The sequence below is a fragment of the Myxococcus sp. MxC21-1 genome, assembly GCF_032612255.1.
Taxonomy (GTDB): domain Bacteria; phylum Myxococcota; class Myxococcia; order Myxococcales; family Myxococcaceae; genus Myxococcus; species Myxococcus virescens.
In genome coordinates this window covers 4,408,602-4,466,272 of record NZ_CP123278.1, presented here as the reverse complement: position 1 = coordinate 4,466,272, position 57,671 = coordinate 4,408,602, and the positions used below count along the sequence as shown (strand labels likewise).

At 69.1% G+C, this 57,671-nt stretch carries 35 protein-coding genes and 7 pseudogenes (2 of these 42 cut by a window edge); 32 read left to right on the top strand and 10 right to left on the bottom strand.

The window, feature by feature from the left end; all coding sequences use genetic code 11:
• The 3 genes from QEG98_RS20115 to QEG98_RS20105 form a co-directional block, all read right to left on the bottom strand.
• A protein-coding gene (locus tag QEG98_RS20115) for a hypothetical protein (protein WP_316567748.1) crosses the window boundary here: on the bottom strand, positions 1-600 show its 5' portion. The gene continues 477 nt to the left of window position 1, outside the view; the window shows 600 of its 1,077 coding nt (coding positions 1-600); it begins with the start codon at positions 598-600; its stop codon lies off the left edge, out of view.
• An 81-nt stretch (positions 601-681) separates the two neighbouring features.
• Positions 682-1,236, bottom strand: coding sequence for a DUF2378 family protein (locus tag QEG98_RS20110; RefSeq protein ID WP_244172206.1), 555 nt, complete (start codon positions 1,234-1,236; stop codon positions 682-684).
• Between the two features lie 126 nt (positions 1,237-1,362).
• A complete protein-coding gene (locus QEG98_RS20105; RefSeq protein WP_316567747.1) occupies positions 1,363-2,361 on the bottom strand; it encodes a bile acid:sodium symporter family protein in 999 nt (332 codons plus the stop codon).
• 302 nt (positions 2,362-2,663) lie between these two features.
• Between QEG98_RS20105 and QEG98_RS20100 the strand changes: the two genes are divergently transcribed.
• The gene (locus tag QEG98_RS20100; protein WP_090494403.1) at positions 2,664-2,858 is read left to right on the top strand and encodes a hypothetical protein; all 195 of its coding nucleotides are present in this window, start codon (positions 2,664-2,666) and stop codon (positions 2,856-2,858) included.
• A 13-nt stretch (positions 2,859-2,871) separates the two neighbouring features.
• Here QEG98_RS20100 and QEG98_RS20095 read toward each other — a convergent pair whose 3' ends face one another.
• The gene (locus tag QEG98_RS20095; RefSeq protein ID WP_410478048.1) at positions 2,872-4,140 is read right to left on the bottom strand and encodes an MFS transporter; all 1,269 of its coding nucleotides are present in this window, start codon (positions 4,138-4,140) and stop codon (positions 2,872-2,874) included.
• A 113-nt stretch (positions 4,141-4,253) separates the two neighbouring features.
• Between QEG98_RS20095 and QEG98_RS20090 the strand changes: the two genes are divergently transcribed.
• Positions 4,254-5,615 (top strand): hypothetical protein, encoded by a 1,362-nt coding sequence (locus QEG98_RS20090; RefSeq protein ID WP_316567745.1) that lies wholly within the window; start codon positions 4,254-4,256, stop codon positions 5,613-5,615.
• Between the two features lie 46 nt (positions 5,616-5,661).
• Positions 5,662-6,273 carry a YdeI/OmpD-associated family protein gene (locus QEG98_RS20085; protein ID WP_316567744.1) on the top strand — a complete coding sequence of 204 codons (612 nt, stop codon included), beginning with the start codon at positions 5,662-5,664 and terminating at the stop codon, positions 6,271-6,273.
• A gap of 331 nt (positions 6,274-6,604) precedes the next feature.
• Here the strand turns inward: QEG98_RS20085 and QEG98_RS20080 are convergent, their stop codons facing one another.
• The gene (locus QEG98_RS20080; protein WP_316567743.1) at positions 6,605-6,808 is read right to left on the bottom strand and encodes a hypothetical protein; all 204 of its coding nucleotides are present in this window, start codon (positions 6,806-6,808) and stop codon (positions 6,605-6,607) included.
• A 35-nt stretch (positions 6,809-6,843) separates the two neighbouring features.
• On the opposite strand from QEG98_RS20080, the gene QEG98_RS20075 reads away from it, so the two are divergent.
• The 4 genes and pseudogenes from QEG98_RS20075 to rtcA all read left to right on the top strand — a co-directional run bounded on the left by QEG98_RS20075 (position 6,844) and on the right by rtcA (position 12,845).
• Positions 6,844-8,181 (top strand): HAMP domain-containing sensor histidine kinase, encoded by a 1,338-nt coding sequence (locus tag QEG98_RS20075; RefSeq protein WP_316567742.1) that lies wholly within the window; start codon positions 6,844-6,846, stop codon positions 8,179-8,181.
• Positions 8,171-9,604: a sigma-54 dependent transcriptional regulator gene (locus tag QEG98_RS20070; RefSeq protein WP_316567741.1), complete on the top strand. Its 1,434-nt coding sequence runs from the start codon at positions 8,171-8,173 to the stop codon at positions 9,602-9,604. The genes QEG98_RS20075 and QEG98_RS20070 overlap by 11 nt, the downstream gene beginning before the upstream one ends.
• Before the next feature lie 70 nt (positions 9,605-9,674).
• Positions 9,675-11,612, top strand: coding sequence for a CocE/NonD family hydrolase (locus tag QEG98_RS20065; protein WP_316567740.1), 1,938 nt, complete (start codon positions 9,675-9,677; stop codon positions 11,610-11,612).
• Between the two features lie 153 nt (positions 11,613-11,765).
• Positions 11,766-12,845 (top strand): annotated as a pseudogene (gene rtcA / locus QEG98_RS42000) (RNA 3'-terminal phosphate cyclase).
• Positions 12,846-12,864: 19 nt separating this feature from the next.
• On the opposite strand, the gene QEG98_RS20045 reads toward rtcA, so the two are convergent.
• Positions 12,865-13,188 (bottom strand): hypothetical protein, encoded by a 324-nt coding sequence (locus QEG98_RS20045; protein ID WP_090494387.1) that lies wholly within the window; start codon positions 13,186-13,188, stop codon positions 12,865-12,867.
• Positions 13,189-13,266: 78 nt separating this feature from the next.
• On the opposite strand from QEG98_RS20045, the gene sppA reads away from it, so the two are divergent.
• From sppA to QEG98_RS19920, 25 genes and pseudogenes are all read left to right on the top strand, one after another.
• Positions 13,267-15,084 carry a signal peptide peptidase SppA gene (gene sppA / locus QEG98_RS20040; RefSeq protein WP_316567739.1) on the top strand — a complete coding sequence of 606 codons (1,818 nt, stop codon included), beginning with the start codon at positions 13,267-13,269 and terminating at the stop codon, positions 15,082-15,084.
• A 25-nt stretch (positions 15,085-15,109) separates the two neighbouring features.
• Entirely contained in the window at positions 15,110-16,183 is a 1,074-nt protein-coding gene (locus tag QEG98_RS20035; protein WP_316567738.1) for a lipid A deacylase LpxR family protein, read from the top strand.
• A 531-nt stretch (positions 16,184-16,714) separates the two neighbouring features.
• On the top strand, positions 16,715-17,800 hold the full coding sequence (gene apbC / locus QEG98_RS20030; RefSeq protein ID WP_316567737.1) for an iron-sulfur cluster carrier protein ApbC: 1,086 nt from the start codon (positions 16,715-16,717) through the stop codon (positions 17,798-17,800).
• A gap of 16 nt (positions 17,801-17,816) precedes the next feature.
• Positions 17,817-18,326: a hypothetical protein gene (locus QEG98_RS20025; protein WP_316567736.1), complete on the top strand. Its 510-nt coding sequence runs from the start codon at positions 17,817-17,819 to the stop codon at positions 18,324-18,326.
• Positions 18,327-18,328: 2 nt separating this feature from the next.
• Positions 18,329-18,772 carry a hypothetical protein gene (locus QEG98_RS20020; protein ID WP_316567735.1) on the top strand — a complete coding sequence of 148 codons (444 nt, stop codon included), beginning with the start codon at positions 18,329-18,331 and terminating at the stop codon, positions 18,770-18,772.
• A gap of 76 nt (positions 18,773-18,848) precedes the next feature.
• Complete coding sequence (locus tag QEG98_RS20015; RefSeq protein WP_140798527.1) at positions 18,849-19,697, top strand: 3-hydroxyacyl-CoA dehydrogenase family protein; 849 nt, start codon at positions 18,849-18,851, stop codon at positions 19,695-19,697.
• Positions 19,698-19,736: 39 nt separating this feature from the next.
• Complete coding sequence (locus tag QEG98_RS20010; protein ID WP_316567734.1) at positions 19,737-20,513, top strand: enoyl-CoA hydratase-related protein; 777 nt, start codon at positions 19,737-19,739, stop codon at positions 20,511-20,513.
• Between the two features lie 4 nt (positions 20,514-20,517).
• On the top strand, positions 20,518-21,225 hold the full coding sequence (locus tag QEG98_RS20005) for a hypothetical protein (protein WP_316567733.1): 708 nt from the start codon (positions 20,518-20,520) through the stop codon (positions 21,223-21,225).
• The gene (locus QEG98_RS20000) at positions 21,222-22,364 is read left to right on the top strand and encodes an acyl-CoA dehydrogenase (RefSeq protein ID WP_011553809.1); all 1,143 of its coding nucleotides are present in this window, start codon (positions 21,222-21,224) and stop codon (positions 22,362-22,364) included. Before QEG98_RS20005 ends, QEG98_RS20000 begins: the two co-directional genes overlap by 4 nt.
• 5 nt (positions 22,365-22,369) lie before the next feature.
• Positions 22,370-22,822: an AgmX/PglI C-terminal domain-containing protein gene (locus tag QEG98_RS19995; RefSeq protein ID WP_316567732.1), complete on the top strand. Its 453-nt coding sequence runs from the start codon at positions 22,370-22,372 to the stop codon at positions 22,820-22,822.
• Positions 22,823-22,832: 10 nt separating this feature from the next.
• Complete coding sequence (locus QEG98_RS19990) at positions 22,833-23,978, top strand: acyl-CoA dehydrogenase family protein (protein WP_090492665.1); 1,146 nt, start codon at positions 22,833-22,835, stop codon at positions 23,976-23,978.
• A gap of 370 nt (positions 23,979-24,348) precedes the next feature.
• Positions 24,349-26,061, top strand: coding sequence for a 30S ribosomal protein S1 (locus QEG98_RS19985; protein ID WP_002639616.1), 1,713 nt, complete (start codon positions 24,349-24,351; stop codon positions 26,059-26,061).
• Between the two features lie 237 nt (positions 26,062-26,298).
• On the top strand, positions 26,299-28,701 hold the full coding sequence (locus tag QEG98_RS19980) for a WD40 repeat domain-containing protein (RefSeq protein WP_316567731.1): 2,403 nt from the start codon (positions 26,299-26,301) through the stop codon (positions 28,699-28,701).
• A gap of 221 nt (positions 28,702-28,922) precedes the next feature.
• Positions 28,923-30,103: pseudogene (locus QEG98_RS19975) on the top strand (thiolase family protein).
• A gap of 81 nt (positions 30,104-30,184) precedes the next feature.
• A complete protein-coding gene (locus tag QEG98_RS19970; protein WP_090492653.1) occupies positions 30,185-30,883 on the top strand; it encodes a CoA transferase subunit A in 699 nt (232 codons plus the stop codon).
• An 11-nt stretch (positions 30,884-30,894) separates the two neighbouring features.
• Positions 30,895-31,551: a CoA transferase subunit B gene (locus QEG98_RS19965; RefSeq protein WP_316567730.1), complete on the top strand. Its 657-nt coding sequence runs from the start codon at positions 30,895-30,897 to the stop codon at positions 31,549-31,551.
• A 62-nt stretch (positions 31,552-31,613) separates the two neighbouring features.
• The gene (locus QEG98_RS19960) at positions 31,614-31,982 is read left to right on the top strand and encodes a TIGR02266 family protein (protein WP_316567729.1); all 369 of its coding nucleotides are present in this window, start codon (positions 31,614-31,616) and stop codon (positions 31,980-31,982) included.
• A gap of 7 nt (positions 31,983-31,989) precedes the next feature.
• A pseudogene (locus QEG98_RS19955) lies at positions 31,990-33,280 on the top strand (class I SAM-dependent RNA methyltransferase).
• 254 nt (positions 33,281-33,534) lie between these two features.
• Positions 33,535-34,932, top strand: coding sequence for a VWA domain-containing protein (locus QEG98_RS19950; RefSeq protein WP_316567728.1), 1,398 nt, complete (start codon positions 33,535-33,537; stop codon positions 34,930-34,932).
• 33 nt (positions 34,933-34,965) lie between these two features.
• Positions 34,966-35,475, top strand: coding sequence for a hypothetical protein (locus tag QEG98_RS19945; protein WP_316567727.1), 510 nt, complete (start codon positions 34,966-34,968; stop codon positions 35,473-35,475).
• A gap of 73 nt (positions 35,476-35,548) precedes the next feature.
• Entirely contained in the window at positions 35,549-36,937 is a 1,389-nt protein-coding gene (gene miaB / locus QEG98_RS19940) for a tRNA (N6-isopentenyl adenosine(37)-C2)-methylthiotransferase MiaB (RefSeq protein WP_090492642.1), read from the top strand.
• A gap of 4 nt (positions 36,938-36,941) precedes the next feature.
• On the top strand, positions 36,942-37,457 hold the full coding sequence (locus QEG98_RS19935; RefSeq protein WP_090492640.1) for a gamma carbonic anhydrase family protein: 516 nt from the start codon (positions 36,942-36,944) through the stop codon (positions 37,455-37,457).
• Positions 37,458-37,498: 41 nt separating this feature from the next.
• Complete coding sequence (locus QEG98_RS19930) at positions 37,499-37,969, top strand: cyclic nucleotide-binding domain-containing protein (protein WP_316567726.1); 471 nt, start codon at positions 37,499-37,501, stop codon at positions 37,967-37,969.
• Between the two features lie 407 nt (positions 37,970-38,376).
• Positions 38,377-39,156 carry a DedA family protein gene (locus QEG98_RS19925; RefSeq protein WP_141589749.1) on the top strand — a complete coding sequence of 260 codons (780 nt, stop codon included), beginning with the start codon at positions 38,377-38,379 and terminating at the stop codon, positions 39,154-39,156.
• A 124-nt stretch (positions 39,157-39,280) separates the two neighbouring features.
• Positions 39,281-41,842 carry a patatin-like phospholipase family protein gene (locus tag QEG98_RS19920; protein WP_316567725.1) on the top strand — a complete coding sequence of 854 codons (2,562 nt, stop codon included), beginning with the start codon at positions 39,281-39,283 and terminating at the stop codon, positions 41,840-41,842.
• Here QEG98_RS19920 and QEG98_RS41995 read toward each other — a convergent pair.
• From QEG98_RS41995 to QEG98_RS41980, 4 pseudogenes are all read right to left on the bottom strand, one after another.
• Positions 41,829-42,800: pseudogene (locus QEG98_RS41995) on the bottom strand (thioesterase domain-containing protein); the annotation flags it as partial. The gene QEG98_RS19920 and the pseudogene QEG98_RS41995 overlap by 14 nt on opposite strands.
• A 189-nt stretch (positions 42,801-42,989) precedes the next feature.
• Positions 42,990-45,977, bottom strand: a pseudogene (locus QEG98_RS41990) (amino acid adenylation domain-containing protein); the annotation flags it as partial.
• Between the two features lie 189 nt (positions 45,978-46,166).
• A pseudogene (locus QEG98_RS41985) lies at positions 46,167-47,504 on the bottom strand (amino acid adenylation domain-containing protein); the annotation flags it as partial.
• Between the two features lie 168 nt (positions 47,505-47,672).
• Positions 47,673-57,671 (bottom strand): annotated as a pseudogene (locus QEG98_RS41980) (non-ribosomal peptide synthase/polyketide synthase) (its annotated part continues 20,636 nt past the right edge of the window); the annotation flags it as partial.

Here is a 57,671-nt window from a genome sequence, read left to right as displayed (position 1 = left end):
GCGGGCCTCTGGGTCCTCCTGGAAGCGTGGCACGTAGAGCCACGTCAGCTCCTCCAGCCGGCGGTGTCCCCACAGGTGCTTTTGGAGCCCCGGCGCGCCCTGGACGTCATACCGGTGCCCGTCCACGGTGACGGCGCCGGTGAAGGCGATGTCGTCATGGGCATGGGCCACGTGCGTCGTGAGTGGCAGCAGGTCGGCGCCCCGAGGAGCACGCCGCACCGCCTCCGCAGTCTCCGGCGTGTAGCGCAAATCCCATTCGATGGAGTGGCCTCCCGAGGCGACGCGACCATGGCACCGGCCCGGCGCGAGCTCCGCGTCACCAATCCGGATGCCGAAGCGGCCCGGGGCCTCGGTGGAGAAGCGGGAGAGGGGATGGATGGCCTTCAGCCCCAGCGCGGGCGTGGCGGTGGCGCAGTCGAAGGCCGCCGCCCATAGCAGGGCGCGAGGCTCACCGGGTGCTCCCGGCGCGGGGGTGAAAATCGTGTAGCGGAACCACCAGGCGCGCTCGCCCCCAGGGTCGAGCACACACAGGAACCAGATTTCGAAGAAGCCTTGCTGCCCCTTCCAGCGCGGAAGATTGGCGCGCTCGCTCGACGGCATATCGTCCCCCCCTCGCCAACGGCGCCAGAGCGCCATCGCGGGACTACCGTCGCAGAGGGGCGGCACCCAGGGCAAGCCGCCTCAGCGGCCCGAGTCCTTCCAGGAGACGCGGTACGTGACGCAGTGTTCGTCGAAGGAGCGGACGTCCACCGACGCGGCCACGCCACCGGCGGCCCGGGACATGGCGAGCATGACGCCCTGCTTGAAGTAGCGCAGCATTCCGGGCTCGTTGAGCCAGACCTCGGCCTCCGTCGGGCCCGTCTCCGTGATGCGGACCTCGGTGTAGTTGTTGCTCGTCCGGAATCCGTGCTGTGCCTTCGACAGCATCCGCCAGGGCCCCAGCAGCTTCATCACCCCGAGCAGGGCGCGGCCCATGAGCGTGTCGCGGTAACCGTCAATCATCCGCTCGCCGAGCATCCGCCACGCCACCTCGTCGGGCTCCTGGGGGTGCAGCGCCTTCGCTGTCAGCGTGACGCAGCGAATCCACGACTCCAGGGAGTAGGCGGGGAGGAGTGGCCGGTCCAGATCCAGTCCCTCGCTTCGCAACTGCTCTTTGAGCAGGGGCGTCACCCGCCCGGAGAGCCCCCGGACGAAGAGCCCTTCCACGATGGGAGGGAAGACGAGTCGTTCGGCCATGGCGTGCATTCCAGCCCGGGCTGTACCGGCTGGGTCAAGCCAGGCCCCTGACGTTCTGTGCGGCTCTGACATACGTGGTTTGCGCACCTATCACAGTGCCGGTCCGCCGGGGGTGCGCACCGGGGCCTATGCGGCAGGTTGTCCCGCCGGGCGCTTCGCGTAGCGTTCCGCCAGGAGCGAGCACACGAGGAGCTGGGCTTGATGATAGAACATCAACGGTAGGACGATGAGCCCCAGGGCGGGATTGGCGCCGAAGAGCAGCCGCGCCATGGGCACCCCTGAGGCCAGTGTCTTCTTCGACCCACAGAAGACCACCGTGATTTCGTCCTCCTTGGAGAAGCCCAGCGCCCGAGCCGTCCGCGTGGTCAGCATCAGCACGATGGCCAGGATGATCATCGCGCCCACGAAGGCCACGCCCAGCACCGCCGCGCCGTAGTCGGAGAACAGGCCCGAGGCGATCGAGTCACAGAACGACGAATAGACGAGGAGCAGGATCACCACCCGGTCGAAGGCATTCGTGTAAGGCCGGTAGCGGGCGAACCAGCCGCCCACCAGCGGGCGCAGCAATTGCCCCAGCGCCAGGGGGAGCAGCAGGAGGAGCGACAGCTTGAGAATGGCCTGGCCCATGGGCAGGGAGTGCCCGGTGGCGCTGGCGAACAGGCCGATGATGAGCGGCGTCAACACGATGCCCAGCAGGCTGGACAGGCTGGCGTTGAAGATGGCGGCGGGCACATTGCCTCGAGCGACGCCCGTCATCGCGACGGAGGAGGAGATGGTCGACGGCACCGCGCAGAGATAGAGCAGCCCCAGCGACAGGTCCGCTGGCATCCAGCGGCCCACCAGCACGTCGCCCAGCCACCACAGCAGTGGAAACACCACGAACGTGAAGACCTGGACCACCACGTGGACGCGCCACGTCACCACGCCCGCGCGGAGCTGGGCCGCGGGCAGGCCCAGGCCGTGGAGCAGGAACACCGCGAAGATGCCCACGTCGGCGACGACGTCCGCGTGCATCGGTCCGCCCGACGTACCGAACTCCGGGAAGAGCGCGGCCAGGATGACGGCGCCGAACATCCCCAGCAGGAACCAGTCCCGGGCAAGTCGTTTCACGAGGCGAAGGGGCATGTTTGCCCCCCCTTACTCCGGGCAGCGGCGGACCTCTACCGCGGAGTGCGCGGGGCGGGCAGGTGGAGACATTGCCGACGCCCGCGCCATGCTCCACCATTCCGATATGAACATGAAGCCGCATTCATGTTGGTGCCCGCTGGTCAACGGTGCGGCTCACGGAATCGGCCTCGCGGTGACGAAAGCCCTCACGGCGCAAGGAGTGGGCACCAGCGGCCTGTCTGGCGTGCCCAGGGCCGGCTGCACGCCAACGTGTCTGGCCGGCTGCTTGCGGCGACGCGCGACTGCGTTACCTGAAATACATGACCGAAGTGAACGCAAGCTCGCGTGACTACACGCTTCCCGAGGGGTGCCCCGTCTGCGCGGCGGACCTGCCCGTGCGCGTCACCGCCTCCGGTCCCAGCGCCGTGTGCCGCCATTGTGGCTGGCTGGGCCGCCCCCTCATCACCGTGACCCATCGAGGCCTGCGCGTCAGCTACGACGGCGCGCAGGCTTGAGCATCGCGGGACCTCAGCTCGCGGGCGCCGCTGGTGGCTCCTTCGTCTGCGCGAAGGACTCCAGGCGGTCCACCCGCCGTAGCTCGGGAAAGGCCCACGCCCAGAGCGCGACCACCGCCAGCGTGCCCACCGCGCCCGCGACCACCGCGGGTACGGCGCCCACGTACTCGGCGAACCCGCCCGCGCGGAACTCGCCCAGTTCGTTGGAGGCGCCAATGGCCATCATGTTCACCGCGCCCACGCGGCCGCGCATGTCGTCCGGGGTGGCCATCAACTCCAGCGTGTGGCGGACCACGACGCTGATCATGTCCGCGGCGCCTGCTATCGCCAGCGCCGCCAGCGACAGGGGCAGCGAGCGGCTCATCCCGAAGACGAGCGTGGCCGCGCCGAAGATGGCGACCGCGATGAACATCTTCCGGCCGGTGTTGCCGCCCATGGGCCGCATGGCCAGGAAGACGGCCACCACCGCTGCGCCGAACGCGGGCGCACAGCGCAGCAGCCCCAGTCCCCATGGCCCTGTGTGCAGGATGTCCCGCGCATAGATGGGCAGGAGCGCCACCGCGCCACCGAAGAGCACGGCGAACAGGTCCAGGGTGATGCTGCCCAGCAGCAGGCGCTGCCGTCGAACGAAGCCGAGTCCCGCGACCAGGGTCGACAGGGAGAGGGGCTCGGCGGACGCGCGCCCGGTCCGCACCTTGAGGATGAGAATCCAGATGACGGAGAGGGCGCACAACGTCGCGGAGGCCGTGTAGGCCCCCGCGGCGCCGATCCAGCCATAAAGGATGCCGCCCACGGCCGGGCCGCCAATGGTGGCCACCTGCCACGTGGTGGAGTTGATGGCCACGGCGCGAGTCAGGTGCTCGGGCGGCACCAGATGCGGGGTGAGCGCGGAGCCCGCCGGGGCATGGAACGCGCGCGCCGCGCCGAAGAGCACCAGGACGCCATAGACGAATCGCACGTCGCGGATATGGCCCAAGGTGAACGCGAGCAGCAGCAGGCTGCAGACCAGCATCACCGTCTGACACACCGCCAGGATGGTCCGCCGATCCACGCGGTCCGCCACCTGGCCGCCCACCAGACACAGCGACAGGAACGGCAGGAACTGCGCCAGCCCCGTATAGCCGAGCGCGAGCGCGCTGCCCGTGAGCTCGTAGACCTGCCAGCCAATGGCCACCGACTCAATCTGGACGGCCAGCACCGCGCACAGGCGCGCCAGCAGATAGAAGCGGAAGTCTCGATGTTGGAAGATGGAGAGCCCGGAAGCCGCAGCCTGATGAGTCATGCTGGCGGCGCTGTAATCCACGGGCCCGTCGCGCGCCACCGTCTGCCTGTGTCGGCACCCAAGGCGGCAGGGGCATGGGTACGCCAAGGTCGCTGTGATACCTTCCTTTCCCGATGAACAAGGACGCGAAGGACGGGGTGAACCAGGTCTCCACGCCACGCTCGGCGCCACGCCTCCTGGGACGCGTCATCGCCGTGATGCTGCTGACGGTCCTGGGCGGCTGCCGCAAGTCCGATGCGGAGCGAGCCGCACAGGAGCGGGAGGAAATCGAAGCGCGCATTCGCGACGCCTACTCGCTGGTCCCGTACCGGGCGCTCAAGCTGACGATGCGCGCGGAGGGTCAGCCGAACGCTCCCGCTGAGATCGCCGCGCTCTGGCAGACGCTGGCGGCCACGCGGGAGCTGCCGGCGAAGGCTGCCTCCGAGGAAGAAGCGCTCCGTGTGGCGAAGGCGTACCTGGACCTGGGCGTCGCGTTCTACAAGGCCAAGAAGACGCTGGAGCAGCGCGACGAGGACGAGTTCCCCCTCCTGTGGAACCGCTTTCAGCCGGACCAGCCGCCTCCGCTGCCGGGTTACGACGCGGGCCAGGAGCACGCGTTCCTCTCCTCGCTGTGGTTCGTGCTGGACGCGGCGGACTCGGGCAACCGTGTCCCCGCGACCGACCTGGTGCTCTATGAGCTGTCGCGCGCCACGCCTCAGCCCGCGTGGCCGCCAGGGCTGCGCGTGTCGGTTCGCGGCAGCCGGGGGATGGCTTTCTGCGGCGCGGGCTATCACTACGCGGCCGAGGAGGAGCTGAATGCGTTCCTGTCCGAAGCCGAGGCGCTGCCCGCCAGCGACTTTCCAGCGATGCGGAATGCCACGCCGGCACAGGTCCGCGAGACGCTGCTCGCCACGGGCTACTTCCTGCGGGCCTGGAACCGCATGGGGCTCAAGCGCGAGCGTGCGGCGGAGGACGACCTCGAGCGGGGCCTGGGCTCCCTTGAGAAGCTTGGCATCGAGAATGAGCTGACGTGGTGGGGCTGGGCCTTCATCCATTTCCGACGGGAGCGCTACGACGAATCCGCGCGCTACCTCGACACCCTGGCGAAGAGTCCGTACCTGGGCGAGACCGAGCGGCGTGACCTCCAGGCCAGCGCGGACGCGATGCGCAAGCACGGCGAACGGCTGCCCATCTTCCTCCAGGCGCGGGCTGCCGCCATCCTGGGACAGGCGCTCGTGGCGAGGGCAGGGGGCCCGGAGAAGATCCTCGTCACGCTCCTGGGACCGGAGCGGGCAGGGCAGGTCCTGGCGCCCGTCCTGTGGATGGACCGGGTCCGTCAAGGCCTCGCGCAGCGCTCCATGGACGACTTCGCCCACGAGGCGGGGGATTCCTTCGAGGGCGTGCGGGCCGCCGGTAGCAAGGGCCTGAGCGCATTGAAGGAGAAGCTGCTGGGCGGCGGGGGAGACACGAAGACGGCGGCGGAGAGTCCTCCGTAGGTTGTTGGCGGGGCGCTGGCGGCCCGTGCTATCCGCTGACGCCACCATGAGTCCGACGAAGAAGGCCGCCGCGAAGAAGGCGCCCGCCGCTGAGCTCCCCACGATTGCCTTCGCGTCGCCCGCGGAATGGGCGTCCTGGCTCGAAGCGAACCATGCCTCGTCGCGCGGCCTCTGGCTGAAGCTGGCGAAGAAGGGCTCGGGCATTGAATCCGTCACCTACGCCGAGGCGCTCGACGTCGCGCTCGCGTGGGGCTGGATTGACGGTCAGAAGAACGCCTTCGACGACACCGCGTGGCTCCAGAAGTTCACTCCCCGGGGCGCAAAGAGCGTCTGGTCCAAGATCAACTGCGAGAAGGTGGAAGCGCTCATCGCCGCGGGCCGGATGAAGCCGTCGGGCATGGAGGTCGTGGAGCTCGCCAAGAAGGATGGCCGCTGGGACGCCGCCTACGCGTCGCAGAGCAAGGCCACCGTGCCCGAGGACCTGGCCCTCGCCCTGGCCGCGAATGCGAAGGCGGCCGCGTTCTTCGCCACGCTCAACGCGGCGAACCGGTACGCCATCCTGTGGCGCGTCCACACCGCGAAGAAGGCGGAGACGCGGGCTCGGCGAATCGAACAGCTCGTCGAGATGCTGGCCCGGCACGAATCGCTGCACGCCTGAACGGGGACGAGCCCCGGCAAGTCCCATGCCGCTACCCGGCACCGCCCGTGTGCCGGAGGGCCGTGCGACGGACCTGCCGGAAATCCGGCACCCTGCCGGAACCCCGGCGGTGACCCGACCCCTCGGGGTGGTTTCCCGCGCACGTCACCTCCGCGCTTGCCTCACGCAACTTCATCCTTTTTCACGAAAGTGCGCCTGGAGCCCATGGCACGGTGCGTTTCGCCGCTTCCTCGCGAAGTGGCGCGCCCCGGTGAATGGCCGGACAGCCGGTGGCATCACCATTGCTCCAGGCCGGATGCGTTTCAGCGTCCACGCATCCGCCAAGGGGAAGTCAATCCATGTTGCTCGACATGTACCTGTACTTCGGCTTGCCACTGCGGCCCGCGCCGCGCCGCGCTGCGTCCCAGGCCAGCCAACCCCGCACCTCCTCCACCGAGCGCACGGCGACGGGAGGGCAGAGCGTGTCCGGGGTCCGCGCCCCGGAGCGAAAGGCGGCGCCCCAGTTGACGGTCATCGAGGGGGGCGCGGCTGACATACGATGAGCGGGGAGGCGTGAGCGGGAGAGGCCCCATGGACTCGCGGACCCAGCGCTACTTCGAGGACATCCAGCTCAAGCACTTCGGGCGCCTGTTCGGCCGGCTCGTTCGTGTCCGCCTGTTCCTGTCGCTGTTGCTGCTGCTGTCCGCCGTGTGTGTCGCCGTCATCGACGGCGCGCCCTGGCGATGCGTGTTCATGAGCGTGGTGGGGGTGGGCGCCTTCACCTACTTCTTCCATGAGTTCCGCCGCTTCCAGCGCGACGGCGTTGACGCGCGCAGCGTGCCGCTCAATCTGTGGATGGGGCAGATCATCCTGACGAGCATCATCGTGGGGACAGGCGGCATCGCCAGCCCCGTGCTGCCCGCCGCGCTGCCCCTGGGCTTCTTGTCGAGCCTGGCGGCGACGCCCCGGGATCGCTCGCGGCTGTTGATGGCGCAGCTGTCCACGCTGATGGCCGTCTCCTTCGTCCAGATCTCCGGGCTGGTTCAGGGGCTGCCCCTGTGGTTCCTCGGCGCGCCGTCGTCCGTCCTGCTCGTCGCGGGCGCCCTCGTCACCGCCATCATGCTCTGCGTGTGCAGCGCGGCGGGCGGCGCCATCCGGACGACCTTCGACAACATGCTGAGCGAAGCGCTCGCCAGCCGCGACGAACTGCTGGCCACGCATCGCTCGTATGCGGGCGCCCTGGAGGCCATGTCCGGAGAGATTGCCCACGAGCTGAAGAACCCGCTGGCCACGGTGAAGGGCCTCACCCAGCTCATGGCGCGCGAAGCAGGTCGCGCCCAGCCCGCCGAACGCCTGCAGGTGCTGTCGGGCGAGGTGGTGCGGATGCAGGGCATCCTGGAGGAGTTCCTCAACTTCACTCGGCCGCTGGTGCCTTTGACGGTGAGCCCCGTGGACCTGGGCGCGCTGTGCGACGAAGCCCTGGTGCTGCACGAAGGGCTGGCGGCGGGCCACGGCGTGCGGCTGGAGCGCAAGGGCACGGAGGGTGTGGAGGCCGTGTGTGACTCGCGCAAGGTGAAGCAGGTGTTGATGAACCTGCTGCACAACGCCATCGAGGCCTGTCCCACGGGCGGGCGTGTCACCGTGGAGGTCCGCGCGCTGCCCGTGGGCGAGGCCCGCGTCTTCGTGCGCGACTCAGGGCCTGGACTGGCCTCCGAGCTCGAGGCCCGTGTGTTCGACGCGGGCGTGACGACCAAGGCCAAGGGCTCCGGCTTGGGCCTGACGGTGGCGCGCGCCCTGGCGAGACAGCACGGCGGAGACGTCACGCTGACGAATACGGTAGGAGGCGGATGCGAGGCGGCGTTGACGCTTCCGCGAGAGCTGCCAGCGGAGATCCTGCGGCCACTGCACGGAGTCGCGAATGTGGGATGAGGCCAGGGAGGGTGGCACCACGCGCGTCCTGGTGGTGGATGACGACGCGGGCGTTCGCTTCACGCTGCGGGAGATGCTCAAGAGCCTCTCCGGTGTCGAGGTGGATGAAGCCGTGGATGGCGAGGATGCGCTGGAGAAGCTGTCGGCGCGGCCCTACGAGCTGGTCATCTCCGACCTGCGCATGCCTCGGATGGACGGCATGGCGCTGGTTCGCCGGCTGAGTACGTTCCCCCGGTCGCCTCGCGTCATCGTCATCACCGCGCATGGTTCCGAGCGCTTCGCGGTGGAGGCCATGAAGGCGGGGGCCTACGACTACTTCCGCAAGCCCTTCGAGGTGGATGAGCTGCTGGCGGTCGTCTCCCGCGCGCTGGAGTCGGTGCGGCTCCGCGAGGAGAACGCGCGGCTTTCGGGTGAGCTGAACCTGTCCCGCTCGCTGGTGTTCGTCTCGGAGCCCATGGCCCGGCTCGCGCAGCTCGTGCAACTGGCGGGCTCCCGGGACGTGACGGTGCTCATCACCGGGGAGAGCGGCACGGGGAAGGAGCGGGTGGCGGACGCGCTCGTCCGGGCCTCGCCGCGCGCGAACCGGCCCTTCCTGCGCTTCAACTGCGCGGCACTCACCGAGGAGCTGGCGGAGGCCGAGCTGTTCGGCCACGCCCGGGGCGCCTTCACTGGAGCCCACCGCGCGCGGCCCGGACTCTTCCGTGAGGCGGATGGCGGCACGCTGCTGCTGGACGAAGTGGGCGAACTGGCGCCCACGCTCCAGGCCCGGCTCCTTCGCGTGATTCAGGAGGGCGAGGTGCGCCCGGTGGGGGAGGACCGGCCGGTGACGGTGGACGTGCGCATCATCGCCGCCACCCACAGGGACTTGCGGCGCCTGGCCCTGGAGGGCGCGTTCCGCGAGGACCTCTACTACCGGCTCAACGTCGTCCAGCTCCGGGTGCCGCCGCTGCGCGAGCGCCCCGAGGACATCCCCGTGCTGGCGCGGGTGTTCCTGGACCGCTTCATCGACCGGTTCCACACGGGTCCGCTGAAAATCCCCGACGGCTTCTTCGAGCAGCTCCGTGCCTTCCCGTGGCCGGGTAACGTGCGCGAGCTGGAGAACACGCTGGAGAGCCTGGTCGCATTGTCCAGCGAGGGGCGGCTGGACCTGGGCCAGTTGCCTTCCGCCGAGCCGGCAGGCGCGGATAGTGGATCCCCGGGGGCGTCATTGGACCCGGTCCGTCCAGGGCCGCAGGACGAGGCTCCCGGCGCGGGGCTCAAGGAGCGAGTGGAGGCGTACGAGCGCGGCCTGGTCCTGGACGCGCTGCGCATGGCGGGCGGAAACCGCAGTGAAGCGGCGCGGCGGCTGGGCATTGGCCGGGCCACCCTGCATGACAAGCTGCGCAAGTACGGGCTGGACGACGGCGGGGAAGAGCGGAGCTGATTCCGGGAACAAGCGGGCCGCTCGCGGTGTTGCGGGCCGGCCTTCCAGCGTCATCGTTCCAGGAGCGTGCATGCATCCCGTGACCCGATGCCTCGCGGCTGTCCTGCTGGCCACCGTCGCAGGCCCGGCGCAGGCGCAGTCCACCCCGCCGGCCCCGAAGCGCCCCTACAGCATCTCTCCCGAGCGCACCGAGTGCGTCCGCTCGCAGTACACCAAGTTCGAGTACCGCATTCCCATGCGGGACGGGACGCGCCTGTTCACCTCCGTCTACGTCCCCGCGGACGCGTCACCGGGGAAGCGCTATCCCATCATCCTGGTGCGAACGCCGTACAGCGTCGCGCCCTATGGCGTGGACCGGTATCCCCCCGCGCTGGCCCCCACGGAGGCGTTCGAGAAGGACGGCTTCATCTTCGCCTTCCAGGACGTGCGCGGGCGCAACATGTCCGAAGGCGAGTTCGTCAACGTCCGCCCCCACAAGCCGAAGAAGGCCGGGCCCAAGGACTTCGACGAGAGCACCGACACGTACGACACCATCGAGTGGCTGGTGAAGCGCGTGGCGAACAACAACGGCCGCGTGGGCCAGTGGGGGATTTCGTACCCCGGCTTCTACGCGTCGGCGGGCGCCATTGATTCGCACCCGGCGCTCAAGGCGGTGTCGCCGCAGGCCCCCATCGCCGACTGGTTCTGGGATGACATGCACCGCCACGGCGCCTTCAACCTGGCGCTGGCGTTCAACTTCTTCTCCACGTTCGGCAAGCCCCGGCCCCATCCCACGGACAACGAGGAGTGGCAGCGCTTCGAGCACGGCACGCCCGACGGCTACCAGTTCTTCCTGGACCTGGGTCCCCTGGGCAACGCGGACGCGAAGCACCTCAAGGGGGATGTCGCCTTCTGGAAGGACGTCACCGCGCATCCCAACTACGACAGCTTCTGGCAGGCGCGGAACCTGCTCCCGCACCTGAAGAACATCAAGGCGGCGGTGCTCACGGTGGGCGGCTGGTACGACACCGAGGACCTCTACGGCCCCCTGCGGACCTACGCCGCCATCGAGAAGCAGAACCCCGGCATCTCCAACAGCCTCATCATGGGCCCGTGGCCGCACGGCGGCTGGCAGCGCGGCGGAGGCGAGTCCCTGGGCGACGCGGACTTCGGCTTCGCCACCAGCGAGGCCTACCAGACGCTGGCGCTGGACTTCTTCAAGCACCACCTCAAGGGCGGCGCGAAGCCGGACGTGCCGGAGGCGATGGTGTTCGAGACGGGCGCCAACCGATGGCGCCGCTTCGACACGTGGCCGCCCAAGGGGCTGCGCGAGACGCGGCTGTACTTCCAGCCCAAGGGGGGCCTGGCCACGACGGCGCCGAAGACGACGGGCGCGTCCTTCGCCGAGTACGTGAGCGACCCAGCCAAGCCCGTGCCGTACACGCAGGAGATGATGACGGGCTGGAGCAAGGACTACATGACGGAGGACCAGCGCTTCGCCGCGCGCCGGCCGGACGTGCTGGTGTTCGAGACGGAGCCGCTGGAGCGCGACCTCACGCTGGCGGGACCGCTGGAGGCGGAGTTGTGGGTTTCCACGACGGGCACCGACGCGGACTGGGTGGTAAAGCTGGTGGACGTCAACCCGGGCAAGGTGCGCGGGTGGCGCAAGGGCGATGAAGAGCAGGGGAAGAAGAACCGGGGCCATCAGCAGACGCTGGTGCGCGGCGAGCCCTTCCGTGGCCGGTTCCGCGACAGCTACAGCGAGCCCAAGCCCTTCAAGCCCAACGAGGTGACGAAGGTGCGCTTCGTCATCAACGACGTGTTCCACACCTTCCAGCGTGGGCACCGCGTGATGATTCAGGTCCAGTCGAGCTGGTTCCCGTTCATCGACCGCAACCCGCAGACCTACGTGCCCAACATCTTCGAGGCGAAGGAGGAGCACTTCACGCGCGCCTTCCACCGCGTCTACCACTCCGCGGCGAACCCCAGCTTCATCAAGGTGGGCGTGCTGCCCTCGTTGGACGAGTAGCGCGAGGGCCCCCACGCGGCCCCCTCCGTTCGTCGCCATCAGGGCTGCTTCTGTGCAGCGGCGAAGGGAAGGGTGTTCTCGTGAGGGTGCCCACCTTGCGTTCCTGTTACCCTGGGGCTTCATTCACGCGGTGGCACCTGAAACGGGAGGGACATGACCGGCACCCAGGGGCCCGACACCGGGCTGGTGCGGCTGGATGGGAGTGAGGGCGAAGGGGGCGGCCAGATTCTCCGCTCCGCGCTGTCGCTGTCGCTCATCACCGGCCGCCCGTTCCACATCACGCGCCTGCGCGAGCGACGTGATCCGCCCGGTCTGCGTCCCCAGCACCGGCCTGTGTCCGCGGCGCCGAGGCCCTGTGTGGCGGCGCCGCTTCTTCCGAGGGCGCCACCGTCGGCGCCTCCGAGCTCTCCTTCACCCCGGCCCCCGTGCGCGCCGGCGACTACCTGCTGGAGGTGGGCACCGCGGGCAGCACGCCGTTGCTCTTCCAGTGCCTCGTCTATCCGCTGGCCCTGGCCGGGGAGGACGGCTGACCTTGCGAGGTGGCACGCACCTGCCGCACAGCCCCAGCTTCCACTACGTGGCCACCGTCTGGCAGCCGGTGGCGCACGCGTATGGCCTGCCGGTGTTGCTGTCCCTGGTGCACGCCGGCTTCTACCCGGAGGGTGCTGGGGAGATTGTCGCGGAGGTGGGGCCGCCGCAGGAGCCGCCCCGGCTGGTGGAGCTGCCCGCGCGAGGCATGTTGCGCGAGGTCCGCGTGTCGTCCTTCACCGGCGGGCTGCCGTTCACCATCGCCGAGCGTCAATCCAGGGCCGCCGTGGGGGCGCTGCGTGAGCGCGGCATCCTGGCGGAGGCGGACAACCGCCCGCTGGCGGTGACGCGTTCGGTGGGAACTGTCACTTTCGTCCTGGCCCAGTTCGAGCACACCATCGCGGGCTTCACCGCGCTGGGAGAGCGGGGCCGTCCCGCCGAGGACGTGGGCCGCGAGGAGGCGAGGCCCTGGCGCGGTTCATGGAGACGGGTGGGGCGCTCGATGAGCACCTCGCCGATCAGATTCTCCTGCCCGCCGCGCTGCTGGCCGCCGGGCGCCTGGGGCCGGCGTCACCGGGGACTACGCGCTTCACGGCGGCGCGAATCACCGACCACCTCACCACCCACGCCCGTGTCGTGGAGCGCTTCCTGCCCGTGCGCGTCACGGTGGATGCGGGAGGTTCGGTGGAGGTCCGGCCCGCGTGAAGTCCGGGCCGGAACCGGCTCAGGCCGCTTCGTCGTCGCCGCGGTTGGCGCCGAAGGTGTTCTGCCCGGCGATGTCCTTGGACGTGTTCCGGTAGGCGCGGATGCCGAAAGGCACGGCGACCACGAACACGAGCCCCGCGAGGCCGATGGCCATCCACGGAATCGGCTTCTGCTTGAGCTGGACGTCCTTGCCGTAGGAGTTGAGGTTGTTGCCCATGGCGCGCTGCTTGGCGGCCTCACGCTCCTCGGCGGTCATCTCGCGGGGGGCCTGGAAATCCTGGACCTGCTTGCGAGGCTGGGCCAGCGCGGCACCACCCGAGCTGAGCGCGAGGACGAGGAACATCCGGGGAACGAGGTATCGCATATTGCGGGGGAGGCTATCACGACCCAACGGATGGACTGAACAGGGCTTGCACGCTGAGTGAGCGTCCATTACGGGCCGGGGACCCACATTTCCATCCCGGACGCCATGCTGCGCCTGCCCTTCATCGTCCTCGCCAACCTGTACCTCCTCCTGGTCTCCCTGCTGGGCGCGCCCTTCCGGATGATGGCCGCCAGCCACCGGCCCGCCTACGTCCGCTTCCGGCTGACGGGGGATCCGCCGTACCGCGAGCGGCGGCGCCGCCGGTTGCAGTTGGGGGGAAGCCGCCCCGAGCCGTCGGATGTCACGTCCGTGGAGCGCCTCCGCGAGTCGTTGGAGCTCCTGGCGAAGGACGGCCGGGTGAAAGGCATCCTCCTGGAGGTGGAGGACCTGTCCGTGCCCGCGGCAAAGCGGGATGCGCTGGTGGCGGTGTTGACGGCCTTCCGAGCCCAGGGGAAGCGGGTGGTGGGCTGGGCGGTCCACGTGGACAACGAGGGCTATGCCCTCCTGTGCTCGGCGGACGAGGTGCTCCTGCCCCCCATGGGCCGCGTGGAGCTGGTGGGCTACGCCGCAGAGGCCACTGCCTTGGGCGCGGGCCTGTCGCGCGTGGGCATCCGGCCGCAATTCATCCGGCGCGGGGACTACAAGACGGCGCCCGAGCTCTTCACCAGGCCCGCCGTGTCGGACATCCAGACGCGGACGGTGGAGTCGTTCCTGGATGAGCGCTACGCGGACCTGGTGGACGTGGTGGCTCGGGGGCGGCGCAAGACGCCGGAGGAAGTCCGGGCGCTGATCGACCAGGGGCCCTTCAGTGCTCGCCGGGCGGTGGACGCGGGACTGGCGGACGCGCTGGTGAGCGAGGCGAACCTGCCCGCGCACCTCGGGCTGGCGAAGCCGGGGGACGGGGAGGAGGAGACGGAGCTGGAGCCGATGGAGACCTATCTCTCCACGGTTCCGTTCCCGCCGGTCCGTTGGAAGCGGCTGCGGCGAAATCCGCGCGTCGCGGTGGTGCCCGTGTCTGGAATCATCATCCCAGGCAAGGGGGCCAGCGGGAAGATGGCGACCTCGGAGACGGTGGTGAAGGCGCTGCGCGCGGCGGGGCGGGACAAACGCTCGAAGGCGGTGGTCGTCTACATCAGCAGTCCGGGCGGGACGCCGCTGGCGTCGGAGCAGATGCTGGAGGCAGTGCAACGCGTGGCGCGGAAGAAACCCGTCATCGCGTACATGGACCGGGTGTGCGCCAGCGCGGGGTACATGGTGGCGGTGGGCGCGAAGGAGATCTGGTCCGCGCCGCACGCCATGGTGGGCTCGATTGGTGTCTTCGCGGGCAAGTTCGACATGTCCGGACTGATGGAGAAGCTCGGGGTGCACAAGACCGTGCTGGTCCGGGGGCAGAACGCGGCCATGCTCTCGTTCTCGCGTGGCTTCACGCCGCAAGAGGAGGCCACGCTGGAGGCCGAGGTGGAGGAGATGTACCAGGCCTTCCTCGACATCGTCGCGAAGGGGCGGGGACGGACGAAGGAGGAGATCCACCAGTTGGCGGAGGGCCGTGTGTACTCGGGCGTTCGCGGGAAGGCCGTGGGGTTGGTGGACCAGGTCGGGGGTTTCGAGGAGGCCTGCCGCCACGCGCTGTCGCTGGCGAAGGTGCCGGCGGCGGAGCGGTTCGAAATCATGACCTATGGCGCCCCCAAGCAGCGGGTGAACCTGCTGAAGCTGTTGATGGGGGCGTCCCATGCGCAGACGTATGCGCTGTGCCCTACGGCCTTGAGCCTGAACGGGCTGGGCGGCGCGGAGACGTTTGAAGATGCCGCGCGCTTCGGGGTGGCCGACGTGGTGGGTAGAGTGTTTCCTGATGACCAGTGGCCATTCGGGGGCTGACGGGCGCGAGCGGTAGACTGGAGGGATGCTGAAGGCACTCGCGTTGCTGACCGCATCCTGTCTGGCCCAGGCGGAGGCTTCTTCCGCCGCAAAGGTGGAGGAGAAGCTGCCGTTCGTCACGAGCCTCCACTTCGAGAATGACGTGCTCACCAAGAGCGACCGGCTCTACACGAACGGCGTCCGCATCGAGCACTTCGGGGAGTACGACGGGTGCCGTTCCATCGCGCGGACGCTGCGGCTTCCGGACGGCGTGCAGCACCGGTACCTCTGTGGCGGCTCGCTGGCGCAGAACATGTACACGCCCAGCCGCATCGTCCCGCTGCCGGAGCAGGAGGTGTTCCCGGACCCGAACGACCGGCCCTACGGGGGCTGGCTGCACGGCGGCATCTTCTTCCAGCACATCTATGCGGGGAGGGCGCCCGCGGACTCGTCGAGGCTGACGCTCCAGGCCACGGTGGGGGTCACGGGGCCGGCGTCCGGGGCGGCGCAGACGCAGCGCTGGGTCCACCGGACGCTGAACGACATCTTCGGGCGCACGGTCGCAAGGATTCCGGTGGGTTGGGAGAAGCAGTTGCCCACTGAGCCCGCGTTCCACTTCTCCGCGCTCCGCGAACAGCCGCTGCTCTGGAGCCCCGTGGTGGACGTGACGTGGTCCGCCGGGGCGATGCTGGGTACGGTCTTCGTGAACGCGAGCCTGGGAGGGACGGTCCGTGTGGGCTATCTGGCCCGGCCGTATGGCCTGGCGCCCATCATGCCGTCCGTGGTCAAGGAACTGGAGGCTCAGCGGGCTCCGGGGGAGGCCTCCTCGGAGCTGATGGCCATTCGAGATGAACGCGCCTGGGAGGCCTACCTGTACGCCCGGGGGCAGGTGAGGGTGGTGGCGAGGAACCTGTTCCTGGATGGCACGCTCTTCCGTCCGAGCATCAGCGTCCGGAAGGCGCCCATCGTCGGGGACAGCGAGTTCGGCGCGGCCTTCCGGGCGGGCGGGTTCCAGTTCGGCCTGGGCATGGTCTTCCGTTCCCAGGAGCTGGCCGACCCGCCGAATCCGCTATTGTCCGGTCACCGGTTCACCCAGATTCAGCTGTCGTACCTGCACTGATGAAGATCTTCGACCTGTATCTGGTCCGCGCCGGAGCATCAGGCTTACCCTTTGCTCCTACGCATCAACGACGTCGCGGACGCAGACCGGATTCGAGAGTGCTTGAAGCAGACACAGGATGCCCCGGTTGTCTGGCTTCAACGAAGCTTGGTTGAGGGACGGAAACGAGAGATCGTCCGCGCCGATCAGACCTGATGGGCGGCACCAGCAATGACAGTTAGCGGCCAAGCCCGTGCGAGTATTCTCGCTCAGCTATGAGCGCGCGGTCCGGATTGCGCTCGAAGATGGCGAATTCCACATCGCGGCAATCGAGTAGCGCACCGAGCCCTCGTCCCTCCGTCCCGAGCCCGCACCAGCGCTGCTGATGGACCCGTTCAGCGGGCCGACACTCACCGGCCGTCCTTGGGACCTACAGGGTGCGCTGGGCGTACAGCCCCGTTAAACGACGTTGACAGCCCCCCCTGGGCTGGCAGATTCCGCGCCCGTTGGCGGCTTACAACCGCCCGTTTTCCAAAGGTTTCAGGTGTCCTGATGAGCGTTACCCAGTCCGACATCCTCGCTGCGATGTCGAAGGTGATGGATCCCGAGCTTCACATCGATCTCGTGAAGGCGGGAATGGTGAAGGACATCCACGTCAGTGGGGACACCGCGAAACTCAAGATCGAACTCACCACGCCTGCCTGCCCCATGAAGGGGAAGATCCAGGCCGACTCCGAGGCCGCCCTCAAGGCCGTCCCCGGCCTCAAGTCCTTCGACATCGAGTGGGGCGCCCGGGTCCGCCCGGCCGGCGGGGGCATGCCCGCTGGCGCGCTGCTCCCCCAGGTCAAGAACATCATCCTCGTCGGCGCGGGGAAGGGCGGGGTGGGCAAGTCCACCGTCGCCCTCAACCTCGCCACGGCCCTGGCCCAGCACGGCGCCAAGGTGGGCCTGCTCGACGCGGACTTCTACGGCCCCTCCGTCCCCCTGATGACCGGCCTGGGCGACAAGCGCCCCGTCAGCCCGGACGGCAAGTCGCTCAACCCGCTCGAGGCCCACGGCCTCAAGGTCATGTCCATCGGCTTCCTCGTGGAGGCCGACCAGGCGCTCATCTGGCGCGGCCCCATGCTCCACGGCGCGCTGATGCAGCTCGTCCGCGACGTGAACTGGGGCGAGCTCGACTACCTCGTCCTCGACCTGCCGCCCGGCACCGGTGACGTGGCCCTCACGCTGTCCCAGTCCGTCCGGGCCGCGGGCGCGGTGCTCGTCACCACGCCGCAGGACGTGGCGCTCGCGGACGTGGTTCGCGCCAAGCAGATGTTCGACAAGGTCCACATCCCCGTGCTGGGCATCGTGGAGAACATGAGCCAGTTCGTCTGCCCGAACTGCTCGCACACCACGGCCATCTTCAACCACGGCGGCGGCCGCAAGGCCGCGCAGATGTTCGGGATTCCATTCCTCGGTGAAATCCCGCTGGACCTGAAGGTGCGGGAGTCTGGAGACTCCGGCGTTCCGGTGGTCGTGGGGGCCAAGGACAGCCCGGAGGCGAAGGCCTTCCAGGAAGTCGCGCGGAACGTCGCAGGGCGCGTGTCCGCCCAGAGCATCAAGAGCGTTCCGCTGCCGGTGATGCAGGCCCGCTAACTATCGAGGAGACATCATGGCCCCGGCCGGCAACGACGACTTCCCGCCTGATCCGCTGCTCGACGAAGACGAACGGCAGGACCGCTCCAGTGGCTCCAACGGGCCCGCGGGCTTCGTTCCGGAGTTCGTCCGCCGCATGGCCGTGGCCGGCCTGGGTGCCCTCTTCATGACGGAAGAGGGCATCCGCAACCTCGCAGGCCAGCTCAAGCTCCCCAAGGAAGCCCTGGGCTTCATCCTCGGTCAGGCCGAGAAGACCAAGGACGAGGTGACGCGCGCCATCACCGAGGAGCTCCGCCGCTTCCTCCAGTCCGAGAAGCTCCGCGACGAGTTCCTCAAGCTCATGTCCGGCATGACGGTGGAGATCAAGGCGCAGATCCGCCTGGTGCCTCCCGAGAAGGAGGAGAAGCCCTCCGAGTCGGAAGCCCCCGCCGAGCCCACCAAGTCCCGCCGGTCCGCCACGCCCAGCGTGGTCATCTCCGAGCTCAACGCGAAGCGCCCCAGCGCGAAGCGCACCAAGAAGGAGTAACGGTGGCGGACACGCCCCCTCCCGCTGAGTCCCCCTCGAGTGCCGCGCCGCCTCCGCGCCCGAACGAACGCAAGAGCGCGCTGGCCAAGCGGCTGCCGCTGCTCCTGCTCGTCGCCCTCGGCCTCTACCTGTGGCAGGTGACGGGCCCCCCCGAGCGCGACGTCGCCTTCCAGCTCGCGGGCCCGGGCTGGGCCTCCGTGCGCGCCGTGGACCTGCAGATCTCCGACCCGGAAGGCCAGCTCCTCAAGCGCGAGGAGCGGTTCTTCCCCTCAGGACCACCGCCTGAACTCACGTACAAGGTGGACCTGCCCGAGGGCACCTGGGCCGCGGCGCTCTTCGTGAAACGTGAGGGCAGCGACGCCCGTGTGCGCCTGGAGACGGAGCTCGTCGTCGGCGAAGGGCAGTACATCGTCCGGCAGCTCCAGTTGCCCGCCGCAGTTCGTTGACCGCCCTGGGAGCGTGGGCTAAGGCCGCCCGCACGCCGTACTTCACGCTTTCCGACCCAAGAGGTGCGTACACGCCATGGCAACGGAACACATTGTCGTCGTCGGGGCAGGGCAGATGGGCGCGGGCATCGCGCAGGTGGCACTCGTCGCGGGCCTTCGCGTCACGCTGGCGGACGTCTCCGAAGCGGGGCTCGCCAAGGGCGCCGACCGCATCCGCGCCGGCCTGAAGAAGCTGGTGGAGAAGGGCAAGCTCGACGCCGCCAAGCAGCAGGCCGCCGAGGCCAACCTCGCCACGCTGACGAAGGTCACCGAGGCCAAGGACGTGGACTTCGCCGTCGAGGCCGTGACGGAGAACGAGGACCTCAAGCGCCGCATCTTCCAGGACCTGGATGCCGTCGTCCGGCCGGGCGGCATCCTGGCCACCAACACCTCGTCCATCCCCATCACCCGCATCGCCGCGTCCACGAAGCGCCCCGAGTCCGTCATCGGCATGCACTTCATGAACCCGGTGCCGGTAATGCAACTGGTGGAGCTCATCCGCGGCGCCGCCACGTCCGATGAGACGTACAACACCACGCGCGCCCTGGCGGAGAAGATGGGCAAGACGACCGTGGTGTCCAAGGACTACCCGGGCTTCATCGTCAACCGCATCCTCATCCCCATGCTCAACGAGGCCTGCTTCGCCGTCATGGAAGGCCTGGGCTCGGTCGAGGACATCGACACCGCGATGAAGCTGGGCACCAACCAGCCCATGGGCCCGCTCCAGTTGGCGGACTTCATCGGCCTGGACACCGTGCTCTACATCGCCGAGGTGCTCCACAAGGGCCTGGGCGACTCCAAGTACCGCCCCAGCCCCCTGCTGCGTCAGTACGTGGACGCCGGCTGGTACGGCAAGAAGAGCGGCCGCGGCTTCTACAAGTACTGAGCCCCGCGGTTACCCACTTCCACCCCAGGAGCCTCGAACATGGCCTACGAGAACATCCGGCTGGAGCAGGAGGGCGCCATCGCGACCCTCTTCATCGACCGCCCCAAGGCGCTCAACGCCCTCAACACCAAGACGCTGCAGGAGCTCGAGTCCGCGCTGAAGTCCCTTCCCGCGGACGTGCGCGTCCTCATCGTCACCGGCGGCGGCGAGAAGGCCTTCGTCGCGGGCGCGGACATCGCGGAGATGGCCGCGCTCACCGACGCGCAGGCCCAGGAGTTCGGCGCCCTGGGGCACCGGGTCATGGCCGCGCTGGAGGCGCTGCCCATTCCGACCATCGCGGCAGTGAATGGCTTCGCGCTCGGCGGCGGCTCCGAGCTGGCCCTGGCCTGTGACGTCATCTACGCCTCCGAGAAGGCCAAGCTCGGCCTGCCGGAAGTCGGCCTGGGCGTTATCCCCGGCTTCGGCGGCACCCAGCGCCTCACCCGCGTGGTGGGCCGCGCCCGCGCCAAGGAGCTCATCTTCACCGGCGACCGCATCGACGCGGCGAAGGCGAAGGAGATTGGCATGGTGCTGGAGGTCCTCCCCGCGGACGGCCTGCTCGCGCATTGCCGCGCCGTGGCGGAGAAGATTCTCAAGAACAGCCCGCTGGCCATCTCCAAGGCCAAGCAGGTCATCGAGGCCGGCGCCGACCAGGACCTGCGCGCCGCGAACGACATCGAGCGCAAGGCCTTCGGCGACCTGTTCGGCTCCGAGGACCAGCGCGAAGGCATGAAGGCCTTCCTGGAGAAGCGCACCGCGACCTTCACCGGGAAGTAGCGCGGTGAAGGGGCTCGCGGCCGGGGGACTGCTGGCGTGTCTCCTGGCCACCGTGCCGGCCCAGGCTTCGGACGCAGGTGAGGAGGACGACGGGCGGGCCCCCGTGCTGGTGTCCTGGAAGCGCTCGCTGTGCCTCTACACGGGCTGCTTCCTGGAGCCGCTCGTGCCCGACGTCCGTTACGAGTGGGGGCCGGATGCCCAGGAGGGTTGGGTGCTGTCCTGGCCCATCCACCCGTGGGCCCTGCCGGCGCTGGACGTGCCAGGGCCCACGCTGGTGGTGTCGCCGTTCCTGGAGCCTCAGCTCCGGCTGGGACGGGCGGCCTTCCGGATGCTCGCGGGGGCACGGGTGTATGCGTTTCCTGACGCAGCGCGCTTTGGAGTGTTGGCCGAAGGCGCGGGGCTGTGGGGGCGGGATGGTTCGGGCGGCGTGGCCGGGCTGGGGTTGTCCTATGACTTCATCGAGCGGCACCCGGACACGGTGCCGTGGACCCTGTCCGTGGTCGTGCGGCGGGCATGGACGGGGGAGGGGAACCGGCTGGACGTCACCCTCGACGTCACAGTGCCCCTCAATATGTTCTGGGGTACTCCCGGGGAATCCCGGGTCTCAGGCGACCGGACGGTGTCTCACCGGCACGCCACGGCGCGCTTCCGCGCGCGCGCCGCGTCTTCGCTGTTCCAGAGGGAAGCCCCTCATATTATGGAGGTTCCATGAACTTCGAGTTGACCGACATCCAGCGTGAAATCCAGCGGATGACCCGCGAGTTCGCGGCCAAGGAGCTCATCCCCAACGCCCGCAAGTGGGACGAGCACCACGCCTGGCCGACGGACGCGGTGAAGAAGCTGGCCGAGCTGTCCCTGCTGGGCGTGGCCGTTCCCGAGCAGAACGGCGGCGCCGGGCTCGACAACGTCTGTTACGCCATCGCCATGGAGGAGATCAGCCGCGGCTGTGCCTCCACCGGCGTCATCATGAGCGTGAACAACTCGCTCTACTGCGATCCGATCATGAAGTACGGCACGGATGCGCAGAAGGAGCAGTTCCTGGCGCCCTTCGCCCGGGGCGAGAAGCTGGGCTGCTTCGGCCTCACCGAGCCCGAGGCCGGCAGCGACGCCGCCGCGCAGAAGACGGTCGCCGTGCGCAAGGGTGACGAGTACGTCATCAACGGCTCGAAGAACTGGATCACCAACGGCCCCAAGGCCGACGCCATCGTCCTCATGACGATGACCAACAAGGAAGCGGGACACAAGGGCATCACCGCGTTCATGGTCCCCACGGACACCCCGGGGTTCATCCGCGCCGAGCCGGACAAGAAGATGGGCATCAGCGCCGCCTGGTCCTGCTCCATGTTCTTCGAGGACATGCGCGTGCCGGCCAAGTACATGCTCGGCAAGGAAGGCGAGGGCTTCAAGATCGCCATGAGCACGCTGGACGGCGGCCGCATCGGCATCGCGTCGCAGGCGCTGGGCATCGCGCGCGCGGCGTACGAGGAGGCGGTGCGCTACTCCGGTGAGCGCAAGTCCTTCGGCAAGCCCATCCGCGAGCACCAGGCCATCCAGTTCATGATCGCCGACATGGCCACGGAGATCGACGCGGCCCGGCTGCTCGTGTGGCGGGCGGCCCTGCAGAAGGACAAGGGCGTGCGCCACAGCGCGGAGAGCGCCATGGCCAAGCTGTACGCCAGCGAGATGGCCAGCCGCGTGGCGAACAAGGCCCTGCAGGTGCACGGCGGCATGGGCTACAGCAAGGAGATGGACGTGGAGCGCCACGTGCGCGACGCGCGCATCACGGAGATCTACGAAGGGACGAGCGAGATCCAGCGCATCGTCATCGCCGCCAACCTGCTGAGGGAGTAACCGTCATGACTCGAGCGCTTCTCTCCGCAGTCGTCCTGGCCTCGGCGGTTGCGCTCGCGCAGGGCGCCGCCCCCGCGAAGGCGCCCGCCGGTGGCAAGGCCGCCGCCACGACGCCGGCCCCCACCAAGCGGGAAGGGCCGGACGTCGACCGGATGCCCTTCACGCCCGACTCCATCCGTCAGGTCGTCCAGTACCACCAGCGCCGCATCCAGGAGTGCTACGAGGACCACATGGCGGAGAAGGACCGGACGGTGGAGGGGCGGCTGATGACGACCTTCACCATCGACGCCAACGGTCTGGTGAAGGACGCCCGGGTGGTGAAGAAGACCAGCACGCTCAAGGACCCGAGCCTGCACGACTGCGTCCAGGCCGTCCTGTCGTCCATGACCTTCCCGAAGCCTCCGGATGGCACGGACCGCCCCATCGAGTACCCGTTCAACCTCAAGGCCATCGAGTAGGACAACCGCCGTGAACCTCGAGCTCACCGAGACGCAGACCCTCATCCGCGACACCGCGCGCAAGTTCGCTCGCGAGCGCGTGGCCCCCCTGGCCCGGACACTGGACCGCGAAGAGCGCTTTCCCACGGACCTCTTCCGGCAACTGGGCGAGATGGGGCTGCTGGGGGTGAACCTCCCGGCGCGCTACGGCGGTTCGGAGGCCGGCGTGGTGGCCTATGCGCTGGCGATGATGGAGATGGCCGCGGCCGACGCGTCCACGTCGGTGGCCATGGCCGTCACCAACATGTGCGGCGAGCTCATCAACGCGTTCGGCACCGACGCGCAGCGCGAGAAGTACGTGACGCGGCTGGCGTCCGGTGAGGCCATCGCGGGCTCGTTCGCGCTGTCCGAGCCCCATGCGGGCTCCGACCCCGGCGCGCTGCGCACCACCGCGGTGCGGCGCGGGGACGTGTGGGTCCTCAACGGCAGCAAGCAGTGGATCACCTCCGGCGCGCACGCGGGGGTGATGGTGGTATGGGCGCGCACGTCCCCCGCCGGCAACAAGGGCTTGTCGTGCTTCATCGTCGAAGGCGGGACGAAGGGGCTCATCATCGGCAAGCACGAGGACAAGATGGGCCTGCGCTCCTCGAACACGGTGTCGCTCACGTTCGAGGACTGCGAGGTTCCGGCGGAGAACCTGCTGGGCGCCGAAGGGCAGGGCTTCAAGCTGGCCATGGTGGCGCTGGACGGTGGGCGCATTGGCATCGCGGCGCAGGCCTGCGGCGTGGGGCGCGCGGCGCTCGAGGCGACCGTGGCCTACGTGAAGGACCGCCAGGCGTTCGGCCAGCCCATTGGCGAGTTCCAGGGTCCGCGCTTCATGCTCGCGGACATGCAGACGCAATTGGAGGCGGCGGAGCTGCTGACGCTGCGCGCGGCGTCGATGAAGGAGAAGGGCCAGCCGTTCTCCCGCGAGGCCTCCATGGCGAAGCTCTTCGCCAGCGAGATGAGCAACAAGGTGGCTGACAAGGCCGTGCAGCTCCACGGCGGCTACGGCTACATCGACGAGTTCCCGGTGGAGCGGTTCTTCCGCGACGCCCGCGTGCAGACCATCTACGAAGGCACCAGCGAGGTGCAGCGGATGGTGATCGCCCGCGAGAGCTTCAAGCTCCAGGGCTGACGGCCGGGAAGAAATCCGGGGCCTCCGGCGGTTGAGCGCGGCCCGGCGTTGGCCCTGGAATTTCAGGGCCTTGGCCGCTCGTTCGAGCACCAGGCTGGGGGCAGGCATCCTGCGGAACGGGGCTGCGCGGCAGGGCAGGCGTTCTTAACTAGGAGCCATTGACAGCTCCGGGGTAGGACATCCACCCAACAGCACAGGGGGCACGAGCTCGCTTGACTACCGGAATCACCGGTGTCTAGGGTGCGCGGCTTCCATCAAATCAAGTCCTCAATGAGGAGGACGAACGTCACTGCCCGCTGCTCCCCGCAGGTCGCGACGGAAAAACCACCATCAGGGGGCAGTTGTACCGGTTTCAAAGGACTTCCATTTCATGCAGCAGAACGTGAACCAGCAGGTCGGGATGGACGGCGGCGACGAAGACTTTGCCGCAATGTTCGAGGCCTCGCTCAAGGAGCGCGGTGGTGACGGCATCCTGAAGGAAGGGGAGATCGTCAAGGGCACCGTGGTCCAGGTGACGAAGGACTTCGCGATTGTCGACATCGGCTACAAGTCCGAGGGACAGGTCCCGATCTCCGAGTTCACCAACCCTCGCGGAGAGGTCTCGGTTCAGGCCGGTGACCCCGTCGAGGTCCTCCTGGAGAGCCGCGAGAACGACACCGGCATGGTCGTCCTCTCCAAGGAGAAGGCCGACAAGATGCGCATCTGGGACGAGATCAGCGCCGCCTGCGAGCGCGATGAGATCGTCAAGGGCACCATCGTCGGTCGCGTGAAGGGCGGCCTGTCCGTCGACATCGGCGTGAAGGCGTTCCTGCCCGGCTCGCAGGTTGACATCCGCCCCGTGCGGAACCTTGACCAGTACATCTCGAAGGAATTCGAGTTCAAGGTCATCAAGTTCAACAAGAAGCGCGGCAACATCGTCCTGTCCCGCCGCGTCCTCCTCGAGAAGCAGCGCGAGGAGATGAAGAAGGAGACCCTCAAGAACCTCAAGGAGGGTGCCGTCCTCAAGGGCGTGGTCAAGAACCTCACCGACTACGGTGCGTTCATCGACCTGGGCGGTATCGACGGTCTGCTCCACATCACGGACATGTCGTGGGGCCGCATCGGTCACCCGAGCGAGATGTTCAACGTGGGTGACGAGGTTCGCGTCGTCGTCCTCAAGTTCGACCCGACGCAGGAGCGCGTCAGCCTGGGCCTGAAGCAGATCCAGGAGGACCCGTGGCACCGCGCCGACGAGAAGTACCCGGTCGGCACGCGCGTCCGCGGCAAGGTCGTGTCCATCACCGACTACGGCGCGTTCATCGAGATCGAGCAGGGCGTCGAGGGTCTGGTGCACGTGTCCGAGATGTCCTGGACCAAGCGCCTCAAGCACCCGTCCAAGATCCTGGAGGTCGGCCAGGAGGTGGAGGCCGTCGTCCTGGACATCGATCCGAAGGCCAAGCGCATCGCGCTGGGCATGAAGCAGATCGAGCAGAACCCCTGGACGCTGCTCGAGGACAAGTACCCGATCGGCTCCGTCATCAAGGGTCAGATCCGCAACGTCACCGACTTCGGCGTGTTCGTCGGCGTCGAGGAGGGCGTGGACGGCCTGGTGCACGTCTCCGACATCTCCTGGACGGTGCGCATCAAGCACCCGGGCGAGATGTTCAAGAAGGGCGACGAGGTCGAGGCGGTGGTGCTCAACATCGACGTCGAGAACGAGCGCTTCAGCCTGGGCATCAAGCAGCTCCAGCCGGATCCCTGGGAGACGCTGTCCGAGCGCCTGCCCGTGGGCAGCCGCGTGAAGGGCAAGGTCACCAAGGTCACCGACTTCGGCGCGTTCGTGGAGATCGAGCCGGGCATCGAGGGCCTCGTCCACGTCTCCGAGCTGAAGGAGGAGCGTGTCGAGAACCCGCGTGACGTGGTGCAGGAGGCGCAGGATGTCGAGGTGAAGATCATCGACATCAACACCCCGGACCGGAAGGTCGCGCTGTCGATGAAGGCGCTGATCGGCGAGGGCGAGGACTACCGCGAGTACCTCCGCAAGCAGGCGGAAGGCTCGAAGGCGCGCCTCGGCGACGTGATGGCGAGCAAGCTGAAGAAGTAGTCTTCAGCCGCACGCGCCAGCACGGCGAGACGGCCGGGTTCCCGAGAGGGGGCCCGGCCGTTGCCGTTTCGGGGCGGGGCCTGCTATGCAAGACGCCGCGCGTTACGGGGCCGAGCGCGCGGGGGACAATCCATGTCTGTTCGTTCTGTTGCCTGGGGCAGTCGCTCCGGGGTGGCCTGCGCACTCATGCTGAGTGCGGTGTTTGCTTGTTCGGATGGAAGCAGCCCGAATCCCTCTGTGTCCCGCCCTCCGGGCCAGGCACGCATCGAGGCCCCCATCGTCGGGCTCACGGCGGGATTGCCGGGAGGCTTCCGGTGCATCGCCGAGGATCCGGACGGTGACGCGCTGACCTACGCGTTCGACTGGGGGCGCGCGGCGGCGGAAGTCAGCCTGTCCGAACGTGTTCCCAGCGGCACCGCCGGTGACGTGGCTCTCGTCTTCCAGACGAAGGGGCAGTTTTCGGCCCGCTGCCGCGCGGTCGATACCCACGGACAGTTGGGGGCGTGGTCCGAACTCGTGGCCTTCACCGTCGAACCGGCTCCACCCCAGGATGATGGGAAGCGGACGCTCGCCGTCGAAGTCTTTGGCGCAGGGCGGGTCACGAGCACGCCGGAAGGGCTGAGCGGCTGCACGGGCCCGTGCATGGCGCGCTTCGATGTGGGGACCCAAGTCACGCTCCAGGCGGAGCCCGCGGAGGGATGGCGATTCACCGGATGGATGCGCTGCGGGCCAGAGCAGACGCCCCAGGTCATCCGAGTCGAGCAAGACCGGCGCTGTGGTGTGGGGTTCGCGCCAATGCTCGAGCACTCCTCGCTGTGGAGGCAGTCAGGTGCACGACACCCCATCGCTGTGGCCTGGAGCCCGGACGGCGTCCTCCTCGCGGTGCTGGATCGAGCCGGGGGGGAGGGCTCACTGCGCATCTGGAATGCGCAGCTCGGCCACGTCTCCCGGGTGATTCGGGTGGAGGGCTCGGACATTCGTGCCGTGGCGTGGGGGACCAGGAGGGAGGACCTGATCGCCGGCTTCGAAGATGGGCAACTGGCCCGGATCGACCCGAACACAGGCGAGCCTGTCCAGCGTTGGCGCGCCCATTCGGGCCGGGTGTTGGGCGTTGCCTGGAACCCGGACGGCAACGAGCTCGCCAGCATCAGCAACCTGGACACGGGCGGCGGGGAAGTGCGCTTCTGGTCCGCGGACACGGGGACGGAGCGCCGGGAGCCCTTGCTGACGGAGTATCCCGTCCACCAGATCCACTGGAGCCCGGATGCACGCCGTATTGCACTCGAGGTGCAGGGCGAGATGGTGGAGATCCACCCGCTTGCCCCAGCCGGGCCGCTCTACCGGCAGAGCAATGCCCATGGCTTCGCCTGGAGCCCGGACGGAGCGCGGTACGCGGTGGGCAGCTTCCGCTCCGTGCGAGTGTATGAGGCAGCGACCCACGAACAGCAGGCCATGTGGACAGGCCCGTGGGGCCTGCTCGCCCGCATGGACTGGAGCCGCACGAAGGACTGGCTCGTGGTGGTGGATGGACTCCGATCGCTGACGGTCCTGGAGGCAAACACCGGGACGGTGGTGGCGGATGGCTTCGAGCCTCTCCCCAACCCGCTGAGTGCGTCCGGCTACGGCGCCGTGCGGTTCCACCCGGTCGACAACACGTTCGTCGCGATGGAGAGGGAGCCCGCCGCGGTGTCCGTCTTCCAGGTGGATGAGGAACACGCGCGCGTGCGGCGCACTGAATTGCTGGCGCATCTGCGGGCGGTCAACGCCACGGCGTGGAGTCCTGCGGGAGATCGGCTGGCATCGGCCGGCTGCGAGGGCAAGGTCCGACTCTGGAGCGATTCAGGCCAGGCGCTGGGAGTGCTGGACGGACATGGGGGAAGAGACGTTCGTGCCTTGGGGTGGAGCGAGGAGGGCACGCGACTCGCGACGGGAGGCGATGACGGCCGGCTCTGCGTCTGGGACGTGAATGCGGGTACCCGGGTGCGCACGCCCGTCGAGCTGACGCCGTGGTCTCATGGACAGCAATCCAGGGTGGAACACGCCGCGCTGACGCCAGACGGCCGGACCCTGGCGGGCGCGGGCACGACGTTTTCGCCCACCGGGAGGAAAGGAACCGTCCAGGTCTGGGACGTGGGCAGCGGCACGGAGTTGCTGCGCATCCCAGAAACGCCGAGCCCCGTCGTTGAGCTGGAATGGACGCCCGATGGAGCGTCGCTGATCATCGTCTACAGCCATGGGGCGTGGAACCTCTGGCACCGTGCGTCCGGTGTCCTTCGACGCATGGAGCCCGGGTTGACGGGCATCGTGGCCGCCGCGCTCAACCCCGACAGGACGCACCTGGCGCTGAGCACCAGTGAGCGGCTCGCCGTCCTGGATTTGAGCACGGGTGCCTTCGTTACGAGCGCCAGTACCTGGCTCACCCAACTGGCCCTGGCGTGGAGCCCGGATGGCACGCGGCTCGCCAGTGGCGGCGAAGGAGGATTGCTCTTCACCTGGGACGTCCGTGAAGAGGGCGCGTTCCGACCCACTGTCATGGGCGCCCACGAAAGCACGATCCTGGGCATCTCCTGGCGAGGGGACGGCAAGGCCATCACGACGGGTGGGTGGGACGCGGAGCTGTTCTCCTGGCGTGCCCACTAGAAACCATCCGACCGGTAGGTTGGGTGGGGACACGCCCAGCGCACCGCCAGCCTTCGTGACTTCGCGCGGTTACGAGGGCTGGCGCGTTGCGTCGTGCACAGTGGACGCTCACGCCCGTGTGACGAGCAAGGATGCTTGAACTCAGGGAAGTGGCCGGTGATAAGGGCCCCCGACACTGTTATCGAAGAGCATCCGCACATCCTCATTAGGAGGCAGTTTTCATGGCTCGTGACGTCGTCATCGTGGGCGCGGCCCGTACCCCCATTGGTGCCTTTCAGGGCGCGCTCGCCAAGCTGACGGCCCCGCAGCTGGGCGCGATCGCGATCAAGGCGGCGCTGGAGCGCGCGAGCGTGAAGCCCGAGGCCGTTCAGGAAGTCATCATGGGCTGCGTGCTCACCGCGGGCGTGGGCCGGCGCCTGCTCGCCAGGCGGCCATCTTCGCTGGCCTGCCGGAGACGGTTCCCGCCACCACGCTCAACAAGGTCTGTGGCTCCGGCCTCAAGGCCGTCAGCGCGGGCGCGCAGGCCATTGCCCTGGGCGAAGCGGACGTCGTCGTCGTGGGCGGCATGGAGTCCATGAGCAACGCGCCGTACATCAGCCACACGATGCGTGGCGGCGCGCGCATGGGCAACGTGGAGTTCAAGGACGCGATGATCCTCGACGGCCTCTGGGACGTGTACGGCAACGTCCACATGGGCATCTGCGCCGAGGAGTGCGCCACGACGCAGGACATCAGCCGCTCGCAGCAGGACGAGTACGCGCTGGAGTCCACGCGCCGCGCCATCCAGGCCCAGAAGGACGGCCTGTTCAAGGCGGAGATCGTCCCGGTCCAGATTCCGGGCAAGAAGCCGGAGGACGTCGTCACCGTCTCCGACGACGAGGGTCCCCGCAACGCGAAGCCGGACAAGATTCCGGGCCTGAAGCCGGTGTTCAAGAAGGACGGCACGGTGACGGCCGCCAACGCGTCCTCCATCAATGACGGCGCCGCGGCGCTGGTGCTGATGAGCGAGGAGCGCGCGAAGGCCGAAGGCCGCGCCATCCTGGGCCGCATCACGGGCTACGCCCAGGCGGCGCGCAAGCCGGTGGAGTTCACCATCGCGCCCACGGACGCCATCAACAAGCTGCTGAAGAAGCAGGGCATCAGCGCGGGTGACGTGGACCTCTGGGAGATCAACGAGGCGTTCGCGGTGGTGTCCATCGCGAACAACCGGCTGCTCGGCCTGGACGCGTCGAAGGTGAACGTGCGCGGCGGCGCTGTGGCGCTGGGCCACCCGATTGGCGCGTCCGGCGCGCGCGTGCTGGTGACGCTGCTGCAGACGATGCAGGACCTGGACAAGAAGCGTGGCGTCGCGTCGCTCTGCATCGGCGGCGGCGAGGGCATCGCGCTGATGGTGGAGCGCTGAACTTCCTCTCCCGATAGGGGAGGGGCACGGGGTGGGGGCCCGCCAAGGGCCGTCACCCCGTTCGCACATGCGGGAGGGCGGATGAACAAGGTCTACGCGAACGCGGACGAGGCGGTCGCCGACATCCCGGATGGCTGCACGCTCATGAGCGGCGGCTTCGGGCTGTGCGGCAACCCGGAGAATCTCATCGAGGCACTTCACCGGAAGAACGTGAAGAACCTCACCATCATCTCCAACAACTGCGGCACCACCGAGCTGGGGCTCGGCATCCTGCTTCAGAACAAGCAGGTGAAGAAGATGGTGTCCAGCTACGTGGGAGAGAACAAGGAGTTCGAGCGGCAGTTCCTCTCCGGTGAGCTGGAGGTGGAGCTGAACCCGCAGGGCACCCTGGCCGAGCGCATCCGCGCGGGCGGCTGCGGCATTGGCGGCTTCTTCACCCCGACGGGCGCCGGCACCCAGGTGGCCGAAGGGAAGGAGACGCGCGTCATCGACGGGCGGCTGCACGTGCTGGAGACGCCACTGAAGGCGGACTTCGCCATCGTCCGCGCGTGGAAGGCGGATCGCTGGGGCAACCTGGTGTTCCGCAAGACGGCGCGGAACTTCTCCCCGATGATGTGCATGGCGGCCAAGGTCACCATCGTCGAGGCGGAGCACATCGTGGAGCCCGGCGAGCTGGACCCGGACCTGGTGCACATCCCGAGCATCTTCGTGAAGCGCATCGTCCAGGCGAAGAACCTCCAGAAGTGGATCGAGCGGCGCACCGTCCGCAAGTCGGCCTGAGGAGCCCAGCCATGCCACTGACTCGTGAACAGATTGCACAGCGCATCGCCCAGGAGCTGCAGGACGGCTTCTACGTCAACCTGGGTATCGGCATGCCCACCCTGGTGGCCAACTACATCCCGCCGGGCATGGACATCGTGCTCCAGTCGGAGAACGGCCTGCTGGGCATCGGCCCCTGGCCCGTGGAAGGCCAGGAGGATCCAGACCTCATCAACGCCGGGAAGGAGACGGTGACGGCGGTGCCCGGCGCCGCGTTCTTCGACTCGGCCCTGTCGTTCGGGATGATCCGCGGCGGCCACATCGACATGGCCGTGCTGGGCGCCATGGAGGTCAGCGAAGAGGGCGACCTGGCCAACTGGATGATCCCCGGAAAGATGATCAAGGGCATGGGCGGCGCCATGGACCTGGCCGTCGGTGCCCAGCGCATCTTCGTGGCCATGGAGCACGCCAACAAGGACGGCAAGCCCAAGATCCTCAAGAAGTGCTCGCTGCCGCTGACGGGCCTCAAGTGCATCCACCACATCGTCACGGACCACGCGTACATCGACGTGACGCCGCAGGGGCTCATCCTGCGCGAGGTGGCACCCGGAGTGACGGTGGAGCAGGTGCAGAAGCTCACCGAGCCGAAGCTGACGGTGGCCGCCGACGTCCGTGAGATGAAAGTCTGAGCGTGTGGGGATAAGGTGCACCGCCGCGGGCGTCGTACGAACCCCGCGGCGGAGCGCTTCCCATGGCAGACAGTCCCAACACCTCGACCCCTCATCCCCGCGCGCCCCGTCTCGAGTACGAGCTGCCGGTGGCCTACCGCAGCGTCTCTGGCTTCGTCACCGACTGGGCGGTGAACCTGTCGAAGGGGGGCCTCTACATCAACACCGACAAGCCGCTGGCCGTGGACACGGAGGTGCGGCTGTTGGTGACGCTGCCCGGCGCGCACTTCCCCGTGGAGCTGAAGGGGCGGGTGACGCGCACCAATGCCGTGGGCGTGCCCGCGCCCCAGTCCCCAGGGATGGCGGTGGAGTTCCTGGACGTTGATGAAGACAAGCGAACGCGTATCGCGGAGTTCGTGGAGCGCCTGCGCTCGGAGCTCCCGCCCGAATAGCGCCTGAATGTTGCCGCTACCCGAACTTCCCATTGAACTGACCATCGAACGCCTCGGCCAGCTCGGCGAAGGCGTGGCCTCCTGGCAGGGGCGCACCGTCTTCATCCCGGGGACCTTCCCGGGCGACACCGTGCGCGTCCACCTGGAGACACAAGGCCGCGTGCTGCGCGGCATCCTGCGACAGGTGGTGTCGCCGGCCCGGACCGGCGTGACGCGCCCTGCGTGTACGCGTCCGACTGCGGCGGCTGTGACTGGCTGGGGCTGGCCGAACCCGCCCAGCGCAGCGCGAAGCAGGAGATCGTCCTCTCCACCCTGGAGCACCTGGGGCACCGGCTCGGGACAGCTTCACCGTGCGTCCGCTGCTGGTGGCCCCCGCGACTGGGGCTACCGGCGCCGCGCGGTGCTGCATCCCGCGGGCAAGGGCGCGCTGGGGTACTTCGGCCGGCGCAGCCACGAGCGCGTGCCCGTGGAGGTCTGCGGCGCGCTCACGCCCGTGCTCACAGCGCTCCCCGGCAAGCTGGCCCCGCTGCTCAAGCCCCTGGCGAAGGATGCCGAGGAAGTGCTGCTGCTGGCGGAAGGGGACAAGGCCGCGTTCGCAGTGAACCTCAGCGGCCCGGTGACGGCGCGCCACCTGGAGGCCGCCGAGGCGGCCGTGCGGGCCCTGCGGCTGGAGGGCGCGGTGCTGACGCCGAAGGAAGGCTCGGCTCGGCTTCTTGGCAAGCCGGCGCTGCGCTCCTACTCGCCGCTGCGGCCGGAAGTCCCCCTGTACCTGCGGCCGGATGCCTTCGCTCAGGCTCATGCCGAGGCCAACGTGGGGTTGGTGACCTCGGCCGTGTACGAGCTGGGGGCCCGCGAGTCCGACACCGTGCTGGAGCTGTATTCGGGCAACGGCAACTTCACCTTCCCCCTGGCCGGAACCGCCGCGTCCGTGCTGGGCGTGGAGTCCTCCCCGTGGGCGTCGAGCTGGCCCAGCGGAGCGCTCGCGAGGGTGGGGTGACGAATGTGCGCTTCATCCAGGGCGACGCCCGCAAGGTGTGCGACGGGCTGGTGGCCGAGCAGCGCCGCTTCGATGTGTGCCTCGCGGACCCGCCGCGCGCGGGAGCCCCGGGCCGGCGAAGTGGATGACCGCCTTGGGTGTGCGCCGCGTGGTGTACGTGGCGTGTGACCCGGCATCCCTGGCTCGGGACGCCGCGGGCCTGGTTGCCGCGGGCTACAAGCCCCTGGCCCTCCAGGTGGTCGACATGTTCCCTCAGACGCATCACGTCGAGGCCGTGATGTCCTTCGAGCGGCCGGCCTGAAATCGCCCCAGCACGTACTGTCAGTCTTTGTTTCGTTGAGCAGCGAGATTCGGGCCCCCTTCGGCGCTCAGGCCAGGGGTTGCCCGACTCCCCTCTGAAACCGCAGGGGGTGGCTCGCGACTACGGTCCGGAATAAACAGCAATTCAGTAAATTTTAGTGATTACACCGCGTGTACCAGGGAGGCAGGCGTCCGGTCGCTTCATGGTTGTGCATTCCCGATTGCGCGCGGGCCATCCCCGGACATGATGGTTGCGTGGATGCCCGCATCGTCGAGTTCGCCGAGGTCCTTCGCCAGAACGGTGTGCGTGTCAGTACGTCCGAGGTCCAGGACGCGCTGCGCGCCACGTCCGAGGTAGGCCTCAAAGACCGGAACCTGTTCCGTTCGGTGCTCCGCACCACGCTGGTGAAGCGCGAGCTGGACGTGGACACCTTCAACCGGGCCTTCGAGTTCTACTTCTCCGGCGCGGCGAGGACGTTCGAGGACATCGACAAGTCGCTGGCGCAGCAATTGGAGGAGGAAGGCTACCTGGAGGGCGACCTGCTGAAGATGGTCCTCATCCAGATGCACCAGCTCCTCCCGGAGATGTCCCCCCTGGCCCAGGCCGTGCTGATGGGAGACCGGGCCCGGCTGGCGCAGATCTTCCGGATGGCCTCGCTGCAGTTGGACCTGTCGCGGATGGAGAGCCCGCTCCAGGCCGGGTTCTTCTCCCGGCGCATGCTGGCGGCGGCTGGGGCGGACAAGGCCCGGAACGACATGAAGTCGCTCGAGGACGAGCTGCGAGCCCGCGGCCTCACCCCCGAAGGGGTGGAGATTGTCTCGCGCCATGTCGCGGCCGCGATGCGGAAGATTGAGGACGCCGCGCGCCAGGAAGTGAAGCGCCAGGCGGAGGCCCGCATCCGCCGCCGCACCGACACCACCGCGGACAAGCCGCTGCACCTGCTCACCCAGGCGGAGGTGGACCAGATGGAGTCCGCCGTGCGCACCCTGGCTGAGAAGCTGCGCAGCCGGCTCATCCGGAAGCAGCGCTCGCACCGCAAGGGCGCCCTCAACGTGCGGCGCACGCTGCGCCGGAACCTGCCATGGGGCGGGGTGCCCATGGTGCCCCAGTTCCGCAGCCGCCGCCCCGAGCGCCCGGAGCTGGTGGTGCTCTGTGACGTGTCCGACTCCGTCCGTCAGGCCTCGCGGATGATGCTGCTGTTCATGCACACGATGCAGTCGCTCTTCGTCCGCGTGCGCTCGTTCGTCTTCGTGTCCGACGTGGGCGAGGTGACGCAGTACTTCAAGGACCTGGAGGTCGACGCCGCCATCGACATGGCCACCGCGGGCAAGACGGTGTCCCTGAGCGCGAACTCCAACTACGGCCGCGCCCTGGCCGACTTCACCCGGGACCACCTGGGCAGCATCACCCGCCGGACCACCGTGATGGTGATTGGCGACGGGCGGAACAACTACAACGCGAACAACGCCTGGGCCCTCAAGGACCTGCGCCGCAAGGCGAAGCGGCTCTTGTGGATCTGCCCCGAGGAGCGTGGCAACTGGGGCATTGGCGACAGCGAGATGCTCACCTACGAGAAGCACTGTCACCAGGCCGTCGTCGTCACCTCCGTGTCGGACCTGGCCCGGATCGCCGACCAGCTCGTGCCCGCGTAGTCCCGGGCCCATTCCCCCGCAAGGCACCTCCCCATGTCTTCCTTCCTCTTCGACGACAACGGCTTCCAGGACGTCCCCAACCAGGAGTCGTCCACCGACCTCACCGCCGCTGACGACCGGACCCTCCGCTGGGCCGCCCCCCCGCTGGACGCGGCGATGCTCGACGCCCTGGTCCGCTACCAGCAGACCTACCTTGCCCGGGCCTCCGGGCAGGGAACGGAGACCCTGGCCAAGGCCCACACCGAGGCCCTGGCCGCGTCCGGGCTGGACCCCAAGACGGCGGAGCAGGGCAGCGCGCTGCTGCGAGCCTTCGGCGGGCGGCGCTGGGCGGTCCGCAAGCTCCAGGACAAGCTGGGGCAGCTCCAGGGCGGCGCGGCGGACGAGCTCAAGGGCCGCATCCAGGACGAGCTGGCCAAGCAGGAGCGCGAAACCAATGCCCTGGCGCGGCGTTACGGCGAGGACGCCCTGGTGCTGCTCCGGGCCCGCGAGGCGGAGCTGGTGGACCTGCACACCCGCCTGACGCACCTGCTCAGCCGGGGATGAAGGCGGGCGGGCGGCTGGTTGCATTCCGCGTCCGGCCATCGGATAAGGGCACGTACTTGCTCAGGGTTCTTCCATGAAGCGCTATTTCATCCACACCTTCGGCTGCCAGATGAACGTCAACGACTCGCTCCGCATGAGCGAGGTGTTGAGCCAGATGTCCTACGCGCCGACGCCGGTGCCGGACAACGCCGACCTCATCATCCTCAACACCTGCTCCATCCGGGAGAAGGCAGAGGACAAGATGCTGTCCGCCCTGGGGCGGTACAAGCCGGTGAAGGCCAGCCGTGGCGCGCTGATTGGCGTGGGCGGTTGCGTGGCGCAGCAGGAGAAGGACAAGCTCCTCAAGAAGGTGCCGTACCTGGACTTCGTCTTCGGCCCCGACAACATCGCGCGCCTGCCGGACATCATTGGCCGGGTGTCCGCGGAGCGGGAGCGGGTGGTGGAGACGGCCTTCGTGAACTCGGAGGAGTACGTCTTCCCGCGCGCCGACCCGGAGACGTCCCGCGGCAAGGTCACCGAGTTCGTCACGGTGATGAAGGGCTGTGACAACGTCTGCTCGTTCTGCATCGTGCCGCACACGCGTGGCCGCGAGGTGAGCCGGGCGTTCCCCGACGTGCTCGTCGAGGTGGCGGACCTGGCGAAGGTGGGCGTGCGCGAGGTGACGCTCATCGGCCAGAACGTGAACTCGTACGCGGGCGGCATCTCCTTCGCGCAGCTCCTGCTGCGCACCGCGGAGGTCCCCGGCATCGAGCGCGTGCGCTTCACCACCAGCCACCCGCATGACCTGTCCGACGAGCTGATCGAAGCCTTCCGCGTCCAGCCGAAGATCACCCCGCACTTCCACCTGCCGGTGCAGTGCGGCAGCGACCGCATCCTCAAGATGATGCGCCGCGACTACACGGTGGTGCAGTACCTGGAGCGGCTGGCGAAGCTGCGCGAGGCGCGGCCGGGCATCGCCGTCACCACGGACATCATCGTCGGCTTCCCCGGGGAGACCGAGGAGGAGTTCGAGATGACGATGCAGCTGACCGAGCAGGTCCGCTACGACAACCAGTTCTCCTTCGTCTACAGCCCGCGGCCCAAGACGGGCGCGGCCCTGCGCGAGAAGGACTGGGGCCCGGTGCCGCACGAGGTGAAGATCGCCCGCCTGGAGCGGCTGCAGAAGCTCCAGCGGCGCATCAGCGGCGAAATCACCGCGGCGCTCGTGGGCTCGGAGGTGGAGGTCATGGTGGAGGGGCACTCGCGCTACGACGCCACCAAGCGCTTCGGCCGCACGCCGGAGAACCGCACCGTCAACTTCGAAGGGGACGCCCCCGCGGGCGCCTTCGTGACGGTGAAGGTGGAGCGCGCCACGCCCAACCAGCTCGCGGGCAAGCAGGTGGCCCTGCTCAAGCCCCCCACGGTGGAGCCGCTGCCAGTGCCCATGGCCGAGGCGCCGTTCCACGTCGTCGCGGAGGCGTAGCCCCATGCCCCAGAGGCCATTCCGAGGTGTCTCCCCCCGCGTCCACCCCGGCTGCTTCGTGGACGACTCCGCCCAGTTGGTGGGTGACATCGAGGTGGGGGAGGACTCCTCCATCTGGTTCAACTGCGTGCTGCGCGGGGACGTGAATCCCATCCGCATCGGGAAGCGCACCAACGTGCAGGACCTGTCCCTGATTCACGTCACCAGCGGCAGGTCCGCCACCACGGTGGGGGACGACGTGACGGTGGGGCACCACGTCATCCTCCATGGGTGCACCATCGGCAACCGGGTGCTGGTGGGCATGGGCGCCACCGTCATGGACGACGCGGAGGTGGGGGACGACTGCATCATCGGCGCGGGAGCCCTGCTGACGCCGGGCACGAAGATTCCCCCAGGCTCCCTGGTGGTGGGCTCCCCGGGCCGGGTGAAGCGGCCCATCACCGAGGCGGAGCGTGAGTTCCTCTTGATGTCCGCCCAGCATTACGTGCTGCTCGCGGCCGAGTACCACACGGACCGCTGAGTCGCTCGCGGGCCTACGCTGGGCGTGTTAGGAGCACATCCATGGCTCTCGTGCCTGCCACAACGCTCAAGGCGTGTCCGCTGTTCAAGGGTTTCACGGACACCGGCATCCAGATTTTCGCCGGGGTCGCCGTTGCCCGTGCGTTCCCCAAGGGAACCGCGCTCTTCGCTGAAGGCAAGACGGGGGATTCACTCCTCATCGTGGGCGAGGGCACCGTGCGCCTGAGCGCCAAGAGCGCAGGGGGCGAGGATGTATCCCTGGGTGAGGTCGGCTCCGGCGAACCCCTGGGGGAGCTGGCCCTGGTGCAGAAGGGTGAGCGGCTGTGCACCGCCACCGCCGTCACCGACGTGTTGGCCTTGGAGATTCGCGCCACGGATTTCCAGAAACTCCTGGCCACCAAGCCGCAGGCCTGCGTGAAGCTGCTGATGGGCATCGTCGCGCACTTCGGTCAGAAGGCTCGGGACAACCGGGACATGCTGCGCACGCTCATCGGAAAAGCGCCCGCGGCCTGAGCCGAAGGTGACGCCATTCGGGCGGGCGGTGGTTAAGCTGCCCGGCGGCGCTGGTGGTGCGCGTCGAGTAGGGGCTGGTGGCTAGCGCTCGCACCCCGTTCCGCGGTGCGGGCCGAGGCGGCATGGGCCTCCTGGACGATTGGAACCCAGGTGGGCAGGCTGCCCGAAGGGGCGGCGAGACGTCGGGACAGTGGGGCAGCGGGAGGCGGCGGTCGGAGAATAAGTAGAGACGACGGGCGCCGAAGAGGGCCCAAGCAGAGGCCGGGTTTCAGGGATTTTTGGGGTCGGTTCCCCGTGTTGACCCGGAGTTTTGACGACCCGCGCCCGGTTGATGTCTGGGCGCTAGAGGGGCGGCCTCAGGTGACTGCCGGGGCGGGCCCTTCGGACGTGAACAGACAGGACGACGCGTGCAAGAACTTCTCACCAACCTCCTCGGCGACTCTCAGGGCTTCTTCGCCTATGCCACGGTGTTCGGCATCCTGGTGGCCTGCGGACTGGGTGTCCCTCTACCGGAGGACATCTCCCTCATCCTCGGGGGCTTCCTGGCCCACAAGGGGGCCGCCAATCTATCGGTCATGATGGTGGTCGGCTTCGCGGGCATCATCGTTGGCGACAGCCTCATCTACCTCGCCGGCCGCCGGCTGGGTGGGAGGCTGGGCCGTGAAGGCGGCGGTGGCTTCTTCGCCCGCATCGTCACACCTGAGAAACGCGCGAAGGTGGAAGGCCTCTTCGTCAAGCACGGCCAGAAGATCGTCTGCATCGCCCGCTTCATGCCGGGCGTGCGCGCCGTGACGTACTTCACCGCGGGCTCCGTGGGCATGTCCTACTGGCGCTTCATCTTCTGGGACGGCCTGGCCGCGCTGCTGTCCGCGCCCGTGTTCATCTGGCTCGGCTTCCACTTCGGTGGCGAGCTGGACACGATGATCTCCAAGTTCAAGGAAGGGCAGTTCGCCGTGATGGGCGTGCTGGCCGTGGCCGCCATCGGCTACTTCGTGTGGCGCCGCCGGCAGGCCGCGCAGCGCGCCCAGGCCGCCGCCATCGTGGAGCCCGTGGCGGTTCCCGCGCTGGTCCACGAGTCCGTGGCCGCGCCGCTGCGTCCCCAGGTGCCCAGCACGGGCGACGCCCTGTTCGTCGCGGCGCCGGAGCAGGCCGCCGCCGACAGCTCGCACGAGCTGCAGAAGTCGTAGGCGTTCGAACCCAAGGGCGCCGGGGACAACAGCTTCCCCGGTGCCTTCCGCGGTTGCCGGGCTTCCGGGATCAGGGTCAGGATTGAGGGATAGCCTCAACGTCGACCTTCATCTGAGCCCGCGAATGCCCAAGATCCTTCTTCGTGCCTGTGCCGTGGTCCTGCTCGCAGCCACCAGCACCGCGCAGGCGCAAGCTGTCCCTCCGGCCCCCTCCGAGGCCGAGGACTCCTCCACGCCCGCCAACCCCGTGCCGGCGGACGCCTCACCTGACGCGCCAGCGGCGCCGCCCCAAGCCGACCCGGGCGAAGTGCCAGCCAGCGCTGTCGCTGAAGACGTTCCGGTGGTGAGCCCCGAGGTGCCGCCCGTTCCGCCGAACGGTGGCGCGTTCGCGAAGGACACCGCGCTCGTCCCCGAGGGAACGCCGTTCCTGCCGCTGCACATCGAAGACCCCGCGCGGGCCCGCGCCCTGGCCGAGGAGACGGAGCGCAGCGCGCCGGCCCTGGTCGTCAGCGGCGGCATCAGCCTGGGCGCGTATCAGGCGGGGTTCCTCTCCACGCTGGTCCGGTTCTGGAGCGTCGCGCAGCGAGAAGGCGCGCAGGCGGACCTGGGCAACCCGGCGCCGCGTGTGTGGACGGGCGCCTCGGCGGGGGCGGTGAACGCGCTGCTCGGGGGACTGGCCTCGTGTGACACGGCGTTCGCCCAGCCCACGTGGTCTCCCGAGCAGAGCCTCTTTTGGACCGTGTGGATCGACCAGCTCGACCTGGGGCGGCTGCTCCCTGAGGAGCGGAATGAGCCACCTCAGGGCACGCACCTCTTCAGTGAGCCCCACATGCAGGACACCCTGCAGCTCATCCTGAAGAAGGCCCAGACGACCCGCTTCAAGGAGGACTGCACCTTCGCCTACGGCATCACCGTGACGAACCTGCGCGGGCGCGAAGTTCCCTTCGGCGAGGGCGGGCCCGACGCCCAGTTCAAGCTGAAGCGCGTGACGGAGAAGCTGGTCGTCCAGGTGATGACGCAGGGCGAAGGGAAGCTCACCGCCCGGCTGCCATTCATGGAGGGCGCGGCGAGCGCGTCGTTCCCCCACATCGGGGTGAAGCCGAAGGAGCTCGCGTACTACCCGGCGCTGGGCGCCCAACCGAAGGGCGACGGCGGACACGAGGTGTCCCTGGCGAACCTGCTGCTCACGCCGCAGGCCTCCGGGGCCTTTCCGCTCGCGTTCCCGCCTGTCCCCGTCGAGGTCTCCTTCTTCAACCAGACGCAATGGGGGCCCCTGGAGTCCCTCAAGCTCATTGACGGCGGCGTGCTCAACAACAACCCCGTGGACCTGGCGGTGCGGCTCGGCTCGCGGTGGGTGGAGCGCAGCACCTCGCGGGAGACGACGCTCAATCCCGAGCGCTTCCCCGTCGTCTACCTGGACCAGGACGCGGTCGCCTGGGACTGGGCATCACCGCCCGAACGGCCGGAGCGCTCCCGCAGCCCCTTGGACGAGGCCTACTTCCAGTACCTGGGCAACGTGCTGAACGCCGCGCGCGACAGCGCCGTGCTCAACACGCTGGAGCACGACATCAATCTGTCGGGCCGCATCCAGATTCCTCGCCGCACGTCGGTGCTCCCATCGGAATTCCAGTTCGCGATGATGGGCTTCTTCGACCGGCGCTTTCGCGAGCACGACTTCTACCGTGGCATGCAGGACGCCATCCGTTTCCTGTCGACCCAGCTCACCTCGACACGCGCCGTCGACCTGCTGGTGCCTCGCGCCGGCAAGGAGCGCCTGAGGGATCGCGAGCGCCGCGTGCTGAACGTCCTGGGCATCGACTCGCCCGGCTTCCGCTGCGTCGTGGGCAATGACTGCGCGACGACGCCGCAATTGGGGCGGCTGCGTCAGGCCACCGATACCCTGACGCAGAAGGCGGAAGCGGGACAGCTCCGGAAGGGACAGGTCGACGACCTGCTCACCGTGCTGGGCGACGTGGGCTACCAGTACAGCGAAGGCGTCATGGAGGGGATTGAAGCCACGGGGACCCGAGAGGACCTCATCCCGGTCCGCCAACGCGTGGGCACCGCCTTCCACAGCCTCGTCACGCAGCAGCGGGGCAACCTCAAGATTCCGCTCCGTCCCGCGGGCGCCGCGATCCTGGACGAGTGGCTGACGTATTCGAAGCCGCACCATGTCTGGACGCTCAGCGCCATGCGCCAGCGCGGTGTGGGCGTGGGCGTGGAGCTTCCGTTCCTGGCGTCCGAGCAGGGACGCGAGGACTACGCCTACAGCCGCAATGAGTGGCGCTTCGGCGCCGTGCTGTCCGGGCTGGGTGTGCGGGACATGGACCAGCTCGTGCCCAACGACACCCGCATCCGTTGGGCCTCGCTGGGCCTCTACATCGACTGCGTCTCCGACATGGACGGCTTCTCCGGCGCGATTCCGTTCCTCGACCTGGGGCCGTACGTCCGGTGGCGCGCCGGACTGGGCGTGTCCGCGGGCTACCTCAGCAATCCCAACGAATGGGCGCTGACGGTCCCGGAGGCCCGTCTGGGCGTGGACCTGGCGGAGATGGTGGGCGTGCGCCTCACGATGCCGGTCTACCTCCTCAAGAAGACGGAGGGAGAACGGCGGCTCATCCGAGGGACGCCCAAGTACTTCAAGGAGCTGGGCCTGGGCGTCGAGTTCCTCCTCACGCGGTGGTGACCTTCAGAGCGCTCCGGAGCCGGTCCGCCAGCTCGCGGACCCCCGGGGCGCGCAGCACCCCGTAGTGGTCGCCGGACACGGCGTGCTGCTCCAGTCCGGTTCCCACGAGCGCCTTCCAGCCGCCGTCCTCGGGCAGGCCCTCCGCGCCCTCCGTCGCCTGGAGCCGCAACACCCGGCCCGGGTTCAGCGCGGGCGGCTGGTAGCGGCGGGCGGCCCGGAGGTTGGCCTCGAACACCCGGAGCAGGGCCCGCAGGTGCGCGGGCTCCATTCCGGGCGGCAGGGCGCCCGCGCGCCGACCAGCTTCCCAGAGCGCTTCTACCTGGGCCTCGGGTGACTGGGACGCGTCCGGCGTGGCCAGGTCCGTGAACCCGATGCCCAGCAGGTCGCTCGCGAAAGCGGAGACGACCTGCGCGGCGTCGGGCTCCGGCTCGGCGGCGTTGAGCACCGCGGGCGTGTAGGCGTCGATGAGCGCCAACAGGGCCACCGTGTCGCCTCGCTCACGAAGCTGGCGCGCCATTTCATAGGCAATGACGCCGCCCACGGACCAGCCGCCCAGCAGGTAGGGCCCGGCGGGTTGGACCGTGCGGATGGCCTCCACATAGGCGGCGGCCATCTCCTCCACCGTACCCAGCGGCGGCGTGCTGCCGTCGAGCCCTTGCGCCTGGAGTCCGTAGAAAGGGCGCTCCGGCCCCAGCAGCCGGGCCAGCTCCGCGTAGGCCAGGACGTTGCCTCCCACCGGGTGCACGCAGAAGAACGGAACCTCCGTTCCACTCCGGCCCACGTCGAACGGAACCAGCGACGACGTCGGTCCAGTGTCCTCGCGGCGTAGGAGCGCGGCGAGCTGCTCCACCGTGGGTGCCTGGAACAGCGCGGACAGGGGAAGCGGCCGGCCCAGGGACTCGCGCAGGGCCGCGACCAGACGCACGGCCAGCAGCGAGTGGCCTCCCAGTTCGAAGAAGCTGGAGCGCACGCTGATGGGCTCCACGCCCAGGAGCTGCTCCCAGGTCCGCACAAGCCGCAGCTCCAGCCCATCCCGCGGCGCCACGTGGACCTCCTGGCTTCGGGTGTCCGCGAGCGTGGGTGAGGGCAGGGCCTTGCGGTCCACCTTGCCACTGGGGTTCAAGGGCAGGGCCGGCAGTGAGACGAAGGCCGGAGGCACCATGTACTCGGGCAGCCGCTGCTGGAGGTGCTGACGCAGCGCCTCCACGGTGATGGAGTCGCCCACGACGTAGGCCACGAGCCGCTTGTCGCCCGGCACGTCCTCGCGCGCCAGCACCACGGCGTCCTGGACCGCTTCGTGCGCACGCAGGGCCGCTTCGATTTCGCCCAGCTCAATGCGGAAGCCGCGCAGCTTCACCTGGAAGTCGAGCCGCCCCAGGTACTCCAGCGTGCCGTCATGCCGCCAGCGAGCCTTGTCGCCCGTGCGATAGAGCCGCTCGCCCGGCGTGGACGCGAATGGGTGGGGGACGAAGCGCTCCGCGGTGAGGCCCGGCTGGCCCAGGTAGCCTCGGGCCAGGCCATCCCCCGCCAGATAGAGCTCGCCCGCGGTGCCCAGGGGAGCCAGTTGCTGCCGCGCATCCAGCACGTACGCCCGAGTCCCCGCGAGCGGCTTGCCGATGACAGGGACCGGACTCGGGCTGTGCTGCACGCGCGCATAGGTGGCGTACACGGTGCTCTCGGTGGGGCCGTAGGCGTTGAACGCCGTCGTGCGCTCCGTGCTTGCGAGGCGGCTCCAGAGCGACGGGTCCATGGCTTCCCCCGCGCACAGAATCCGCGCCGGGACGTGGGCGCGCTCCAGCAGCCCGGCCTGGAGCAGAAGCGTCAGCTGCGCGGGCGTGCAGTCCAGCACGTCCACGCGCTGTTGCTCCAGCCACGCCAGCATCGCCTCCGGATCCCTCCGTGTGTCGTCGGGCAGCAGGCACAAGCAGTGCCCGTCCGCCAGATGAACGAGCTGGTCCATGCTGACGTCGAAGTAGAGCGGCGCGTTGAGGCTGAACCGCTGCCCTGGCGCCTGCCCCAGGTGGAACGCGAGGTTCGAGGCCACGTGCAGCGAAGCCAGTGAGTGGTGCTGCACCATGACGCCCTTGGGCGTGCCCGTGGAGCCGGACGTGTAGATGACGTACGCGAGGTTCTCTCCGCGGACCTCCACCGCGACGTCATCCGTGGGCTGTGACGCCAGGTTCGACGCCCCGGTGTCCAGGCACAACAGATGCCGGACCTGCGGCTTCCAGGCGTCCGCCAGCGCTTGGACGGTGAGCAGGACGGACGCGTCGCTGTCCTTCAGGACGAAGGACTTGCGCTGCGCCGGCGCGGACGAGTCGATGGGCACGAAGGCGCCCCCCGCCTTGAGCACCGCCAACACCGCGACGATGGCGTCCGGCGTGCGCTCCAGGCACAAGCCCACGCGGACCTCGGGGCCCACGCCCAGTGAGCGCAGGGATGAGGCGAGCTGGTTGGCCTTCGCGTCGAGCTGGGCGAACGACAGCACCTGCGCCCCCAGTGTCACGGCGGGGGCCTCGGGCGTGCGCGCGGCTTGCTGCTGGAAGCGCGTGTGGAAGAGCGCACCCCGCTCGCGGGCTGGCGCGATGTCGTGCCAGTCCACCATCAACTGCTGCTCCTCCGTCTCCGTGTGGAGGGAGAGGGTGGCGAGGGCGAGGTCCGGCGCGGCCACGGCACGCTCCAGCAGCAGCCGGAGATGGGTGGCCAGCCGTTCCGCCGTGGCGCGCTCGAACAGCTCGGTGCTGTAGACGAGCGCCCCCTCGTAGCCGTCCTGGGCACGCGCCAGGTCCAGGCTCAGCTCGAACAGCGTCACTCCCGAGTCGTCGGCGTCCGCGGGACGGACCGACAGCTGGGGCAAGGCCAGCTCGGGGACCTGGGTGTTCTGCAACGCGAACATCACCTGGAACAGCGGCGTGCGGCTCAGGTCGCGCGAGGGCTGGAGTTCCTCCACCAGCCGCTCGAAGGGCACGTCCTGATGCTCATACGCGCCCAGCGTGGTGTCACGGACTTGCGCCAGCAGCTGACGGAAGGTCATCGCGGGCGTGAAGCGGGCGCGCAGCACCAGCGTGTTCACGAAGAAGCCGATGAGCGGCTCGGTCTCCGCGTGGCGCCGGCCGGCGATGGGTGAGCCGACCAACACATCGTCCTGCCCGGCATGACGGGCCAGGACCGACTGGAAGGCCGCGAGCAGCAGCATGAACGGCGTGACGCCTTCACGCTGCGCCAGCGCATCCAGCATCAGCGCGAGCTCCTGGGGCAGCTGCACCGGTACCGCCGCACCGTGGTGACGCAGCACCGCGGGCCGGGGCTTGTCGGTGTGCAACTCCAGCGCATGGGGTGCACCGGCCAGCTGCGACTTCCACCAGCCAAGCTGTTCCTTCAGCGTCTCGCCCTGGAGCCACCCGCGCTGCCAGACCGCGTAGTCGGCGTACTGCACCGGAAGCGCGGGCAGGGCCGCGGGGTGCCCGTTGTGGAAGGCCTCGTAGAACGTGGTCACCTCACGCACCAGCACGCCCATGGACCAGCCGTCCGAGACGATGTGGTGCAGGCACAGCAACAGGACGTGCTCGGACGGCTCCAGCTTCAGCAGCGTGGCGCGCAGCAAGGGCCCCGTGGAGAGATTGAACGGCTCTCGGGCATCCCGGGTGGCGCGTGTCATCGCCTCCGCTTCGCGCTGCGCCCGGTCCTGGATCTCCGAGAGGTCCACCACCTCCACCACCGTGGCGTGCGGAGGGTGGATGACCTGCCGGGGCTCGCCAGCCACCGATTGGAACGTGGTGCGGAGCGCTTCGTGCCGCTCCACCATGGCACTCACGGCTCGCCGCAGGGCTTCGACGTCGAGCGTCCCTGACAGCCGCAGCGCGGACGGCATGTTGTAGGACACGTCGCCCGGATTGAGCTGATCCAGGAACCACAGCCGCTGCTGCGCGAAGGAGAGCGGCAGTGCTCCGTCCCTCCCGGCGCGCGTCAGGGGCGGGAGCCGGAGGCTGGGCGTCGTGGAGGCCAGCCGCTCGGCGAGCGTCGCCACGGTGGGGGCCGCGAAGAACGCGCGCAGGTTCAGTTCCACATCGAAGGCGTCGCGGATGCGGGCCACGACCTGGGTGGCCAGCAGCGAGTGTCCGCCCAGCTCGAAGAAGTTGTCATGACGGCCCACTGTGGGGATTCGCAGCAGCTCCTTCCAGATTTCCGCCAGCCGCGCCTCCATGGGCGTCGCGGGCGGCTCGACGTCGCGCGTGAGCGTGAGCTGGGATGCGTCCGGTGCCGGCAGCGCGTTGCGGTCCACCTTGCCGGTGGACGTCAGCGGCAGGGCGGCCAGTGGCACGAAGACCGAAGGCACCATGTACTCAGGCAGCCGCTGCAGGAGATGCTGGCGCAGCGACTCGGCCGTGACGGAGTCGCCCACGACGTAGGCCACGAGCCGCTTGTCGCCCGGCACGTCCTCACGCGCCAGCACCACGGCGTCCTGGACCTGGCCGTGGGTGCGCAGGGCGGCCTCGATTTCGCCCAGCTCGATGCGGAAGCCCCGCACCTTCACCTGGAAGTCGAGCCGCCCCAGGTATTCCAGCGTGCCGTCATGCCGCCACCGGGCCTTGTCTCCCGTGCGGTAGAGGCGGGCCCCCGGCTGTCCACTGAAAGCATCCGGGATGAAGCGCTCCGCCGTCAGTCCCGGTCTGCCAAAATAGCCCCGGGCCACACCTTCTCCCGCGATGCACAGCTCGCCCGCGGTTCCCAGCGGAGCCAGTTGCTGGCGCGAGTCCAACACGTACACCCGCGTTCCCACGATGGGACGGCCGATGACGGGGACGGGACTCGGGTTGCCCTGAACGCGCGCGGAGGTGGCGCACACCGTGCTCTCAGTCGGTCCGTAGGCGTTGAACGCCGTCGTGCGCTCCGTGCTGGCCAGTCGATTCCAGAGCATGGGCGACATGGCCTCGCCGCCGCAGAAAATCCTGGCGGGGACGTGGCTTCGCTCGAGGAGCCCGGCCTGGAGCAGGAGTGCCAGTTGCGCGGGTGTGCAATCCAGCATGTCGACGCGCTGCTGCTCCAGCCACGCCACCATCGCGTCCGGGTCCTTCCGCGTGGCCTCTGGCACCAGACACAGGCAGTGTCCCTCCGCCAGATGCATGAGCCGCTCCACGGTGCCGTCGAAGTAGAGCGGCGCGTTGAGGCTGAGGCGCTGCCCGGCGGGCTCGGCCATCTCCAGCGACTCCGTCATTCCCTGGAGCAACCACGGCAGCGAGCGGTGCTGCACCATGACGCCCTTGGGCGTTCCCGTGGAGCCGGACGTGTAGATGATGTACGCGAGGTTCTCTCCGCGCACGTTCGCGGGGACGTTGTACGTGGGCAGTGACGCCAGCGTCGCGGCCTCGGTGTCCAGGCACAGCAGATGCCGGACCTGGGGCCGCCAGGCCTCGGCCAGGTGCTGGACGGTGAGCAGCACCGTGGCCCCGCTGTCCTCCAGCATGAAGGAGCGGCGCTGCGAGGGCGCCATCGGGTCGATGGGGACGAAGGCGCCTCCGGCCTTCAGTACCGCCAGCAGGCTGATGATGGCTTCCAGCGTGCGCTCCAGGCACAGGGCCACGCGGACTTCCGGGCCCACGCCCAGCGTGCGCAGGTGCGCGGCGAGCTGGTTCGCCTTCGCGTTGAGCTGGCTGAAGGACAGCACCTGCTCATCCAGCGCCACGGCGGGCGCGTTGGGCGTGCGTCCCACCTGCTGCTCGAAGCGCGTGTGGAAGATGCCGCCGCGCTGGAGGCTGGAGGTGGTGCTGTTCCAGTCCACCATCAACTGGTGCTGCTCCGCCTCCGTGTGGAGGGGAAGGGTGGACACGGGGGCATCCGGTGACGCCACGGCGCCTTCCAGCAGCAGCCGGAGATGCTCCACCAGTTGCTCCGCCGTGGCGGGCTCGAACAGCTCGGTGCTGTAGATGAGCGCGCCCTGGTAGCCCTCCGGGAGGCGGGCCAGCGCCAGCTCCAGCTCGAACCGGCTGACACCATGCGTCGGCTCCAGCTCTCGCAGGGAGAGCTCCTGGAGGGCCAGCTCGGAGCCCGGTGCGTTCTGCAGGGCGAAGATGGCCTGGAACAGCGGCGTGCGGCTCAGGTCTCGCGAGGGCTGGAGCTCCTCCACCAGCCGCTCGAAGGGTACGTCCTGGTGCTCATACGCGCCCAGGGTGGTGTCGCGCACTTGCGCCAACAACTGGCGGAAGGTCGTCTCCGGGGAGATTCGGGCGCGCAGGACCAGCGTGTTGACGAAGAAGCCGATGAGCGGCTCGGACTCGGCCTGACGACGCCCGGCGATGGGGGAGCCCACCAGCACGTCGTCCTGCCCCGAGTGCCGGCACAACAGCGCCTGGAAGGCCGCGAGCAACAGCATGAACGGCGTGACGCCTTCCTTCTGGGCCAACGCGTCCAACGCCTGACTGAGCGCGAACGGAAGCTGGACCTGCACGCCAGCGCCCTGGTGCGTCACCACCGCGGGTCGCGGCTTGTCCGTGGGCACGTCGAGCGCGTGCGGCGCGCCCGCGAGCTGCTCCTTCCACCAGCCCAGGTGCTGCTTCAGCGTCTCGCCCTGCATCCACCCGCGCTGCCACACCGCGTAGTCGGCGAACTGCACGGGGAGCTCGGGCAGGGACGCGGGCTGTCCGCGAAGGAAGGCGTCATAGAACGCGGCCACTTCCCGGACGAGCACGCCCATGGACCAGCCGTCCGAGATGATGTGGTGCATGCACAGCACCAGCACGTGTTCGGTGGGGGTCAGCGTCAGCAGGGTGACGCGCAGCAGGGGGCCCGTGGACAGGTCGAACGGTTGCTGTGCGTCGAGGGTGGCGAGCTTCAACGCCTCGGATTCCCGATACGCCCGCCCCTGGAGTCCCGAGAGGTCCACCACCTTCAGCGGCAGCGCTCGCGGTGGATGGATGACCTGGCGGGGCTCGCCGCCCTGGGCCTGGAACGTGGTGCGGAGCGATTCGTGCCGCTCCACCAGGGCATCCGCGGCGCGCTGCAAGGCGTCGACGTCCAGCGTCCCCGACAGGCGCAGCGCGGACGGCATGTTGTAGGAGGCATTGCCCGGCTGGAGCTGATCCAGGAACCACAGGCGCTGCTGGGCGAAGGACAACGGCGCCGGCCCGTCACGCCGGGCCCGGGTGAGCGGTGGCAGCCGGGGACCAGGCGTGGCGGAGCCCAGACGTTCCGCGAGGGCCGCCACGGTAGGGGCCTCGAAGAACGCGCGCAGGCTCAGCTCCACGTTGAAGTCGGCGCGGACGCGGGCGACCACGCGCGTGGCCAGCAGGGAGTGGCCCCCAGCTCGAAGAAGTTGTCGTGGCGTCCCACCGTCGGGACTCGCAGCAGCTCCTGCCAGACCTCCGCCAGCCGGGCCTCCATGAGCGTCGCGGGGGGCATGCTGTCGCGCTTGAGGGCCAGCTGCGAGGCCTCCGGCGCGGGGAGGGCCTTCCGGTCCACCTTTCCGCTGGGCGTCAGGGGCAGGGCGGCCAGTGACACGAAGGCGGCGGGCACCATGTACTCGGGGAGGTTCCGGCGCAGGTGTTCCCGAAGGGCGGACGCCTCCAGTTGACCCGCGACTGGCGCGGACGACGGCACGACGTACGCCACCAGTCGCTTGTCGCCAGCGACGTCTTCGCGGACATGCACCACGGCGTCGTGGACCGTGGGATGCGCGCGGAGGGCGGCCTCAATCTCTCCAGGCTCGATGCGGACGCCGCGGACCTTCACCTGGGTGTCGCCGCGGCCCAGGTACTCCAGGTTCCCGTCCCGGCGCCACCGCGCCAGGTCTCCGGTCCGGTACAGCCGCTCACTGTCAACGAAGGGCGAAGGCACGAAGCGCTCCGCCGTCAGCTCCGGCCGGCCCAGGTAGCCTCGGGCCACACCCCGTCCGCCGATGAACAGCTCTCCGGGCACGCCCGGGGGACGGGCTCCAGCTCGCGGTCCAGCACGTACATCCGCACGTTCGTCAGCGCCCGGCCAATGGGCACCTCGCGCTCGGTGCCCGGGGACGCCAGGACTCCGGCCGCTGACAGGTTCACGGACGTGGCCACCGCCGTCACCTCGGTGAGCCCGTACGTGTTCAGCAGGGGCAGCTCGACCCCGACGCTCCGCTGCCACTGGGCCACCCGCTCCGGCGCCACGCGTTCGCCGCCAATCACCACCCACTTCAGTCCTGGGGGGAGACGGGCGGTGCCCGCATCGAGGCTCGCCGTCACGTCATGCCAGAAGGCCGTGGGCAGGTTGAGCTGCGTCACGCCCGCCGCTTCACACTTCGCCAGGAACGCGCCGGGCTCGTCGAGCATGTCCGGGGTCCGGAGGACCAACGTCCCGCCGCTCGTGAGGCACGGGTAGATCTCCTCCGCGCTGGTGTCCCAGCTGATGGAGGCGAACTGGAGCACCCGGTCTCCTGGCGCCACCGGAAAGGACGTCCACGCCGCGCGGGTGAAGTTGACCAGCGACTGGTGCTGGACGACCACGCCCTTGGGCCGCCCCGTGGAGCCGGACGTGTAGAGCACGTACGCAGAAGCCTCGGGGGGCACCAGGACAGCGGGGGCCTGGGGCACGCCGGAAGAGGGAGGCACCTCCGCGTCCAGCCAGACGCGGCCCTCCGCGGCCCCCAGACGCTCGCGGAACGCCGCCCGGGCCACGATGACCCGGGCGCCGCTGTCCTCCAACATGAAGCGCAGGCGCTCCGCCGGATACTCCGAGTCCAGTGGCACGTACGCCCCGCCAGCCTTGAGCACCCCCAGCAGCGCGACCAGCAGCTCCACCGAGCGCTCCACGCACACCGCGACGCGCTGCTCCAGCCCCACGCCCGCCGCGCGCAGGCGGAGGGCGAGCGCATTCGCCCGCACATCCAGCTCCCGGTACGTCACGGACTCCGCGCCCGCCACCACGGCCAGCGCGTCGGGCGTGCGAGCCACCTGCGCCTCGAAGAGCGCGTGGATGCGCGTGTCGTTCGGAAGTGGCTCCCGAGCGCCGCTCGCGGCGTCGAGCAAGGCCTGACGCTCCTCGGGAAGCATCATCGGCAGCGCGGCGACACGCTCGTCCGGCCGGGCCAGGACGCCTTCCAGGAGCCGTTGGTAGTGCGAGGCCAGCCGCTGGGCCGTGGCCTCTTCATACAAGTCGGTGCTGTAGTTGAGCGTCCCGCTGAAGCCGTCCGCGCCACGGAACAGGTCCAGGCTCAGCTCGAACAGCGCCACGCCCGTGTCCTCACCGTCTGCCGACCGCACCGTCAGGCCCGGCAACACGAGCTCGGGGATGGGCGCGTTCTGCAGGGTGAACAGCGTCTGGAAGAGCGGGGTGCGGCTCGGGTCCCGCTCCACCTGGAGTTCCTCCACCAGTCGCTCAACGGGGAGGTCCTGAAACTCGTAGGCCCCCAGCGTGGTGTCGCGCACCTGCGCCAGGAGCTGGCGGAAGGTCAGCTCGCGGCCGAAGCGCGCGCGCAGCACCAGCGTGTTCACGAAGAAGCCGATGAGGCTCTCCGTCTGCGCATGGTGTCGACCCGCGATGGGCGAGCCCACCAACACGTCATCCTGCCCCGAGTACCGGTTCAGCAGCAGGTGGTACGCCGCGAGCAGCACCATGAAGGGCGTGACCCCCTCGCGCTGGGCCAGCGCCTCCACGCCCTGGCTGTGCGCCAGGGAGAGCTGCACGGGCACCGACGCGCCCCGGGTGCTGAGGAACGCTGGGCGCGGCTTGTCGGTCGGAAGCGCCAGTGCGTGCGGAGCGCCCGCGAGCTGCTCCTTCCAGAAGCCGAACTGCTGGTTCAGCGCGTCGCCCTGGAGCCACCCCCGCTGCCACACCGCGTAATCGGCGTACTGCACCGGAAGCTCGGGCAGGGACGCGGGCTGACCGGCATGAAAGGCGCCGTAGAGCGAGGTCACCTCGCGGACCAGCACGCCCATGGACCAGCCATCCGAGATGATGTGGTGCATGCACAGCAGCAACACGTGCTCGGACGGCGCCAGCTTCAACAGGGTGACGCGCAGCAGGGGACCCTGGGTCAGGTAGAAGGGACGCCGGGCATCGGCGGTGACGCGCTTCAGCGCCTCTGCTTCCCGGTGCGCCTCGTCTTGGATACCCGAGAGGTCCACCCGGTCCACCGCCACGGGGAGCGGCGCGTGGATAACCTGGCGAGGCGCGCCGTCCTCGGTCTGGAAGGTGGTGCGGAGCGATTCATGCCGACGGACGATTTCGTCCACGGCGCGCTGCAAGGCGGCCACGTCCAACGCACCCGACAGGCGCAGCGCCGTCGGCATGTTGTAGGAGGCGTTGCCCGGCTGGAGCTGATCCAGGAACCAGAGCCGCTGTTGGGCGAAGGAGAGCGGCAGTGCTCCGTCCCCCCGGGCTCGCGTCAGGGCTGGAAGCCGGGGACCGGATGAGGCGGAGGACAGGCGCTCGGCGAGCGCGGCCACGGTGGGCGCCGCGAAGAACGTACGCAGGTTCAGGTCCACGTCGAAGGTGGCGCGGATGCGCGCCACCAACTGGGTGGCCAGCAGGGAGTGGCCGCCCAGTTCGAAGAAGCTGTCGCGCCGGCCCACGGTGGGGACACGCAGCAGCTCCTTCCAGACCTCCGCCAGTTGAGCCTCGAGGGGCGTCGCGGGCGGCTCGACCTCGCGCTTGACGGCCAGGTTCGAGACGTCCGGGACGGGCAGGGCCTTCCGGTCCACCTTGCCGGTGGGGGTGAGGGGCAGGGTGCCCATCAGCACGAAGGCGGACGGCACCATGTACTCCGGCAGCCGCTCCTGGGCGTGCTGACGCAACATCTCCGCGGTCACCGGGGCCTCGGGAGTCACCACGACGACGACGTAGGCCACGAGCCGCTTGTCGCCGGGCACGTCCTCACGGACCAGCACCACGGCTTCCTGCACCTGGTCGTGGGTCCGCAGCACGGCTTCGATTTCACCCAACTCGATACGGAAGCCGCGCAGCTTCACCTGGAAGTCGAGCCGCCCCAGGTACTCCAGCGTGCCGTCATGCCGCCAGCGCGCCTTGTCCCCCGTGCGATACAGGCGGGCCCCCGGGGTTCCACTGAACGCGTCGGGGATGAAGCGCTCCGCGGTCAGCTGCGGCTGTCCCTGGTACCCACGGGCCAGGCCGTCTCCCGACAGGTAGAGCTCACCCGCGATGCCCGCCGGGGCCACCCGCTGCCGCGCATCCAGCACATAGGCCCGCGTGCCCTGGATGGCCCGCCCGATGACGGGCACGGGCGCGGTGCTGTTCCGGACGCTCGCCGTGGTGGCGCAGACGGTGCTCTCCGTGGGGCCATAGGCGTTGAACGCCGTGGTGCGCTCCGTGCTGGCCAACTGCTTCCAGAGCGACGGGGCCATCGCTTCTCCCGCGCACACGATTCGCGAGGGCACATGCGCCTGCTCCAGCAGTCCAGCCTGGAGCAAGAGCGTCAGCTGCGCGGGCGTGCAGTCCAGCACGTCCACGCGCTGCTGCCCCACCCACGCCAGCATCGCCTCCGGATCCTTCCGCGTCTCCTCGGGCACCAGGCAGAGGCAGTGTCCGTCCGCCAGATGGACCAGCGGCTCCAACGCCCCATCGAAGTGGAACGGGGCGTTGAGGCTGACGCGCTGGCGGGTGGCTCCCGTTGCCTGGAACGCCTCCGTCGTTCCCGCGTGCATGGCGAGCAACGAGCGGTGCTGCACCATGACGCCCTTGGGCGTGCCCGTGGAGCCAGACGTGTAGATGACGTACGCGAGGTTCTCCCCGAGGACGTTCACCACGGCGTTCCGCGTCGGGAGCGACGCCAGCTTCGAGGCCTCGGTATCCAGGCACAACAGGTTCCGGACCTGGGGCTTCCAGGCATCGGCCAGGTGCTGGAGGGTGAGCAGCACGGACGCGTTGCTGTCCTTCAGGACGAAGGACTTGCGCTGCGCCGGTGCAGCCGGGTCGATGGGGACGAAGGCCCCACCGGCCTTGAGCACCGCCAGCACCGCGACCATGGCATCGGGCGTGCGCTCCAGGCACAGGCCCACGCGGACCTCCGGGCCCACGCCCAGCGTGCGCAGCTGCGCGGCGAGCTGGTTCGCCTTCGCGTTGAGCTGGGCGTACGTGAGGACCTGGGACTCCAGCGACACGGCGGGGGCATCGGGCGTCCGAGCCGCCTGCTCCTCGACGCGCAGGTGGAAGGTGGCCTCGCGGGCCATGTCCGCTGCGTCGTCCGGCTGCGGCGCCTCCTCCCTTTCGAGCGGCAGCGCGGACACAGGAGTGTCCGGCGACGTCACGGCTTCTTCCAGCAGGACCTGGAGGTGCGCCACCAGTCGCTCCGCCGTGGCGGACTCGAACAGGTCGGTGCTGTAGACGAGCCCACCCTGGTAGCCCTCCGTCGCCCGGGACAGGACCAGCTCCAGCTCGAAGCGGCTGACCGTGTGCTTCGACTCGAAGCCCCGGAGGGACAGCTCCGGGAGCGTCAGCTCGGGAACCGGCGTGTTCTGGAGGGCGAACATCACCTGGAATAGCGGCGTGCGGCCCTCCTCACGGGCGGGGTGGAGGTCCTCCACCAGCCGCTCGACGGGGAGGTCCTGGTGCTCGTACGCCCCCAGCGTGGTGTCACGCACCTGGGCCAGCAGCTCCCGGAAGGTCGGGTCCTGTCCGAAGCGAGCGCGCAGGACCAACGTGTTGACGAAGAAGCCGATGAGCCCCTCCGTCTGTGCATGACGACGGCCGGCGATGGGCGAACCCACCAGCACGTCATCCTGCCCGGAGTACCGGTTCAGCAGCACCTGGAAGGCCGCGAGCAACACCATGAAGGGCGTTGCCCGCTCCTTCAGCGCGAGCGCGTCCACGGCGTCGCTCAGGGCCGCCGGCAATTGGATGGGGGTGTTGTCGCCCTGGAAGGACGGCTGCTCCGGCCTCGGCTTGTCGGTGGGGAGCTCCAGGTACGGCGGCGCGTCCGCGAGCATCCCGCGCCAGTAGTCGAGCTGCGCTTCCAGGACCTGGCCCTGGAGCCACTTCCGTTGCCACGCCGCGAAGTCCGCGTACTGGAACGGGAGCGGGGGCAGGGGAGACGGCTGCCCCTGCCGGAAGGCGCCGTAGATCGCCGCCATCTCCCGGACCATCACGCCGTTGGACCAGCCGTCGGTGACGATGTGGTGCATGTTGAGCACCAGCACGTGCTCCGTCGCGGACTGCTTCAACAGGATGCCGCGGACCACCGGGCCATTCGCCAGGTCGAAGGGGCGTTGGACCTCTTCCTGGACTCGTCGCAGCGTCTCCGCCTCACGAAGATGGGCGACGGCCTCACCCGACAAGTCCAGGACCTCGATGGGCACCTGAGAGGGCGGGTGGATGACCTGGACGGGTGAGTCGCCTTCCATGCGGAACGTCGTCCGCAGCACCTCGTGGCGGGCGACCAGCGTGTCGAAGCTGCGCTGGAGCGCGGGCAGGTTCAGCGCGCCCGTGAGCTGGAGCGCCAGCGGGTGGTTGTAGGCACTGCTGCCCGTTTCGCTCCACTGGCTGATGACCCAGAGACGCTGCTGGGAGAAGGACAGGGGCAGCGAGGCGCGCCGGTCCGCGTGGGTCAGTGCCGGCACCGCGGCGTCGGACTGCGTGGGCGCGTTCTTCTGGCCGTCCAGGTACGCCGCGAGTCCGGCGACTGTGGGGGACTCGAAGAAGGCGCGCAGCGGGAGTTCGATGCCGAAGCGCGTCCGCACACGCACCACCACCTGGGTGGCCAACAGCGAGTGGCCTCCCAGCTCGAAGAAACCATCGTGGATGCCGACGCGGCGGACGCTGAGCACCTGGGCGAAGAGTTCGGCCAGGGACTCCTCCGTCGGCGTGCGCGGTGCGACGTAGAGGCCCCGCTGGACGGTGGGCGCCTCGGGGGCGGGCAGGGCCTTGCGGTCCACCTTTCCGCTGGGCGTCAGCGGCAGGACGCCCAGGTGAACGAAGGTCGACGGCACCATGTGCTGGGGGAGCTGCTTCAACAGATGTGCTCGCAGCGTCTCGGCCTCCAGCGGCGCCGAGTCACCCGTGATGTAGGCCACGAGGCGGGCATCCCCTCGCGTCTCCTCACGCACCACGGCGACGGCGTCACGCACGCCGGGGTGCGTGCGCAGCGCGGTCTCGACTTCACCCAGCTCGATGCGGAAGCCGCGCAGCTTCACCTGGAAGTCGGCCCGGCCCAGGTACTCCAGCGTGCCGTCCGGCAACCATCGCGCCACGTCTCCGGTGCGGTACAGGCGCGCGCCCGGTATGCCGCTGAAGGCGTCGGGGATGAATCGCTCCGCCGTCAACTGCGGCCGCTGCCAGTACCCGCGTCCCACCTGCACGCCGCCAATGTGCAGCTCGCCCGGAATGCCCACTGGTGCCGGCTGTCCGTGCGTGTCCAGCACGTACAGCACCGTATTGGCTACGGGGCGGCCAATGGGCACTCGGTGGAAGTCCTCGCCACGAGGGCAGGGCCAGTACGTGACGTCCACCGCTGCTTCCGTCGGGCCGTAGAGGTTGTGCACCCCCACCGGTGCGGGTAGCCGCGCGTACGCCTTCTTCACCAGCTCCGCGCTCAACGCCTCGCCGCTGCACACCACCCGCCGCAGGCTCCCCAGTCCCTCCAGCCCGGGCTCCTCCACGAAGGCGCGCAGCATCGACGGCACGAAGTGCACCGTCGTCACGCCCTCCGCCTTCATCAGCTTCACCAGGTACGCCGGCTCCTGGTGCCCTCCAGGCCGCGCCACCACCAGCTTCGCCCCCGCCAGCAGCGGCCAGAAGAACTCCCACACCGACACGTCGAAGCTGAAGGGCGTCTTCTGCAGCACCACGTCCGTGCCGCCAAGCCCGTACTCCTCCTGCATCCACTTCAGCCGGTTGACGACGCCACCGTGCGCATTCATCGCCCCCTTCGGACGCCCCGTGCTTCCTGAGGTGAAGATGACGTACGCCAGTGACTCCGGGCCCACCTGCACCGACGGCTTCGTCACCGGCTGCTTCGCCACTTCCCCCGCCGCACTGTCCAGGCACACGACTCGCGCGGCGCTGGGCGGTAGCACCGTCTTCCACTTCTCGTGCGTCAGCAGCACCGACGCCCCGGTGTCCTCCAGCATCCACCCCAGCCGCTCCTTCGGGTATGCCGGGTCCACCGGCACGTAGGCTGCGCCTGCCTTCAGCACGCCCAGCAGCGCCACCACCATGTCCACCGAGCGCTCCAGGCACACGCCCACCAGCGACTCCGGGGCCACTCCCAGGCCACGCAGGTGGTGCGCCAACTGGTTGGCCCTCGCGTCCAGCTCCCGGTACGTCAGCCGCTCCGACTCGAACGCCACTGCCACCGCGTCCGGCGTGCGCGCCACCTGCGCCTCCATCAGCGCGTGAATGGTCGCCTCGGAAGCGGGCGCCATCTCACGTCCCTGGAAGCCCTTCAGTACCTGGCGGCGCTCGTCCTCGGAGAGGATGGCGACACGTTGCAGCGGCAGGTCTGGCGTGGCGACGACCACCTGGGCGAGCTCGGTCAGATGGCCCGCGAGCCGCTCCAGGGTGACACCATCGAAGAGGCCCGTTGCGTACTCGAAGCGGCAGTACAGGGTGTTCTGCCGCTCGACGACTTCCAGGCTCAGGTCGAACTTGGAGGTGTCTGGATAGAGGCCGAGTTCGCTCAGCTTCAGCGCCTGATACGACACGTCCACGGTGGGCGTGTTGATCACGTTGAGGACGGCCTGGAACACGGGCGTGCGGCTCTGGTCACGCGGCAACTGGAGCGCTTCGATGACGCGCTCGAAGGGCGCGTCCTGGTTCGCGAACGCGTCCAGCGAATGCCGCTTCACGCGGCCAAGCAGTTCTCGGAACGACGGGGCGCCCTCCAGCCGCGCGCGCAGCGCGAGCGTGT

What these genes read in the sequence shown, in the direction of transcription:
- miaB (WP_090492642.1), top strand. Translation starts at nt 35,549, where the DNA reads ATGAAGCGCTATTTCATCCACACCTTCGGCTGCCAGATGAACGTCAAC.
- QEG98_RS20095 (WP_410478048.1), bottom strand. Translation starts at nt 4,140, where the DNA reads ATGACTCATCAGGCTGCGGCTTCCGGGCTCTCCATCTTCCAACATCGA.
- QEG98_RS19970 (WP_090492653.1), top strand. Translation starts at nt 30,185, where the DNA reads ATGAACAAGGTCTACGCGAACGCGGACGAGGCGGTCGCCGACATCCCG.
- QEG98_RS19930 (WP_316567726.1), top strand. Translation starts at nt 37,499, where the DNA reads ATGGCTCTCGTGCCTGCCACAACGCTCAAGGCGTGTCCGCTGTTCAAG.
- QEG98_RS19935 (WP_090492640.1), top strand. Translation starts at nt 36,942, where the DNA reads ATGCCCCAGAGGCCATTCCGAGGTGTCTCCCCCCGCGTCCACCCCGGC.
- QEG98_RS20070 (WP_316567741.1), top strand. Translation starts at nt 8,171, where the DNA reads ATGTGGGATGAGGCCAGGGAGGGTGGCACCACGCGCGTCCTGGTGGTG.
- QEG98_RS20085 (WP_316567744.1), top strand. Translation starts at nt 5,662, where the DNA reads ATGAGTCCGACGAAGAAGGCCGCCGCGAAGAAGGCGCCCGCCGCTGAG.
- QEG98_RS19995 (WP_316567732.1), top strand. Translation starts at nt 22,370, where the DNA reads ATGACTCGAGCGCTTCTCTCCGCAGTCGTCCTGGCCTCGGCGGTTGCG.
- QEG98_RS20100 (WP_090494403.1), top strand. Translation starts at nt 2,664, where the DNA reads ATGACCGAAGTGAACGCAAGCTCGCGTGACTACACGCTTCCCGAGGGG.
- QEG98_RS20015 (WP_140798527.1), top strand. Translation starts at nt 18,849, where the DNA reads ATGGCAACGGAACACATTGTCGTCGTCGGGGCAGGGCAGATGGGCGCG.
- QEG98_RS20035 (WP_316567738.1), top strand. Translation starts at nt 15,110, where the DNA reads ATGCTGAAGGCACTCGCGTTGCTGACCGCATCCTGTCTGGCCCAGGCG.
- QEG98_RS19960 (WP_316567729.1), top strand. Translation starts at nt 31,614, where the DNA reads ATGGCAGACAGTCCCAACACCTCGACCCCTCATCCCCGCGCGCCCCGT.
- QEG98_RS20045 (WP_090494387.1), bottom strand. Translation starts at nt 13,188, where the DNA reads ATGTTCCTCGTCCTCGCGCTCAGCTCGGGTGGTGCCGCGCTGGCCCAG.
- QEG98_RS19985 (WP_002639616.1), top strand. Translation starts at nt 24,349, where the DNA reads ATGCAGCAGAACGTGAACCAGCAGGTCGGGATGGACGGCGGCGACGAA.
- QEG98_RS19920 (WP_316567725.1), top strand. Translation starts at nt 39,281, where the DNA reads ATGCCCAAGATCCTTCTTCGTGCCTGTGCCGTGGTCCTGCTCGCAGCC.
- QEG98_RS20065 (WP_316567740.1), top strand. Translation starts at nt 9,675, where the DNA reads ATGCATCCCGTGACCCGATGCCTCGCGGCTGTCCTGCTGGCCACCGTC.
- QEG98_RS20010 (WP_316567734.1), top strand. Translation starts at nt 19,737, where the DNA reads ATGGCCTACGAGAACATCCGGCTGGAGCAGGAGGGCGCCATCGCGACC.
- QEG98_RS20090 (WP_316567745.1), top strand. Translation starts at nt 4,254, where the DNA reads ATGAACAAGGACGCGAAGGACGGGGTGAACCAGGTCTCCACGCCACGC.
- QEG98_RS20000 (WP_011553809.1), top strand. Translation starts at nt 21,222, where the DNA reads ATGAACTTCGAGTTGACCGACATCCAGCGTGAAATCCAGCGGATGACC.
- QEG98_RS20025 (WP_316567736.1), top strand. Translation starts at nt 17,817, where the DNA reads ATGGCCCCGGCCGGCAACGACGACTTCCCGCCTGATCCGCTGCTCGAC.
- QEG98_RS20110 (WP_244172206.1), bottom strand. Translation starts at nt 1,236, where the DNA reads ATGGCCGAACGACTCGTCTTCCCTCCCATCGTGGAAGGGCTCTTCGTC.
- apbC (WP_316567737.1), top strand. Translation starts at nt 16,715, where the DNA reads ATGAGCGTTACCCAGTCCGACATCCTCGCTGCGATGTCGAAGGTGATG.
- QEG98_RS20105 (WP_316567747.1), bottom strand. Translation starts at nt 2,361, where the DNA reads ATGCCCCTTCGCCTCGTGAAACGACTTGCCCGGGACTGGTTCCTGCTG.
- QEG98_RS19965 (WP_316567730.1), top strand. Translation starts at nt 30,895, where the DNA reads ATGCCACTGACTCGTGAACAGATTGCACAGCGCATCGCCCAGGAGCTG.
- QEG98_RS19945 (WP_316567727.1), top strand. Translation starts at nt 34,966, where the DNA reads ATGTCTTCCTTCCTCTTCGACGACAACGGCTTCCAGGACGTCCCCAAC.
- QEG98_RS20080 (WP_316567743.1), bottom strand. Translation starts at nt 6,808, where the DNA reads ATGTCAGCCGCGCCCCCCTCGATGACCGTCAACTGGGGCGCCGCCTTT.
- QEG98_RS20075 (WP_316567742.1), top strand. Translation starts at nt 6,844, where the DNA reads ATGGACTCGCGGACCCAGCGCTACTTCGAGGACATCCAGCTCAAGCAC.